Source organism: Paraburkholderia caffeinitolerans (assembly GCF_902859945.1).
Classification (GTDB): Bacteria; Pseudomonadota; Gammaproteobacteria; order Burkholderiales; family Burkholderiaceae; genus Paraburkholderia; species Paraburkholderia caffeinitolerans.
Window position 1 is genome coordinate 164,896 of record NZ_CADIKL010000006.1, and the last position, 56,021, is coordinate 220,916.

Here is a 56,021-nt window from a genome sequence, read left to right on the forward strand (position 1 = left end):
AACGGCGGCTCGATGGCCTACACGATCGCGATGGCAATGACCGGAGATCGTGGCGGCGAACCCCGCGCGTGGCTCAAGATCTTCTGGGCCGTCGGCATGGGGCTCGTGGGCGCGGTGCTGATCACGATGGGAGCGGGCGGCATAAGCGCGCTGCAGTCTTTTATCGTCATCACGGCGGTGCCGGTTTCGATTCTGATCCTGCCTTCGCTGTGGGATGCCGTGCGGATCGCGCGCACGATGGCCGTTGAGCAGGGAGTGAAGTAATGACCATTGCAGCATTGGACAGAGACGACGCATCGTTGTGCGAGCCGCGCTCGCATGATGTGGAAGAAGTCCGCGAGATGCGCGGCCCCGACGTCACGAATCGCACCGAGCGGCTCGGCGCCATGCACGGCACGCGGCTCAGTTTCGTGCGCTCGCTCGTGCGCCGCATGGCGCGCGACAACTGGCGAATCCGCGTCGCGCAGATGGATCTCGACGACAACGGCTATGGCACGTGCGTCTATACGATCGAAGCCTATGGCGAGCGTTACAGCCAGGTGATCTTTTCGCAGCACCTGGACGCTACCGAGCGCACCGACCGCGTGATCGCGCAGAAGTGGGACATCACGTCCGCACTCGTGTGCGGCGTGCCTGAAGCAACGGACCTCGCACAATTGCGAACCAACGTGCCGATGCAAGAGGCGGGCCGGCAGCGCGCGCATGATCTCGTGCTGTGCCGGGCGAACAAGAGCGTGCGCAACTTCGACTATGTCGTGAATTGCCTCGCCGAAGGGCGGCAGCCGGACCCGGCCGTGTTCGAGCGCGTCGGCTACCTGATCCGCACGACGGCCGTGTACGGCAATGGAAAATTTGGCATTGCTGATTACACGCGGCTCGTAGATAGCCAGGCGTTCCGCTCGGGTTTTTCGGCGCAGATGTGTGCGGTATTCGTTTTGCGCGATTTCAGCGTACGTCTTGTCGAGCATATGGCGGCGCGGCGCAATCCGCGTGCAGCGGTCAAGCTGGCGCGCAGCTACCGGCGATATCTTGGCGTTGGCAACGCAACCGGGCTCGGCATGGCTCCGTTCCTCGTGCGCCACCCGGCCCAACTCGACCAGTGGATACGCTCACGCGAGACCGCGCTCGCGCGCGTGCTGGTGGTCGAGTCTGTCGATGCGGCCACGCTCGCCCGTGCGCGCACGCTGCTCGCACGCGCCGCGCGCCATATCGCGCAGGTCCATACGGACCATCCGCGCGAGGCCGCGCGCAACGCGCAACTGCTTGTCGAGCTGCCGCGTCTCGAGCGCGCGTTGCAGCACGAAGCCGGGCAGCCGCAGCCATTGCGCTGGAGCGCACTGCTTGCATGGGCCACCGCGCAACTCTCGTGCGCCGCGCAGGAGGTGCTCGTGGCCGTGCTGCTCGAACTGTACCCGGAGCGCGTCGATTCGATCGACTGCGGCGCACCGGTCGACGATACGCTGCGGCTCGATCCCGACATGCGCGTGAGCGCGCTGCGCTCGCTCGTGGCGCACGACTACCGCTGGGCGCTCACGCAGCCCGAGGCGCAGCGCGTCGATACGCACTTCTTCTGGTACCGCTCCGCCGAGAAGGAGGAGCCGCGTATGGGTATCCGCGCGCAAGAGCCGGGCGCCGAGCGCGAGTTGCCGCTCGATATCGCGCGTCAGGTCGTGCGTCTCTATGCACGGCTCCAGGAGGCGAAAGACGATATGGGCGTTGCCGCGTTCGTGGCCGAGCACCCCGAGTTTCGCGCGATCGTGCGCCGCGTGCAGTCGCTCGCGGGGCGCCCTTACGGCGAGATTCGCGAGAACCTGCTCGCAAAGGACATGCTGCCCATCGACCTGATGCGCGCGAAGCTCGCCATGTTCGGCGCGAGCAAGTTCGATCCGAAATCGAACCTGTGGGTGCGCGTCACGCTGTTCCAGGGGGCGCCGACGCTGGACGATCTCGCGCCCGACATGATCGATGACGGGCTGTTTCCGTGCGTGCCGGACGGTCATGAAAGAGGGGGGGCACAAGCATGAAGATGGCGATGAACGAACTGGTCTCGCTGTGCCGCGCCGCGCTGGAGGGCAGCGGCTGGACGCAGGGGGATTACGAGGATGCGGCCGACGCGGCCGTCTGGTTGCAGGCGCTCGGGCTCGACGGCTTGGGCGCGCTGGATGGCATGCTTGGCGCCGAGCCCGGCGAGCGGGTGGTTGTCGAAGGCGCTGCGGCTGGCGCAAGTCGTGTCCAACGCTGTACGGGGCTCGCGGGCTGCGCGCTCGCGTTCGAGCTTGCATGGGCAGAAGCGACGCGCGACGGTATTGGCATCGTGCGCGTTTCGCACGCGCTCGCGCCGCGCCTGGCGCTCTACGGCCTGAAGACGATGAGCGCGTGCGGGCGGTACTTCGATCTCGCGTGGAGCGATGCCGAAGGGCGTCATTATGCGAGCACCACCGGACAAACAGCCTGGCCGGCCTATCTGGGCTGCGACTCTGGGGCAGCCCAGGCTGCGGGGGATGCGCACGAGCTGATTGTGCGCTGCCACGCGAATGCCGCACTGCACGTCCCGATCGAGATTGCACCGACGCTTGAGGGCGCCGCCGATCCTTCGGAACTCGAAGCACGTTACTACGAGACGATCTGGCGCGGCCTCGACGTGGAAGCGTCGCAAACGGCGCGTCTGGCCGAGTGGAAGGGGCGTGTACTGGTCGCAGCGACCCAATCATCACGCGAGCATGGTGCGGGAGGGGCCGATGACGGATTTTGAGCAAGACACGATGGCGCGATGCCCGGTCGAGGCCGTCCGCACCGGCCTGCCACAAAGCCGCACCCCGCTGTTCGAATGGGCGGTGACTGCGAATGGCATGCTGTACACGGCGCAAATTCCCGTCGGCGACGACGGGGCTGTCGTGAGCGGCGGTATCGAAGCCCAGGCGCAGCAGGTGTTCACGAACCTGCGCCAGACGCTCGCGGCGGCTGGCACATCGGTGGGCGATGTCGCGCAGGTGCTGATCTACGTGACGGATCGCGCGTGGCTGCCGGCCGTCAACGCGGTCTGGTTGCGCCATTTCGCGGCGCCATTTCCGAATCGTGCGTCCTTTGTCGTTGCCGGGCTCGCACGTGAGGAGATGCTGGTCGAGATCGTTGCTTATGCATGCATGCCCCCTCGCGGGGTGCCAGCCCCCTGACGCTTGAGGAGCGCTTGGCTTACGCGCGCGTCGCGAAGCCCGAAAAGTGCTCGTTGAACATGGGCTCGATGAACTTTTCCCTGCCGTCATCGAGGCCTCTGGCGGCCTGACGCTGTAACCTTACCAGGAGCATCGTTTGTGTTGGGGCTGTGGTGGCCTCCATGATCCTCGCACAGGGCGAGGCGGCGTCATGACGCCGGCGTTACACTGGGATGATTGTTCGGATCGCGGCGACAGGAGGAAACCATGGCTGACGTTGGACCGGAAAGCACATTCAGGGGATTGCCTCTGACTCCTGAGCAGGATGCGGAAGTGAGGCACTACATCAAGGTGAAAACGCAGCATCACCTTCCGTGGGACACACCCGAGTTGCGTGCGATGATCAGGGAGATGATCCGGCCCCCTGAGATTGTCGACGAGGATTCGGAACTCGACGCAGACGACGCGCGGGCGACCGCCGAGCGCGCAAGGTCTTCCATTGACGAGGCAATGGAGCCGTTTGATGCGAGCGAGGACTGGCACGCGGCCGTTGACGCGGAAAACATGAAGCACCCCAGGGGGTGAACCGGTGGCCGGCACATGTGATCGTTGCGGCAGAATAGCGGAGGCTCGGCGCAACCCGTGAGTCATTGCGCTCGTGTATGAATGAGGCGATCCACTACAAACGGAGACCACTGTGGCGAATTTCCCGCCCTCCAACCAAGAACCCGCTGCGCAAGGCGCACGCACAACGGTCTCGCGTCGTGCGAGGTTTTGGGTCATCTGCGGAGCCATTGGACTTTTGCTCGTGACACTGTTGGTGGTGTTCAGCCCTTTTCGGGAAAAGCTGGATGAACGGGCCCTGAGCGACCTGGGATTTTTCACGGGCGCGTGCAATGACGCTGGCGATTCGGCGCTGACCCGCGAGTCCGGATGCCTGGCATTGCGGGCCAAATCGACATTGACGACGTCTCAGCTCGCCGCTGCGGTTCCGCACTTAGCCAAGTTTCACGGCAAACTCGAGTTGAGTCTGGCGGACACCACGATCGACAACGTCGACTCGCTGAAAGACCTCGATGATCTGGAGTCGCTCGACCTCACGGGCACGCCGGTCTGGAACATCGATGCGCTAAAGGACATGCGCTCCCTGAAACGACTCGTGATACACCGCACCCAGGTCCAGAACATCGATGCGGTTAAAGAACTGACGAGTCTGCAATCGCTCAATCTCTGGGATACCCGCGTGTCGAATCTCGACGCGCTGGAGGACTTGACTGACCTGCGGCAACTCGATCTCCGCGATACGCAGGTTCGGGACCTCGATACGCTGGCGAAGCTGCCTCACCTGGAAGCGCTCAAGCTGGGTGGCGCGCGGAACGTCAGGAATATCGAGCCGCTCGGTGGGCTGACCACGTTGAAAATACTCGATCTCAACGAGACACAAATCGAGCGCCTCGATCCCCTGAAGAATCTGCGCGATCTGCAGGCGCTCTATCTCGCGAATACGCCAGTGCGCGACATCGATGTGCTGGCGGGCATGCCTGACCTGAAGACGCTCGTGCTCGACGGCTCCAAGGTCGAGAATATCGACGCGTTGCGGGGATTGTCCCAGTTGGACACACTCGTTCTTGCCCGCACGCCAGTCACGAACATCGATGCGCTGAAGGGCGTGACGAGCCTGCAACGACTCAATCTCTCCGACACCAGCGTCGAAAACATCGATGCACTGAGTAATCTCAAGGGCCTTCGAACGCTCAATCTGTTTCGCACCGAGGTTCAGGACATCGATGCGCTGAAGGGGCTGAAGGGTCTGCGAGAGCTTTATCTCGCCAACGCGCCGGTCAAGGACGTCGACGTGCTGAAAGGCCTGACCGGGCTGCGGGAACTCGTCCTCTATGGCACCAAGGTCACCAACGTCGATGACCTCAAAACGGCGTTACCCAACACCCGCATTGTTTGGTGACCACCCGGCGCAATCGATGGCCGATCGATGGCCGATCGATGGCCGACTACCAGGCACCCAAATTCTGTCTTCTTTCCCACACTCATTCCGGCAATCAGCCACTACAGTTTAATTGTCGGGAATCGTCCTGCACGTTGGACCCGCCATCGCCTGATTGCCGTCCCAGGGTGTGAATGCCATGAAGCCGTTCCTTGGCGCGCTAGTGCTCGCGTCTGCGCCTTTCGTCGCGTGGGCACAAACGCCTTTCCTCTATTCGCATAGCGCGATTGTCTACGACGTCGGGAGCGGCAAGGTCCTGCTGGAAAAGAACGCCGACGACGCCCAGCCGATCGCCTCGCTCACCAAGCTGATGACCGCAATGGTGGTGTTGGACAGCGCCCAGCCGCTGGGAGACGAGGTGAGCGTCGACGATGACGACATCGACCGGCTCAAGCATTCCGGGTCGCGCCTTCCGACGGGCGTGTCGCTGGAGCGTGGCGAGATGCTGCGGCTGGCGCTCATGGCGTCCGAGAACCGCGCGGCGTCTGCGCTGTCGCGTGCGTTTCCGGGCGGCCGGCCAGCGTTCATCCGGAGGATGAACGAAAAGGCGCGCGCGCTGCATATGGCCAATACGCACTTCGACGATCCAAGCGGTCTCTCGCCGGGCAATCTCTCGACGGCACGCGATGTCGTGAAGATGGCGACCGCTGCGTCGCTCTATCCATTGATCAGCGAATACACGACGCTTCCCCGTTACGAAGAGCAAATCGGCACGAGGACGCGGTTCTATCACAACACCGACCCGATCGTCCGCTCAGCCGATTGGGACGTGCTGGTCGCCAAGACCGGCTATATCCGCGAGTCGGGACGCTGCATCGTGGTCGATGCCAACATGCCGGGCGGCCAGGTGATGATCGCTTTGCTCGGCTCGCAAACATCGTGGGGGCGGTCAGCGGACCTTGTCACGATACGCCGGTGGCTGAACGGCGACGCAACGCCGGTCGTCGCGCCACACTGGTACGCAGACGCGCGGCCGCATCATCGCCATTTGATGCTCGCGCGTTCGCATCGCGTCAACGCGCGGTTCGCATCGTACCGGAGCGCTTCAGCGTCTGGCGCGCACTGGCAGACCATCCGGCACCACGCCGGCAAGCGCGAACACCGCACGTTCGTTGCCGCTTCGGCTTCATGATGCTTCGCGCGCGGGGGCGTGATGAGTGTGGCGGCGAACGAGACAAAGGATCGTCATCCTGACCTTGCCAACGCGAGCGCCAGCCTCGCCCCGACCTCGGCATTGTGTTTCACGAGCGCGATGTTTGTCGCGAGGCTGCGGCCACCTGTTAGCGCCTTGATGCGTGCGAGGAGGAAGGGGGTCACGGCCTTGCCGGTGATGCCTTGCGCCCTGGCGTCGGCTAGCGCCTGCCGAGTCAGGGTCTCGATCTCTTCGCACGGCATCGCCGCGGCTTGCGGCACCGGCGTGCTCAACACCACCCCGCCCACCAGGCCCAGGTCCCACTTGGTGCGGATGAAGCGTGCCTGGTCCGCTGGGTCGTCCAGCCTGAAATCCGCGCGATAGCCGCTGTCCCGCGTATAAAACGCAGCGAAATTCTCCTGCTCGCAACTGAGCACCGGCACGCCGTGCGTTTCCAGATACTCCAATGTGAGCCCGATATCCAGAATGGATTTCACGCCGGCACAGACCACGGCCACCGATGTCCTGGCCAACTCCTGAAGATCCGCGGAGATGTCAAAGGTTTCCGGCGCGCCTCGATGCACGCCTCCCATGCCTCCGGTGACGAACACCTCAATACCGGCCAGGGCGGCGCATATCATCGTGCCAGCCACCGTCGTGGCGCCGAGTTCGCCGCTGGCGAGCACCGCCGGCAGATCGCGACGGCTGACTTTGTGTACCTGCGCAGCGCTGCCGAGGAGTTCCAGGTCATCGTCGGAAAGACCGATGCGAATTTTCCCGCCGATGCATGCAATCGTCGCGGGTTCGGCGCCCAGGTCGCGCACCAACGCTTCCACTTCGCGCGCGGTGCGGACGTTTTCGGGGTACGGCATGCCGTGTGCGATGATGGTCGACTCCAGCGCCACTAGCGGGCGACCTGCGGCCTTTGCGGCGGCGACTGCGGGACTGAGCGTCAACCAGGAGTGTGCGAGGTTTGCGGCCATGTTCTTGGGTCTTTGGGTATCTTGAACCTGAGTATGCAGCATAGGCCTGCGTCGCGACGCATCCCCATTCAGACTCGGCGGAACACCATGGTTCCAATGTGCAGTTGTTCCTCTGCTCCTTCCATGACCATGTTCAGTTCAACCAGGTCACGCCCTGCCACAGCGGGAATCTTCACGGTCATGCCAGCCTGGTTGTCGTCGATCACGCGTAAGAGCTGTGCGTTGTTCCAGAGCACGTAACCGGGCCGCTCGGCCAACTGGCCGATCACGCCGGTTCGCGGTGCGAGCTTGCCTTCAAACGATTCGGGGTCGTCGTTGATGTCAAGCCAATGGCTGCCCAGCCGGTTCTGCCAGGCGCTCGGCAACGGTGCCGGCGCGTCCGGCAGCCATTGGCCCGCAGGTACATCCGTCCAGTACAAGCTGTTGGCCGACAGCACGCGCTGGATCAGGTAGAAATGACCCGACATCTCTTTGAATGCATAGCATTTGTTGACCGTTGCGTCGGCCCACCACCGGCCGTCGGTGCGCAGACGCAGCCCCGCCGCCAGGACATTCCAGCCCGTGGCACTCCAGGTGTTCAGCGTCAGCGAGCCATCGCCAGCCTGTAGCAGCTGGACCGGCCGGTTGTAGTTGGCATAGATGCCGGTCAGAGGCGAGACATCCGGTGCGGACGATGCAAGGGGCGGTACTACGGGAACGACGGCCGAGGGCAGGGCGGAGATCACGCCGTGCTCCTGGGCAGTGCGAAGCAATGCGCCTTCCGCCAGGGACAGCCCGTCATAGTCGCTGCTGGCGCCGGTGATCACCAGGGCCAGGCGTGCCCCGGGAACGACGATGAATTCGGTATGGAAAAAGTCGGTAGCGCCAGTCTTGTGCCAGGCCAGCAATCCGCCCGCTGCCATGCCCGCCTGGACCACGTTATCCCAGCCCAGTCCAAAGCGCAGGGGTGAATTCCCGAGGTCGATGCGCGTATAGGCGCTCTGCTCGACGGCCATGTCCTGCACTGCGCCCGCGGACACGATGCGCTGGCCTTCGAACACGCCGCCGTCCATAAAGAGGCGCGCTATTTTCATCATGTCGGTTGGCGTGCTGATGATCCCCCCCGTGGCGTAGGCCGCCACAAACTCTTGCGGCTGGGTCTTGCCCTGGTAGCGCGGATGCACGAACGTGCCTTCGGCGGCTGGCGCCAGCGTGAAGCCGGTCAGCGTCATGCCCAAGGGATCGAGCAATTCGTGCTGGATGAAATCGGTATAGCTCTGGCCGGTGAGTGCCGGCACCACCAGATCCAACAGCGTGAAGCCATCGTTGCAGTAGACCGAGAGTTCGCCGGGATCGTGTTTCAGGCGCGATAGCGACAGCTCCTTCAGTGTGTCCTGCGCATAGCCGGGGATGGGCGCGAAGTTGAAGACGTTGCGATAGTTGGTGCCGGGAAAGCCCGGGCTATGGTTGACCAGTTGACGGACCGTGACCTGGGTGTACGCCGGCGAAAGCATGCTGAAGGACGGCAGCAACTGGACCACCGGCTGGTCGAGAGACAACGCCCCCCGGTCACGCAGAATCATCACGGCGAGCGTTGCAAAGAGCTTGGCGATCGAGCCGAGGTTGAAGCGTGTGTCGACGGTGACGGGCAGTTGGGTGTCGGGGTTGGCGTAGCCAAAAGCTTCGCGCCAGACGATGTCTTTATCCGCGAATATCGCCACGGACACGGCGGTCATGTCGGCATCGCTTCCGTCAAGCGCCTGGAGAACGCCCTGACGGAGCCACTGCACGGATGCGGGATCGGTGGGCGTGTTGGCGCCGCCGCTGGAACCGCCGCAGGCCTGCAGCAGCGGGGTGGCCAGCGCTGCCAGGCCCAGGCCGAGGAAGGCTCGGCGCGGATGGCTGGAGAGCAGGGGGGGCTTGGCGGGTGTACGGGCAGAGGTCATGGTGGCGTGGGGGCAGAGAAGGTCAGCGTGATCTGCGCAGCGCAGGATGCGTCAACCGGCTGGGCAGGGTGGTCCAGAAAGTCGGCCATGATGGACGGCGCGCAGGTGGACTTTCCGAGTACCGAGTGTCCGGTGAATGGAAATATCACGGTCTGGGCGTTCTTGAGGTAGGGGGTGACCAGGTCCACCCACGCGGGCGCGGTGGCGGCATCGAATGCGCCTTCGAGGATCAGCACCGGCACATCGCTCACGACCGGGGCGCTGACCGAGGGAGGGGCCACGCCGACGTTCCAGATCGGGCAGTCGGTGAAGAGTCGGCCCTGCTTGGGCTGAATCCGGAGCACGCGATCGGGAAAACCGGGTAGTGCGGCCTTGGCCGTCGCCAGTGCGGCGGCCTCGGTGGTGCGGTCGGCGTTCTCCGCGCAGAACACGCCCATCGCCAAACCCACGCCGGCGAGACCGATGAATGCCTCCGGACCCCGCGCCGCGAGGTAGGCGGAGGCGACGCCTTGTGCGTTCCCTTGTGCCATCTCGGCAATCAGCTTCGGAATGTTGGAAGCATCGCCATGTTCGCTTTGCGTGATCAGGGTGTAGACGAAGGCAAAGCCGTCGATGTTCACCGTTACCGGCGGGCCGGACGCCTGCGTGACCCGCCAGATCACGGGGGTTTGTTCGAGATGGTTCACCGTGGCCGTGAAGGTTTCCGGCAGGTTCGGGTAATGCGCCGCACAGGAGGGCTGGGCGGCGCATGCGGCGAAGATGGCCTTGAATGAACTGGCTGGCGCTTGCCACCACGTCTCGGCGATATTGTTCGAGGGCGGCGATACCGAATCGAGCACCACGCTGCGGATGCCCTGCGGGTGATTGCGCAGCAGGGTCAACGCCAGGTTCGAGCCGTACGACACGCCGTAGACGTTCCAGCTCTGGATGCCCAGCGCCACCCGCAATGCAGCGATGTCGGCGGCATTCTGAGTGCTGTTGTACGCGGCAAGGTCAACTCCCGTGGCTGCCAACGGGTCGTGGCATGCCTTGATTGCTGCCGCATCTTCGGCGGTGGTCGAATCGGCCGTGAAGGGAACGCTGAGCGCGTCGTACAGGAAATGCTCCCACCCTGGACAGCCCAGGCGCGGCGTCGCGCGGTGCGTGCCGCGTTGGTCAACGAAGATGACATCGCGGTCGGCATTGATGCCGTGCCTGATCATGGATGCAATCTCGAATGATCCGGCGCCCCCAGGGCCACCCGATAGATACACGATCGGGTCGGGTCTGGGCGTCGCCGAAACGGCGCGAGCTCGCATGACAAAAATCTGAATCCGGCGCCCGTCGGGCTTGGCGTGATCCTCGGGCACGTCGAGGGTGCCGCACTGAACGCCGGCTGGAAAGTCCAGTTCAGGGAAGCCCGCGATGTTCGGCTGGGGGCACTCAACGGTATGGAAGCGCGCCCCGTCGGGCAGACTGGCCGCGTTTTCGGCGGAACACGCGGCCATCAGGGCAAGCCAGGCGAGCACCCATCCCCAACAAGCGTGACGGCAGGAGCGGTGATGGTGGTCCATGGCGTGGCGTGAAGCACCGCTCCCTGAGGTTGTCCGCAGATGTCGTATCCTCTAACCGAGCGCTTATTATGAAGCTTGCTTTCTCTTTGCGGCGTGCCAGCTTTGCTTAAATTGCATTGGACTAACGTAATTAAACGTCGAGTGCGGTCGCCGATGTTTGTAGACGCTTAACCAGGCGATCACCTCGTCCATTGCTTCGCGACGCGTCGCAAAGCGTTGACCGTGATGCGCGCCTGCTCCAGCGATCCCGGCAGGCTCTCAGTCAGTTCGTTATCCTGATAATTTATGCTGCGGCTCATCGAACTGCGCATGCCGTAACTCCTGAGCAGGTCATGGAACTTGGAGCTGCAATATTGGGCGGGTTTGAATCTCCAGTCTGGCCGCCCATCCGTTAGTCCCGTTCAGCGCGCTAGCTGGATCTGGGCCAACTGACCCAGTTGGCGAACGCCACCTTCGATGCGGTCGTTCCACGCATGCCCCGCGCTCAAGCGCAGGCAATTGCGAAAGCGCCGGCTCGCGGAGAACACATCGCCGGGCGCGAAGCAAATACCTTGCTCAAGCGCTTCGTCGAAGAGCGTGCGGGAATCGACGCGCCTCGGCAGTTCGAGCCAGAGCGCAAAGCCACCCGCCGGCCGGCTCACTTTCGTGCCGGCCGGGAAGCTGGTTTCGATCGCACGCGTCATGCGCGCGAGGTTTGCTTCGAACAGGCGGCGGATCGCGCGCAGGTGCGTTTCGTAAGCACCACTCTCCAGAAAATCCGCGAGCGCGACCTGCGGCAAGACGGGGCCGCAAAGGCTGAACGCGAGCTTGCGTTCCATCACCTGCTGCGCGTAGGCGCCGACATCGAACTGGCCGAGGTGGTGCTGCGGGCAGCCGGTGTCTCGTCCATCGACTATCAGCGGGTTCCGTTCGATGAGCTTTTGAGCGGTGTGCAGGAAGGTCGTTGGGACATGAACGTGCCGATTTTCGTGACGGCGGAGCGTGCAGGGAGCGTGGCGTTCAGCGCGCCGGTCTGGGCGCTGGGCGACGGCTTGCTGCTCCGGCATGGCAATCCGAAGGCGCTGACGAGCTACGGCGCCGTCGCGGCGCGCAACGACGCGCGGCTCGGGATTGTCGCCGGGACGGTGCAACTCGACGCCGCGAAGTCCGCAGGCGTGAGCGATCGCCAGATCATGGCATTCAAGGACCAGCCCGACGCGATCGACGCGCTGCTGTCAGGAACGATCGACGCCTACGCGAGCACGGCGGTGGGAAGTCGTGCCCTCGCGAGTGCCAATCAGGAACTTGAAGTGGTTGCGCTCGAGATGCGTCAAGACGGGCGAGCGCCCGTGGGCGCCTTTTCATTCAGCAAGCGCAATCCTGATCTTCTGCAGGCCGTGAACGAGCAACTTCGCCGGTACCTCGGTTCGGATGATCACCTTGCCCGCATGGCGAAGTATGGGCTCACGCGCACGGAGCTCGACAGCGTGAGCGCGTCCTGAACGGCACAAGGTGCAAGGCCGGATACTCTGCGGCGCGGACCTGCCCGGTGCAGAAGCCCAATCGCTTTGGTGCCGCACGATTGTCGGGTAATACGCGGGCGCCCGGCGAGCGCATCGGACAAGGACACCTGGAAGGTTCAGCCTGCGCTCACCAGCAAGGTCTTGGGTTCCAGATACGCGCTCATGCCCCAGCGGCCCATTTCGCGCCCCAACCCCGAATGCTTGAAGCCGCCGAAGGGCGCGCGCGGCTCGTTGACCAGCGTGTTGACGAGCACGCGGCCCGCATCGATCTGGCGTGCCACGCGCGCGCAACGCTCGGGATCTGTGCCCAGCACCAGAGCGCTCAGGCCATAGCGCGTGTCGTTGGCGATGGCGATCGCGTCGGCCTCGTCCTCGTACGGGATGATGGTCAGCACGGGGCCGAAGATTTCCTCGCGCGCGATGCGCATCTGGTTGTTCGCGCGGGTAAAGAGAGTGGGCTTCACGAACCATCCGGCGTGCAAACCCTCGGGCCGGCCTTCGCCGCCCGCCAGCAGCGTCGCGCCTTCTTCCTGCCCGATGCGGATGTAGTTCTGCACCCGCTCCCATTGCTTCTTGCTCACCATCGGGCCGATGTCGGTGTCGGCCTGGCGCGGGTCGCCCGATCGGATGTGCGAGACCGCCTCCTTCGCCACCTGCTCGAACTCGGCCAGGCGGCTGCGCGGCACCAGGATGCGCGTGCCCGCGATGCAGGCCTGGCCGCTGTTCATGAACCCTGCCTGGAGCACGAGTGGCATGACGGCGGTGAAGTCCGCGTCATCGAGCACCAGGGTGGGCGACTTGCCGCCCAGCTCCAGCGTCACGCGCTTCATCGTGGCGGCGCCCGTGGTCACGAGGTGCTGGCCCACGGCGGACGAGCCCGTGAACGAGATCTTGGCGATGCCGGGGTTGCGCGCGATTTCCTCGCCGACCACGTCGCCGCGGCCATTGACGATGTTGAACACCCCCGGGGGGAGATCGGCTTCGTGCAGCGCTTCGGCAACGATCTGCGTTTGCATCGCGCTCATCTCGCTGGGCTTGATGACGGCGGTGCAGCCCGCCGCCAGTGCAGTAGCCAGCTTGTTGCAGATGAAGCCCGCATTGCTGTTCCAGGGCGTGATCAGGCCCGCGACGCCCACAGGCGTCTGGATGACCGTGGCCGCGCCGGTCTTTTCCTCGAACACGAAGGACTCCAGCGCATCGATCGCCTGGGCAATGACGTCGGCAGGATACGTTGCCATCCAGTGCCCGCGCACCGAGGGTGCGCCGTATTCCATCAGGATGGCCTCCATCAGCGCGTCCTTGCGCGCGGCCACGGCCCGGTGCATGCGCCGCAGGGCCGCGACGCGCTCCTCGCGCGTGGTGCGCGACCAGGCGGGGAATGCAGCCTGTGCCGCCGCGATGGCGCGCTGAGCGTCGTGCGCATCGCCCAGCCGCACCTGGCCGATGACTTCCTCGGTGCTCGGGTTGTGGAGGTCGAACCATTCCTGGCCGTGCGGCGTGACGAATTCGCCGTTGATGTAGATGTGTTCGATGCGTTGCATGGCAAGCTCCTCGGGGGTGATGCAACACAGTCTAGGACGGTGTTATTGTTCTGATAAGCCGTCTTGTTGAGGATGGCGCATACCGAAATTCAGGACAATTCATGCACAGAACAGGCATGACCGAGCTGGAAGTGGTGCTGGCCGTCGCGCGCCGCAACAGCTTTCGTGGCGCGGCGCAGGAACTGGGCATGTCCACCACCGCCGTGAGCAGCGCCGTGGCCGGGCTGGAGGCGCGCCTCAAGGTGCGGCTGTTCAACCGCTCGACGCGCAGCGTGGCGCTGACCGATGCCGGGCAGCGCTATGTGGAGCGCATTGCGCCCGCGCTCGCCGAAATCCAGAGCGCGGGGGAAGAGGCCAGCACCGGCCCCGACGTGCCCAGCGGCACGCTGCGCATCAACGCGCCGCAGGGCGCGGCGTCTCTGCTGTTGGAGCCGCTTTTCCTGCAATACGCGCAGCGCTATCCCGAGGTGCGCATCGACATCGTGAGCGAGTCGCGCATGATCGACGTCGTGGCCGATGGCTTCGACGCCGGTATCCGTCTGGCCGAATCCGTGCCTCAGGACATGATCGCCGTGCCGCTGTCGCGCGACATCCGCATGCTGGTGGTGGCGACGCCCGAGTACCTGGGGCGCCACGGCACGCCCAGGCACCCGCGCGATCTGCTCAGGCACCAGAGCATTGGCATGCGCATGTCGCACGGCGGCATCTATCGCTGGGAGCTGGCGAAAGGCGGGCAGAAGCTGCAAATGGATCTGCCCGTGCGCCTTGCGCTCAACGAGCTGCCGGCCATCAAGCAGGCGGTGCTGCTCGGGCTGGGTATCGGCTTCATCTCCGAGTGGTTCATCGAAGAAGAGCTGAAGGCCGGCGCGCTGGTGCCGGTGCTGGCGCCGTGGTGCCCATCGTTCGGCGGGCTGAGGCTGTACTACTCGGGCCACCGTTTCGTGCCCGCGCGGCTGCGTGCGCTCATCGGCCTGGTTCATGAGCTGGGCCTGGCTGGGGCGCCGTTGCGAGGCGTTCGAGCAGGCTGAATCGAGCGTGTCGGGGCGCAGCGCCGCCTGGCTTTGCGGGCTGCGCCCCGTGCCGACTTTGCCGTCAGGGCCATTCGGCTTCGATGTCTCATGTCGTTGCTAGAAGTCGATCGGCCCTATTGGCGTGCAGGTCAATAGGGCACGCCGTTTCTTGCGATTGAAGTTCGCCGCATGGCGTCGAGTGTGAGTTCGAGGGAAGATGGCGCTATTGAATCTGAGTGTCGGCAGCCTGATTCAACCGCAAGGAGCGGAGTTTCGCCGTACCGGCTACGCTCTATGAACGAGCGGGGCGGGGTGCGCAGGGTAACTCTGCCGCATGACGGTAAAAGCGGATGTTCTCGCGTCGCGGCGTCTTCACGCGGCACACCGGACGGCAATACATGCCGGTGCTTACGGCCGCGAAAAAGGCGCCGTCGAAGCGCGCGTCACGTGCCTTCAGCGCCAGATAGCAGGCGTCGCTTTCGGGAGCGTCGATGGTGGTAAGCACGAGCGGCATCGTACCTCTTGGCCGCCTGCGAGGTTCCCCATTTTCGGACATGTGTTCGGCCGCTACGGCGCCTGCAGTCTCCGCAAGGTTTCTCCGGCGCGCGCTTCGAATCATCCACTTCCGTGCAGTCGGGCCTTCAGAGCGGTTTCGAACGCGGTCAGCGCTTGCGGAGCAGCGTCCGTGATCGCCCACCAGGTCATCCCGCTGTCGTGCCAGCGCTGCAGCGAGTAGCCCTCGCGGCCAATCTCCCTGGCCGGGCCCGCAATAGCTTGATCGGAGTCCGGGAACACATACACGTCGATCACATGCTTGCGGTAGTGATAAGTCAGGACCGCCACCCGCCGATGTCCGAGGTAGTCCAGCCGGCCGCCCACCAGTGGGAAGCCGCTCGCAGTCAAGTCCTCGACTGGAGGCGCATAGTCGATCCGGCCATTGAACCACGGCTTCACCGTATGCTGATCGGACGAAACGACGTCGATGTCGCGCCCTGAAAGCTGAGCCCGGACATGGCTCGACACGAGTTCGTCGACGAACGGGCTGTCGTCGACCGGACGAGGCAGCGTCAAGATCACGCCCGCCGTCACCGCGCATAGCGCGAGCGCCAGGCCCGTTAGCCCCGTTAGCCCCTTCAACCAGCCGGTGCCTATTCCCTTGCCGGAGGAGGCGGTGCTGCCGGCGGCTGTCCCGAAGCCGCCCCCGTGCGGAATCCGCCAGCCGTCGAGCCACGCAAAGCGTCTCTGCTTACGCGTGGGTGCCACTCTGTCACGCGTTTCATCCGCATCGAGCGGTAGCGGGGCGGCCGGTAACGCGGCGGCTATCCGCGCGCGTAGCCCTTCGGGCGCACGGTAATATTCGGCGCGGTGCACCGCGCGGCTAACCGCGTGCACCGTCTCGCTTTCGCGGCGGCATGCGTCGCAGCCCACAACGTGCTGCTGCAGGCGATGTTCATCGGGTGGCGACAGTTCCCGGTCGACGCTCGCGTCCAGGAGCGGCCTTGCCTCTTTACAGTCCATCTGGCATCTCCCTTCCAATTCCGTCTCGATGGTTGCGTGGGGGCAAGTCGCCGCGTAACGCGCCTGGCAGGTCGCGTGCATCGCCCGATGCACTGCTTCGCCGGGCGTTAGCGGCTTCGCCGCGGGCTGGCGACTTCACGCCACGCGCCTGCAATGCGCTCAGCAGCGTAGCCAGCTTGCGGCGCCCACGCGCCAGGCGTGACATCACGGTGCCCACGGGCAGGTCGGCAATCTCCGCGATCTCGCGATAGCTCAGTTCTTCCAGTTCGCGCAGTATCAGCACCTCGCGAAACTCGACCGGCAACTGCTCCAGCGCCGCATGCACGAGACGGGTGTCCTCGTCGCGGATGAGGAGCGTTTGCGGATCGGCGCATGCGGTGCTCCAGCCGTCGATCGTGGCATCGTCGAGGTTGTCGTCGAACTCGGCAACCTCGTGCGACGACTTGCGCCGCCGCCACTCCGTATACCAGGTCCGCCGTACGATCGCCAGCAGCCAGGGGCGCGCGGTGTCGCCACGAAACGTATCGAAGAAGCGCAATGCGCGCATGAACGCCTCCTGCACGATGTCGTCGGCATCGTTGGGGTTGCCGCTCAGCCAGCGCGCGAGGTTGTACGCGGCATCGAGATGCGGCAACGCCATCTGCTGGAAACGGCTGTTGCGGGCAGCGTCGTCGCTATTGATCTCACCCACACCGTCTCTCCACGCCGGCTTTTGCCGGAGAGCCCACCGGATGTTTTCGCAGCCTTCGACGTTCAAAGACGTTGCGCAACTGACCCAGGATCAACGCACTGGCAATCAGCGCGAGATACAGAGCGACGAGATTGTGACGCGTGGCATCGAGGGCTGCCTGATGGATCACGAGCGTGGCATCCGCGGGCGGAAGAATGCGACGCTGCCCAACGACGGCTCGCATCATCCGGATAAAGCCCGCAGCGGACAGCAGCGGCAACAGCACAACGAACGCCAGCAGCGCAGGCCGCAGGCGACGCGCCCACGGAAAGTGGCGCAACCGGAACCACAGCCCGAGACAGCCGTGGATCCAGCCGGGCGCGAGCAGCGCCAGTTGCAGGCCCTGCGTGCCGCTCGCAAGCAGCACGACAATGACGCGCTCGTAGTCAGGTTCGAAGCCATAGAGCGAAGACGCAAGCCGGGTCGTCACTGCATGGCGGATAAGCAGAAGCGGCAAGCTGAGCCCGGCCCACAGGCGGATCCATTCCGCGGGCGGCAGCACCCAATGGCGTCGCCCGTATATCGTGTGCAACGCCAGCGAAAAATGCAGGGTTGCAGCACCGTAGAGCGCGATCGTTCCAGGTATGCTGCGCCAGAGCCGCAGGGCGAGTATGAGACCGCGCCCGGCAAGGTCGAGCGACCAGATCCCGAGCGCGTGATTGACCAGATGCAGCAAGAGATAAGTCAGCATCACGAGGCCAGAGCCGAGTTGAAGCCGGCGCAGAATGGATTGCACCCCGGCGCTCACTTGCGCCTCCAATGAGCGATGCGCGACATTCTTCGAGCGGGCGTCGCCATGGCGCCCGCCATTCTCGCGAGTTTGTTGATGCGCCGGCCTGATTGGCCAGATGCGCGGTCAGCCGCGCTGAACGCCGTTGACCGGTGCGGGGCGCTGTCCTGCTCCTCGGCCGTGCATTGAAGCAGCGATTCCGCGAAGCGCTGCAATGCCGATATCGAACCGCATACGCTCTGGTATTCCTCGCGGCCAATCCTGCCGTCGAGGATTACCGTCAATCCCGACGCACGAGCCCTGTCGATGATGTCCATTTCGTTTCCCTCATTTCGTGTGCGTGTGCCACGACTGCAGTACCGCGAACCCGCGCCGGTTATTCCCGGATTCGACGAGGCAGACGTGGGGCCGGCGGGTGCGCCAGGCCTGCGTCCGTGCGCGTTGCCGCAGGACAGTGAAGCGACGTGTCCAGGATCGGGAATAAAGCGGCCGCGTGGGCGGTATTGCACCTGAAACCCGCCCTGGAGACGCTCCGGATCGAACCGGCCGGCGGCTTCCTGAACCCAGTCGAGAGGACACCATGTCATCAGATCTTCCTTCCCAACCGTCGCGCCGCAATGCCTTGAAATGTCTCGCCTTCGGTGGCGCGGGCACCGTGTTTGTGCTGGCCGGAGGCGTTCTCACGCCCGTGCATCTCGCCCTTGCCGCCGGCACTGAGGACAAGTCGGCGGTTTCCGGCATTCCGCTGTTCCTGCAGATCAGCGACTCGCATATTGGCTTCAACAAGGAAGCCAATCCCGATGTCGCGGGCACGCTCAAACAGACGATTGATTACGTCAATGCCATGCCGGTCAAACCTGCCCTCGCGATTCACACGGGCGATATCACCCATCTTTCCAAGCCGGCGGAGTTCGATCTCGCGTCCCAATTGCTCTCCGGGCTGAACGTCACGGAGTTGCACACGGTGCCGGGTGAGCACGATGTGACGGACGGACCGCAAGGCGAATACTTCAAGCGCTTCGGACAGGCGTCAGACAACCGGGGCTATTACAGCTTCGACAACCATGGCGTGCACTTTGTCGGGCTCGTCAATGTGATGCATTTCAAGCCAAACGGGCTGGGAAGCCTGGGTGATGAGCAGCTAGCCTGGCTGGAAAACGATCTGAAGGGCCGCACCTCCAGCACGCCGATCGTGGTGTTTGTGCACATGCCCATGTGGACGATCTACGAACCCTGGGGCTGGGGCACCGGCGATGCGGGTCAGGCGATGGAGTATCTGAAGCGATTCGGCTCGGTCACCGTCATCAACGGTCATATTCATCAGATCGTTTCCAAGGTGGAGGGCAATATCACGTTCCATACCGCGCGCTCGACCGCCTATCCGCAGCCGACGGCCGGCAATGGTCCCGGGCCTGGGCCGCTTGTAGTGCCGGGCGATCAGCTACGAAAGATGCTTGGCGTAACCAGCATCAGCATCTCGCGCCACCCTCTCGCCGCGTCGCTTTCCGACAAAACGCTCGCCTGACGACGATAGGCATCCATTGAACAAGGATCGAAGCCATGCTATCCGCTTTCTTTCATCGCACCTTCATCCCTTCCGTCGCGAGCGGGATGCTTATCGTCGCATTGGCCGCAGCGTCGCCTGCCGCGAAGGCCCAGGACCCCGATGAGATCATCATCAAGAATTTCATGTTTTCGCCGATGTCCCTGACGGTCAAGACCGGCACGACCGTGACCTGGAAAAACATGGATGGCGAGCCGCACTCGATCGTCAACGATGCAGGCGTCTTCCACTCCGCAGCGCTCGACCAGGACGATACCTTCCAGTTCAAGTTCGACAAGCCGGGGGTCTATAAAGTGTTTTGCGGCATCCACCCGTACATGAAGGCAACCATCACGGTGCAGTAGGTGGACTGGCGTCCATTCGGTGCGGAGTGACAAGGCAGTTTCGATGCACAGAAAAAGCCAATCTCGCCGGTATCGAGTCGTGCGGCGCCTGTCGCTGGCCGCACGGCCTTGAGCTTTCCGCCTTCATCGGCCCGGACTCATCACATGGACCAGCTACAAGCCATGCGCGTCTTCACGCGTGTCGTCGACCTGAGCAGCTTCAGCCGCGCGGGCGATCAGCTCGGCATGTCCGCTGCCGCCGTCACGCGCAGCGTCAGCATGCTGGAGGCGCATCTGAACATACGCCTGCTGAATCGCTCCACGCGCAGGCTCTCGCTCACCGAGGCGGGCCGCCTCTATCTGGACGGCTGCCGCGCCGTGATAGAAAAGCTCGACGAAATGGAATCCGAACTCGTGCGCGCCACGTGCGACCCGAGCGGCGCGCTGCGCATTGCAGCGCCTTCGGTGTTCGCAAGCGGTGCGCTCGCTGCGCTGCTCGATGCGTATCGCGGCATGAATCCACGCGTGGATTTCGATGTGACTGCGTACGACAGCCACATCGACATGATCGAAGGCGGCTTCGACGTGTGCTTCGCCACCGATCGCCAGCAGGTGAACGCCTCGCTCGTGAGCCGCAAACTTACTTCCCTGAAGGAGATCGTGGTGGCGGCGCCCGGCTATCTCGCGCGCAAAGGCGTGCCGCGCACGCCCGGGGAGCTCGCGCAGCACGACTTGCTCGCCGTCTCCGACGCGCCGCGTAGCTGGACCTTCGGCAACGCCGAGGGCCTGCAGCGCGTGAGCGTGAACGGTCCGCTCACTGCGAGCGGCTACGCCACCGTGCGCGCCGCGGCGCTCGCCAACATGGGGATTGCACTGCTGCCGCTGCCGCTCGTTACCGACGACATCGCGCGCGGCATGCTGCTGCCCGTGCTCGACGCGTACGACATAAGCGGCGGCATGCAGCACGTCTTCATCGTGTACCCCGGCCGCAACTACCTGACGATGAAAGCGCGCAGCTTCATCGACTTCGTGGTCGAGCAGTTCCGTGCCGATCCTGCAAACGCAGCCAACGGCACGCACAGCGCGCCGGCCGCGCTGTGCGCCGTCGCATAAGGTACATCGAGCACATATCCTATGGCGTGCATGTCGCCCGAACATCGCAAGATGCGGGGAAGAGGATCCGCTCGCTACAAATAATCCGGGAATAAAGTCGCACCAAGCTGAGTTATGCATGATGCAGCAAGCGAAATTATCTGAATTCAAACATAGGAGTTCGAAATGAAAAAGTATCTTGTTTTAGGCCTTTCCGTTGCCGTTCTTGCATCGGCTAGCGTCGCGACCAACACGTTCGCTCAGGAAAAGACCGATGCCGAAGTACGCCAGGACTCCGGACACCAGGTGGCCCGCAACCAGCAAAACGCAAGCGGCGTCGGCGCCGAGATGTCGGGCTCGGGCGCATCGGGCGTCGCCGGACCGTCGGGGGCTGGCAAGGCGGAGCCGAACTGTGTCGGTCCGGCCAGTTTTTGCACGCTCTTTTTCGGTAGCTGAATATTCGCGCGGACATACACGCATGCGCCGGGGGCTGCTTTTTCACCCCAACTCAAACGATGTCACCCCAAACACGCGATCGATCGCAATCGCCGGCGCGTCTTTCGTGTACATCCGCGCGGTTTCGAAAACGCTCGTCATGCCGTGCCGTTGCGCTAGCGCGACGGCAGCAGGATTCGTTTCCGGCACGTCGAGGACGATGACCTCGCCGGGCATGCTCGCTGCCAGCGCGCGAAACAGTCCAGTCGCGACGTCCGCGTCGTCGGCGAAGAGCGGGCCGATCTTGCAACCCGCCTTGCAGCGGCGCACGACGCCGTATCCGGCGACACGGCCCGCGTCGACGGTTGCGAGCGCAACGGCATCCGGCTGCGCGATCCAGGCGGAGACGAAACGCTCGCGCGCTGCGGGAAAACACTGGCGATCGTAGGCAAGCAACTGCTCGAACGGCACGCTGGACGCTGCCGTTGCATGCGCGCACCCAATGCCGCCCACGCGCCCCTGATAGCGGATGTTGCGATGCGCAAGCCGGAACCCGGACTTCCGATAGTTCGCCTGCTGGGCAACGACGCCGTCGAGACCGATGTTGCGCTCTCCGAGATAACGCATGCCGTGCTGCCAGATTCGCATGCCGAAGCCTTTGCCGCGAAACCCGGGTTTCACGATGTAAAGACCGATGAAGCCAACACATTCGTCATAGGCAACGGCGGCGAGGCACGCGACCGGCTCGCCGCGCCAGACACCGACGAAGAAACCGTTCGGGTCTGCCTCCCTGAAACAGTGCGGGTCATGCAAACCGGGGTTCCACCCCTCCGCAGCCGCCCATTCGACCGACATGGCGACCTCGCCGGCCGACATGGTGCGCACAATGAAGTCTCCGCTTTGATCCATGGTTCCTCCCGGTTGGAGATGAACCTTATTTTCCCCCGATACCCAAATGGCCGGCGCTTTTGCGGCGCCTGGCGTAGCATGAGCGCTGTTTCGCTGTCGACCAGAGGGACTCCACGCTGGAGGAAAACGATATGAGCACTCAATTGGACAGTCGCACATTGCTGCGTTTGCTCGGCGTGCGCACGCCAATCATCCAGGCGCCGATGGCCGGCGTCAGCACGCCCGCGCTGGCGGCCGCCGTGTCGAATGCTGGCGGGCTTGGCTCGCTGGGCGTCGGCGCGACGAATGCCGGCGGCGCGCGCAAGATGATCCGGGAAACGCGCGCACTGACCGGTAAGCCATTCAACGTCAATGTGTTCTGCCATCGGCCCGCTGTCGCGAATGCGGCGGTCGAGCAAGCATGGCTCGGCTGGCTCGCACCGGTGTTTGCGCAGTACGGCGCGACGCCGCCCGAATCGCTGGCGGAGATCTATACGAGCTTCGTCGTCGATGAAGCCATGCAGCAGATGCTCGTTGAAGAGAAGCCGGCCGTTGTCAGTTTCCATTTCGGGCTGCCGCCGGCGGAAGTCATCGCCGACTTGAAGCGTGCCGGCATCACGCTGCTCGCGAGCGCCACGAATCTCGAGGAAGCGACCCAGGTCGCGGACGCGGGCGTCGATGCGATTGTTGCGCAGGGGATCGAGGCGGGAGGGCATCGCGGGGTGTTCGATCCCGATGCCGGCGACGATCGTCTCGGTACGTTCGCGCTGACGCGTCTCATCGTCAGCGAAGGGCGGCTGCCGGTCATCGCAGCCGGCGGGATCATGGACGGCGCGGGAATCGCGGCGGCGCTCACGCTAGGCGCGCAGGCCGCGCAGCTTGGGACCGCATTTGTCGCGTGCCCGGAAACGTCGATCGACGACGGTTATCGCCGTACGCTGCTCGGCGAAGCCTCGCGTCACACGACGTTCACCACGGCGATCTCCGGACGGCCCGCGCGTGCGATGGTGAATAAATTCACTGCCCTCGGCGACGATCCGCGCGCGCCGCGCACGCCCGCGTATCCGATCACCTACGACGCCGGCAAGGCGCTGCACGCGGCCGCAAAGGCGAAGGGCGAGTTTGGCTTCGGCGCGCAATGGGCGGGGCAGGCCGCGGCGCTTGCGCGCGCGCTGCCGGCAGCCGAGCTGGTCGAGCAACTGGAGCGCGAAGCGCGCCAGAGCATCGAGCGGATGCAGGCGTTGTCGTTCTGATGGACGGAGTCACCCACGGCGCCCGCGAGGCGTTGGGCGGAAATGTTCAGTTGCTCGTCCGGAGCTTTTCCCAGACGCGGCCAGCCTCGGGAATGTCGAGGTAGAAAATCGTATTGAATGTGTCCGCGAGATGCTCCGCGCTCGTGATGCGCTGTTCGCTGACGCTGTCTGCCGTCACGCTGCGCAGGCAATCGTTCTTCAGGACGATATAGCCATCGGCGGTATGCCGCAGGATCGCCAGCGCATTTGTGAACGGCGAGCCGGGATCCTGCATCAGCCAGCCAAGCGCAGCGCTTATCGCGGCCTCGTCGCTGTGATCGGGCCGGAAGTCGAAGCTGTGCGCGAGGCCATTCGAATGGTTATTGAAGCGCAGCCAGCCGTCGTCTGTCGGCAAGATCGAAAAATCGAAACCGCGCTGGCTGATCGGCCCTGCGGCGAGCGGCACCGGTTCGACGATGGCGTCCGCGAGGCCCACCTCGGCAAGGTACGGCCGGTCGAGATCGACACGCAGAGTCAGATGGTTGCCGATGGCGATGTCGCCGATCATTTCACGATTGACGCCGCTGCACAGGCGGGTCACGCGAAAGCCGAGCGCGGCGAGCGCCGCGCCGAACAGACCGTTCATCTCGTAGCACCAGCCGCCGCGCCTGCCCTCCACCATCTTGGCGAAAGCGACGGCTGGCGAGATCGAAGACGGCCATCCCATGAATGCATCGAGCGCCTCCCAGGTGAAGGCCATCAGATGGGCGCGGTGAAGTTTCGACAGGCTGTCGACGTCGAGAGAAACCGGCCGCTCGACCCCGATTCTCGCGAGATAGGCGTCCAGTTGGCCGGACGTCAGGGTCATTCCATTTTCGCTTGAAGAGACGTGTGTCATTTTCGGCTTCCTTTCGAGGGACCGCTTTCGAGATTTCCGCCGCGATCAGCGAGTGCCAATCACGTCGAGGACAGGGCGCTTTGGGAAGACTTCAGTACGAAGTCCTCAATTTCTGCGGCGATCCGCTCAGGCCCCGGACCTTCCTTGGCGACAGCGCGCCCAAGCGCCATCGCCCGCTCGGCAAAGCACCGCTCGGAAAGGACGCGCCGCACGGCCTCGCCGATAATTATTTGATGTACTGAATGATCGAGGCGCAGGCCCGCACCGTGATAGTCCACCCGCGCGGCGTTGTCGTTCTGGTCGCGACCCATCGGGAGAATGACGAGGGGGACGCCGTGGTGCAGCGATCGCATGATGGTGCCGTGCCCGCCGTGGGTGACGACAGCACGGGCTTTGGTCAGGATGTCGTCATGCGCTGCGTTGGAAAGAACAGTGACATTCGCCGCCGCTTGAAGGCGCAGTCCCTCGAGTGCCTTGCCCAGGGTGAGGACCACCTCGACCGGTTCCCCGGCCAATCCGGATATCACCCGCTGGAGCACATCGGCCTGCCCCTGATTGGTAGTGCTGAACGATACGAGCACGAGCGGCCGCATTTCACGCTCGGGTTGGCTCGTCCAGCGGTCGTGGGCCCAACTCGGCATCTCCAGCAGCGGCCCCACGTAGCGCACAGAGTCCGGCAGGTGTTCGGCGGGAAAATCGAAGCTGCGGCTGGTGGCAGGGAGATGGCGGCCGGCGCTCAAGCGCTGTTCGTGGACATGAGCCAGTGGCGCGAGGCCGAAATGAGCGCGGGCGGCGTTCAGGCGAGGCAGGAAGCCATCCCATGCTTGCTCGGCCATGGCGGAGGCCTCGGCCTCGCGCGCTCGGTCCGACGCCGACCGGGCGGGTTGAAAACCCGGACCGAATGGCGGATGTCCGGGAAGCGGCCAGAGCGAGATGTTGCTGGCGAGCAGGGCCGTGGGGAGCTTCGCGATTTCACCCGCGAGCATGCTGCCGAACAGCAGATCCGAGCCGAGCAGGATATCGGCCGGCTCCGTTGCCAGCGCTTCGAGAATATCCTCGGCATAGCATTGCGCGGGTCCGACGAAGATTCGCGCACACGCTCTCTGGAAGCAGGCGACGGGATCGGCGCTTTCCCAATCACGCAAGAAGCAGCTTTCGTCTGATCGATCCGGACGGTTCGGGGCACGCTTCCATGGCAGGAATCGGGCGCCCGCCTCGATCGCCTCCGCGCTCATCGTGTCGTCGGCGATAAGGCGCACCTCGTGGCCCCGGGCGGCGAGGGCGCGCACGGCCGCGAGCGTCGGCGGGACGTTGCCGCCGCCTTCCCAACAGACCGCCAGGATGCGCAGATGCGGCCCCGCATTGGTCGTCTTGATCATCGCATGGTTCCTTTCTCGATGGAGACCGGATCAGCTCGCCTTATCCTCACGCAGCAGGCGCTCGATAGCCTGCGTCATCAACTGGTGTGTCTTTGCCGCCGAATGTCCCTGTGCCCGACGCAGCAGATGCCAGATCCAGACATCGGTCTGAGCTAGCAGTTGCGCGAGCCGATCCCTGCGGGCCTTGCTGTCGAGTTTGTCGAGCCAGGCCCCGAACATGTCCTCGATCCACTCGCGATGACCTTTGCGTCCGCGATCGAGAACGGCGGCGAATTCGGGAATGCGCGCTTCCTGCCCGAGTGTCCGCACGATGATGTCGCCGGTGCGTTCATAGTCGGCCGTCAGGAGCGCGACGATATCGGCCACGCTTTCTATGGGCGCGCTCCAGCGTTGGGCCCGGATCGATGCATCCATCCGGGCCGCCATGGCGCTGAGCACGCCGGTCTTGCTGCCGAAGCGCCGTATCACGGTTTGGCGGGTGCTGCCGGCCGCTGCGGCGATGTCGTCGAGCGTGATCTCGTCGAACCAGCGCTCTGCGAGGAGCGCGAACAAGGCGTCGAGGATCTGCTGCTCGGTATCCTGAACTGCATTGGCGCGCGCCGACTGGCGATAGGCTCGCGGGGACATGGTGTTGCCCTTTCCTGATTTGGTGTTACGCAAAGTAACGCTAAATAGAGGGGGCGTCTACACGGGTTTACGATGCGCGGCGTTGCAAGGTCGGGCCGTGGACTACCGCATGACATAACTTGACATCTATTTCTAACGATTCGGTAACCTGGCAGCCGGAGGCAGCGCCTACACTTGCCTTCCCGGCGAGTCCTGAATCGTGGCCTCGTCATTCGTGGAGAGGAAATGAAACGCATTTGTCTGATGTTGGCCGCGGCACTGATGGCTTCTTCCGCGTTCGCGCAGGATGCCAGGATGCAGCAGGTGCAGTCCCGCTTCGAAGCCGCCGATACGAATCACGACGGCAAGCTCACACCCGCCGAGGCGCAGGCCGGCATGCCGCTCGTCGCCAAGAATTTCGATCAGATCGACACAGCCCACAAGGGCTATGTGACGCTCGACGATATCGCGCAATTCGCGGCAAAGCGGCATCAATAAATCCGCTTGTATAACGCTCGTTTCAATCCGGCTTTGAAAATCTGAAACGTCGCGTGGCATGACATGCCCGCCCTGTTGTCGCCTTCCCGATCTCGATGTTCCTTCCCGCGTTCACCCCCGTTCGGAAATCGCCGACGGCATGGGCCGTCGACACATGTCGACATAACTTTTGAATAGTCTGGAATGTGCCGCCTCTCTAATGTGATCACTGTCTCACCCGAGGCTTGCAATCTTTCTCCATCTATTCAGGACATCGTATGAAATTCCGATCCCTCGTCCAATTTGCCCCGTTCGCGGCCGGTCTCGTCTGCGCCGGCGTTACGCAGGGCGCGTGGGCTACCAGCGTCGCGGTGGGCATCAGCATTCCGCTGGCGCCGCCGCCGGTCGTTGCCGTGCCCGCGCCTACGTATGGAGTCGCTATGGTGGCCGCGCCGATTGTCGCCGCGCCCGCCGCCGTTGTTGCAGCGCCTGTGGTCGTGGGCCCGCCGATCGTCGCCGCGCCCGTCTATGTGGCGCGTCCGCCGGCCGTCGTGGTCCGTGGCGGATACGGCTATGTGGGCCGCGGTGTCGTGGTGGTTCGATAACGTCGCTGCATCGCAAATGAGCAGGGGTGTCAGGCGGCGCAGTTGTGCATTGCACTTGCGATGCCTGATCGGATCGATATCGCATTGCCATAGGCACACATGCATGCATGTGTGCCGGCCGTGCGTTGAAATGGAAGATGTCGTGTCATGAAGGGGTTCAAGTATCAGTCGGCGGCGGCGATTGCTTTGGCGTTGGCGTGCCTTGGCGGGTGCGCTGTCGTGCCGCCCAGCTATCCGACCGTGATGGCGCTGCCCGAGAAGGGCAAGCCGATTGCGGCGTTCCAGCAAGACGATTACGCGTGCCGCACGTACGCGGCGCAGATCGTCAATCCTGTTGCGGCGTCGCCCGCGGTTGCGAATTCCGGGCTGGCCGCGCCGGCGCTGGGCGCGGCAGGCGGCGCGGCGGCCGGGGCGCTGATTGGCGCGGGGGCGGGCAATGCCGGCGCCGGTGCGGCGATCGGCGCGGGCGCTGGCCTGCTGCTTGGCAGCGCGGCGGGGCGGAACCAGCGTTGGGGCAGTGAAGCCGCGCTGCAGCGTCAATACGATAACGCGTACGCTCAGTGCATCACCGCGAAGGGAAACACGATCGCAACGCCTGGGGCGCCGCGTGCAGTAGCGGTTGCGCCCGCTGTGGTTTACGCGCCCGCCCCGTATTATTACGTTCCTTATTGAACTGAACGGCTTGCCGTCATGGCGCACATCACGCGCGTGGACTGCGAATCGCGCGTGTGACACCGCGCGGCGTCGAGATCTACACTCGTATCTACGCCTGACATTGAACTCGCCCCGAACCGCCATGCCGCCACGCAACCCTGCCGACAAAGATGCACAGAATCCGGCGCTGAATCCGGCGCTGAATCAGGCGCCGAAAGGCCGGATTCTGGTGCTCGACGACGATCTCGAGATTCGCAATATGCTGCAGCGATTTTTGACCGCGCAGGGTTTCGAGGTGCGCGCGGCGAGGGACAGCAATCAGTTCGATACGTTCCTGGAGCGGCATCCGTTCGATCTTGTGATTCTCGACATCATGATGCCCGGCGAAGACGGCCTGTCCATCTGCAGACGCTTGCGCAGCCAGGGGCAGATGATTCCCATTCTGATGCTGACCGCGCGCGGGGATCCGATCGACCGCGTCGTCGGACTGGAAATGGGCGCCGACGATTATCTGGGCAAGCCGTTCTTGCCCAGCGAACTGGTCGCGCGCGTGCGCGCGATGCTGCGCCGCCAGCAGGTCTTTTCGCGTCAGCATGGCGCGTTGGGCAGTGTGGCAGGCGACGATGAAATGCCCTTGCTCCGCATCGGGGACTATCTGCTCAAGCCTCATCTTCAGGAACTGATGTTGGCGGGTGCGCAGGTCGAAGTGGGCGCGGCGGAAATGCGATTGCTGTGCGCGCTGGCCGAAACACCGAACCGGCCGGTCAGCCGCGAGAATCTGATCGAGCGCGCGCACGGACGTCACTACGAAGCGAACGCACGCAGCATCGACGTACAGGTGCTGCGTCTGCGCAAGATCATCGAGGCGGATGCCTCCTCGCCTCGCCATATTCGCACGGTATGGGGCGTCGGCTATATGCTCGTTGCGAAACTCGAGGCCTGAGGGGGCAGACGCGGCTCAGACGCAGTTCGGCCGCGCTCAGATCTGTTCGGTCGCGTGCAGGAAGGTCGCGTTTCGGGGCGGATATTTGTCGAGGCACTCGCCCAACTGGTCGGCCATATTGCCCAATGCGTCGATGAAGATGCCGGACGATCGGCCATAGCGCCGCGCGAGCAAGGCGAGATCCAGCAGACCCGCATAGGTAGGCGTGCATTGCGGCGGCAACGCTTCATTCGGATCAGGCAGAGCGGGCGCGAGCAGGGGCGAGGGCATCGCGGCGATAGACCAGGGGGCTTGCTGCGGCGCGCAGCCAGCCAGCGTTGCGGCGGTGGCAGCGATTGCCATCGCACGGGAGATCTGGCGAGTCACGATTTCAAAGGGGTATTGCATCGGAAGACCTGGTGTTTCGAGTGTCTAGTGGTCGGCGTGGCGCATGACCTACGCAAGGCCGGCGAAACATGCATGGCACTCTAACGGGCCATTGCATGACGATCTGTTGGAAACTTGTGTCGCGAAGTTGCAATCCGCGCGATTTGCGTGGCGGCGCTGAAGATCGACCGGTGCCGGACGATGCGCGATGTAACCGGATGACATGACTCGTTGCATGTTGTATTGAGGCGAGCGTCTATATTGCGTGCCGGTCTTGATCGAAGAAAGAGTGACTTCGTATGAAAAAACTGGATTTCATTCGCGCGGGCGCAACTGGGCTGGCGGCGCTTTACGCAGCGGCGGCATTTTCGCAGGCGGTCGTGATTGCTACTGCACCCCCTCCGGCGCTTCGTTACGAAGCGGTCCCGGTTGCGCGGCCCGGCTATGTCTGGGATCCCGGCCACTGGATATGGCGGGCCGGTGCGTATGCGTGGGTGCCGGGGCACTGGCTGGTCGTGCGGCCCGGTTATCGCTGGATTCCGGGGCACTGGGTCGCGCAGCGTCCGGCGTGGCGCTGGGTGCCAGGGCACTGGGCTTGAGTGCGCGGTGCAACGGCGGTTGTAACGGCGGTTGCAACGGCAGTGGGCATGCTCGACTCGAGCGGCATGCGCGACATGGATAATTGCCTTGCTGCGTTGTATAACCTCGGATAAATCCACGACCCGATTGGCAATATTGCGTCGGGCCTCAGTTCACCACCTGGTATTCGTCGGGGAGCGCCATGTTCGGCTGGTATCGCTCGCTACTGGTGCGCAACGTGCTCGCGCTGATCGTGCTGGTGCTAGCCAATCAGATCTTTGCGGGCACCGTGTATGTGTTCCTCGTTCAGCGCCCGCGCATCGAGGAAGCCGCTTCGCTCGTCGCGGCGCAAATCCGCACAGTGAGCCGGTTGCTTGCCGCGCTGCCGCCGGCGGTGCGGGAGCAGCAACTGCTGGCGATCAATGGCGTATCGCAAAGCGAGGTGCCCGGGGCGAGCGCCACCGACTCGCAGCCGCCCGGCATGGCTGCGCGGTATTTCGTTGCGCGGATGTCGAGCGAGCTGGGCGCGGGTGAACAGATGCGCTTCGAGCGCGGCGGCGCGCACCGCGTCTGGGTTCGCCTGCGGGTGGACGACGCGTATTACTGGATGCTGCTCGCGGGTGCGCCGCACGGCATTCCGAGCTTGCCGTGGACGTTGATCAGCCTGCTGTTGTGTATCGCCACGGTGCCGCCCCTGGTGGCGTTCCTGATACACCGTCCGGTTGAACGGCTGCTGATGCGTCTGGCGCGTGCCGCCGACACGATCGAGCAGGGGGCGTGGCCCGAGGCGGTGCCCGTTGAAGGCGCACACGAACTGGCAATGGTTGCGGACGCATTCAACCGGATGGCCGCATCGCTTCAGGAACTGGAGACGACCCGCGCGCAGATGCTGGCGGGCATCTCGCACGATATCCGCACGCCGCTCACAAAGCTGCGCATGGTGCTGCTGGCTCCGGAATCCGTCGAAGCGCCGGCGGACAGCGCCGAACGTTTCGTCGAGGAAATCGACATGATCGTGCAGCAGTTCATCGACTTCGCGCGCGGTTGGGACAGCGAAACCGCAAGGCGCGGCGACCTCAATGCATTGATCGAGCGTCTCGCAGCCGACTACGTCGGGCTCGAGTATGTATTCGATCTGTCGCTGGAGCCGCTGCCCGAGTTCTCGTTCCGGCCCACGGGAATGCAGCGTCTATTGATGAACCTGATGCATAACGCGGCCGTCCACGGCCGTAACGGGCTGGCGGTCAGGACCCGGATGGCGGGCGGGTACGTGACGATCGACGTCGAGGACCAGGGCCCCGGCGTGCCGGCGGAGCTGTTGCCGCTGATGAAGCAGCCGTTCAGGCAGGGGCCGCAGAGCGATCAGCGCAGCGGCTCGGGGCTCGGTCTGGCTATTGCGGACCGGATTGCGAGGCAGCATGACGGGGTGCTCGACCTGTTGCCGAACCGGCCGCATGGTCTCGTGGCTCGCGTGCGCTTGCCGGTTCGTTGAGCAAGTGAAGAAATCTAAATCATGAGCAGCACAGCACGATTCTGACATGCGTTGAAACAAGTTTTGAGCAGCGTGTAACGCGGCACGCCGGTAAATTGAGTTCGAAGGCGTTGCCAGGCCGCATTGTTCGGCCAGCAACGAGCGCCACTCATTACCTCAATCATCGAAGTCAGAATCAAAGATGTCTTTTAAATTCGTGCGCATGGCCGCAGTGCTGTCGGGCCTGTTCGTTGGCGGTTTTTCCAGCCTTGGATCGCAGGCTGCTTCGTTCTCTTCGCCGGGTAACGCGACTCACGCGACTCACGCGAAACTCGAGCAGGATGCGCGCGCGGCGCTGGCGCGGCTGTATTCAAGCACGCCTCGTGCGAGGGAGTTGGGTGCCCATTCCGTTGCAATCCTGGTCTTTCCGGACATCCTGAAAGCAGGGCTGATGTTCGGCGGTGCGGGCGGCAATGGTGTGCTGTTCTCACGCGCGGGAAAGGTGCTCGGCTACTACAACACGAGCGCATTTTCCTATGGGCTTCAAGCCGGTGCGCAGAGCTTTTCCGAAGCAATGTTCCTCACGAAGGCCGCTGCGATGAGCTACCTCGATAGCAGCGCGGGCTGGTCGATTGGCGGCGGCCCGAGCGTGGTTCTCGCGGACTCGGGCATGGGGCGGGACCTTTCCACTACGACTTTGCGCCCGGATGTTTATGCGTTCATCTTTGGGCAGACGGGACTCATGGCGGGCATGGGCGTGCAGGGCCAGAAAATCACCCGGCTCGGTTCGTGACACGCAACCCGGCATCACAGGATCTCGAGCCGTGCCAATTTTCGGAACACGATTGAGCCGTCTATCGGAAAGACCTTCGCAGCGGCGGAACCCGCTGTCTTATGGGGTATTCGGGACATTCGGCATTGCGCGTGCCGATCCGCTCACGCATGAAGAGTACAGACTGGCCGCCGCGTGGCTCGACCATCTCTGGCTTGCCCGAATGAAAGTAATCGCTTAATGTCTCCACTTGCACCGGGCCTCACGGCACCGGTGCGCCGCCCGGTATCACCACGCAGTGAAAACCCAGGAGGAGACAAGCCGTGCGTTCCACATTCAGACTTCGCAGACTTTCAATCACCGTCGTGTGTGCGGCACTCGCTGCATTCAACGGCGTTGTTGCGCACGCAACTGACGCGCCTGTGGAAACAATCACCGTCGAAGGCCTCGCGCATCCGGTGGATATTCTGATCGATCATTGGGGCGTGCCGCATATCTTTGCGGACAACGAAAGCGATGCTTTCTTCGTGCAGGGTTTCAACGCCGCGCGCGACCGGATGTTCCAGATCGATCTGTGGCGGCGGCGCGGCCTCGGCCAGCTTGCCGAAGTGTTTGGCCCGGCCTATGTGGAGCAGGACAAGGCCACGCGTCTGTTTCTCTATCGCGGCGACATGGCCGCCGAATGGCAACGCTACGGCCCCGACGCGAAGCAGATTGCCACACGCTACGCGGCCGGTGTGAACGCGTACATCGACTGGCTCGCCGCGCATCCCGAACACATGCCGTACGAGTTCCGCAAGGTCGGCTACTGGCCCGCCCGGTGGTCGGCGGACGACGTCGTGCGCATTCGCAGCCACGGCCTCACGCGTAACGTGACCAGCGAGGTTGCGCGCGCGAAGGTGGCGTGCAAGAGCACGCTTGCGGCCGACACCATCCGCTTCGGTCTGCAACCGCCGTGGCGCACGACGATGCCCGACGGGCTCGATCCGTGCCTGCCGGACGACGTGCTGAAGGTCTTCGAACTCGCCACGCAAAGCGTGCACGTGACGCGCGAATCGCTAAAGAGCGCCGACGCATCGACCACGGTGATCGCCGCCGCCGACAACCCCGAAGAAGTGACCGAAGGCAGCAATAACTGGGTGATCGCGCCGGCCAAATCCGCAACGGGCCGCGCGATCATGGCGAACGACCCGCATCGCGCGTATGCGGCGCCGAGCCTGCGCTACATCCAGCAGATCAGCACGCCCACGCTGGACATCATCGGCGGCGGCGAGCCGTCCGCGCCGGGCATTTCGATTGGCCACAACGGACACATCGCGTATGGGCTCACGATCTTCAACATCGATCAGGAAGATTTGTATGTCTATCAATTGAATCCGGCGAACCCGCACGAGTATCGATACAAGGGGCACTGGGAGCCGATGCGCATCGTTCACGAGCAAATCGCGGTGCGTAATGGCGAGACGGCGGGCAAGACCGTCGACGCCGAACTCGCGTTCACGCGCCACGGTCCCGTGATCTATACCGAACCCGCGAAGCGTCGCGCATTCGCGGTACGCACGGCGTGGCTCGAACCCGGGATGTCGCCGTACTACGATTCGATCCGCTATATGCGCGCGAAGAATTTCGCCGAATTCCGCCGCGCGCTCGCGACGTGGGGCGCGCCGACCGTCAATCAGGTCTATGCGGACACGCAAGGCAACATTGGCTGGCTGCCGAGCGGGCTCGCGCCGAAGCGGCCGAACTGGGACGGGCTCATGCCCGTGCCAGGCGACGGCCGCTACGAATGGGCCGGGTTCTGGCGACGCGACGATCTGCCGGCCGGCTACGATCCGTCGAGTGGCTACGTCACGACGTCGAATGAAATGAATCTGCCTGAGGGCTATCCCTACGCGCAGCGCAAGCTCGGTTTCGAGTGGACCAACGGGTCGCGCCATCAACGCATCGACGAACTGTTGAAGTCGTTGCCGAAGGTATCGATCGAGGACAGCGAGCGCTTGCAGAACGACATCGTGTCGATTCCGGCGCGCCGACTGGTTGCGCTGCTCGCGCCGCTCAACAGCGATGATCCGCACACGCGCTTGGCGCTCGCGCTATTGCATGGCTGGGATGCGCAGATGCGCGCCGACTCGGCGCAGGCCGCGCTCGAAGAGGTCTGGCTGAGCCGCCACCTCAGGCGCGCGTTCAAACAAGCGGTGCTGCCGAAAGATGCGGCGCATGCGTTCGGTGCGCCGGACACGGCGGTCATGCTAGATATGCTCGAACATCCGGATGCGCGTTTCGGTGAGAACCCGCCCGCGAAGCGCGACGCGCTATTGCTCGCGAGTCTGCGTGACGCCTACGACGAGATGATCACGTTGCAGGGCGCGGACGAGCATGCCTGGGCGTGGGGAAAGTTGCAGACAAACCTCAACGCGCATCCGTTCGCGGGTCTCGTCGACGACGATATGCGCGCGAAACTCAACGTCGGGCCGCTGGCGAAGGGCGGCAGCGCGTACACGCCGAACCAGTCCACCTACCGGGACAGCGATTTCCGGCAGACGAACGGACCGTCGTTCCGCGTGATTGTGGATGTGGGCAACTGGGACAATTCGCGCGCGGTGAATCTGCCCGGCGAATCAGGCGACCCGGACAGTCCGCATTATCGGGACTTGGCGCAGATGTGGCTTGACGGCCGTTATTTCCCGCTGCTTTACACGCGTGCGGCTGTGGAAGCGCAAACGGAAAAGCGGATTCATCTCGTGCCAGGCGAAAGCACGCGCTGAATCCAGGACCGGAGGAAAGCGGAATGCGCGGCGCAGGGGGGACTTGCGCCCGCTTGGGTTCGTACTCAGTGCCGCGTGGCCGCACTGGTGCTCGTGTACCAGTGGGAATAGCCGCGTTCGACGAGGCTGCGCGGCTGCGGCTCTTTTACGGTCGATCCGCCCGGCATGGCTGCATTGGCGTCAAGGCAATAGGCGGCGTCGATAATCTGCTCCCGGTCCGCATCTTCGTCACGCATGCACAGAAAAGCTTCAACCATTGAATTGTTCATTTGCCAATCTCTCCTTTGTTCACACAAACAACGATGCTTTATTTGTCGAGGTATTGGCATTAATCGTATGGCGTGAGCGGGGCGTTAGAAAGTGACTGAAAGTCGCTATATCAGCGGTTGAATGCAATACATTATTGCCGCCGTGGAAAGACTGGATTTTATTTAATTCCGCCGCTCGATGACGAGTCAATCGAGCGGCGGGAGCACGAGATCAGAAGTTGCCGAAGAAGCCGCGTGCGGCAACCATGCAGAACGGCGCGACGAGGTCGTCGTGGTAAGCCTGGAGGACGGCATTGGATCCGTTATCCGTTGCGCCGGCCTGTATCGCCTGCTGGGCGACTTGTGCTTCGGCCTGCGCGAAGCCCGCTTTGGCCGAGGCAAATGGATCATTCGCGCCAGGCGTGGAATCGACATCGAGGATGCTCGTCAGGCCCGGCGCGACATTGGCGTGGTTCCAGTAAGCCTGTTCGATCGTCGCGTTGGCGAAGTACACCATCGGGTCGAGGTTCCGTGCGCGTACAGCATGAGCGGGCAATGATTGCGGGTGGCGCATGAGCACGATTTCACGATGAAGTGCTTTACGAGTAATCCATGCCATGCCCGTTCTTTATTGCGGGCGCGGCGTACGGGCGATCTCGGTCGAGACGAGGCGAATCGCGTTGATGAGTTCGTGCGCGGCCGGCGAGGGCGGGCTGCCGGTGCGCGTGGTCAAGCCAATATCGCGGGCCGTATCGCGCATGGACACGTCGAGCACGGCCAGTATTCCGGAAGCGCACTCGTAATGCAGTTGCTGCGCCGAGAGCACCGCAATCATGTCGGTATGCAGCAGCAGCCCCCGAATGACTGCGAGGTCAGCCGTTTCGACCGTCGGCATCGGCGGCTTGATCTTCGCGCGGCGAAACAGCGTCTCGAACAGCCGCCGCGTGGGCGAGTGGCTGCGCGGCAGCACCCACTGGGCGTCGCCGAGGTTCTTGATGGAGAGATCCTTCACCCCGGCGAGCGGATGGTCGCGCCTCGCGAGGATGACCAGGTTCTCCGACATCAGCTTTTCGTTTTCGAGGCCGCTCGTGGCATCGTTCGCCCGCAGCGCGCCAAGGATGAAGTCAATGTCGCCCGCGCGCACGCCCGCGACCAGCGCCTCGTACGCACTCTCGTCGGTAATCACGCGCACCTTGGGAAACCGCGTGACGACACGCGCCACCGCTTCCGGCAGGATCAGCGTGCGGCCGAGCGGTAGCGCGCCCACCGTGACGACGCCCTGGACGCTGCCGTGCAGCGCGGCGACATCGTCGGCGACGTGGCGCAATTCGTTCAACGCACGGCGCACGTGCAACAGGAAGGTTTCGCCGTCGGTCGTGAGAAGCAGTCCGCGCGGATGACGATGGAACAGCGGAAATCCCGCGCCGATTTCAAGAATGCGCACCGCGCTGCTGACCGCGGGCTGCGTGACGTTCAGCGCCCGCGCTGCACTGGGCATGTGCCGGTAGCGCGCGAGCGTTGAAAACAGCTGCAGCCGGCGCGTGTTGAGCAGGTAGGCCGGCAAGCCGCCTACCGCCGTTGCGCGCTTGCGCGACTGGCGCATCGCACACCAGCCTGCCAGCTCGTTGAGTTCGGCGAACACACGCTCGCTGCGCTTGAGCACCGCACGCCCCACGGGCGTCGCGAGCATGCCGGATGGCTTGCGCTCGAACAGCGGCGCGTCCAGCGCGGTTTCGATCTGCTGCACGGCCCGCGTAATGGCCGACTGGGCGCGAAAGAGGGCGGTGGCCGCGCGGCTCACGCTGCCCATCTCGGCCACGCGCAGTACCGCATACAGGCATGCGAGATTGGGAAGGTCGGTGTCGTCCATGTCAGCACTGTTCCATGGCCGTCGACTTTACCGGAACGCCGATACTCAAGCTTGCGAGGTGTTTATCCGGGTATCTGTTTTATTTATCGATATGTTGTCGTGGCGATATCCGGCGGCAGCCGCGAGCGAGAACGGGCAGCAAGCCAGGCACCCCGTCCGGTGGGCTTTCCGGGCAGGCGGACGATGGCGCGCAGCCGCGCCATACCCTTATTCGATTGATCGTTACGTTGATGAGCAGGGTTTTCCCTTGCTGGGTGAGTGATGGGGTGAATGAGTATTTTTCTATCCGGTTACAGCATCGGCACGGTTAAAGAAGGAGTTCAGATATGGCACGGATTATTGGGGGCATTGCGGCGTCTCACACACCCACGATCGGTTTCGCGTTCGACAAGAACAAGCGCGAGGATCCGGTATGGGCGCCGATCTTCGAGAATTTTGCACCGCTGTCCGCGTGGCTGGCCGAACAGCGCCCCGACGTGCTGCTGTTCATCTACAACGATCACGTCACGTCATTCTTCTTCGATCACTATTCGGCGTTCGCGCTTGGAGTCGGGCCGCAGTGGTCGCCCGCCGACGAGGGCGGCGGCGCGCGCGACCTGCCGTCGATTGCCGGCCATCCGGCGCTGGCCGAGCATATCGGCCAGTCGTTGATGGCCGACGAGTTCGACATGTCGTTCTTCCAGAACAAGCCGCTCGATCACGGCTGTTTTTCGCCGCTGTCGATGCTGTGCCCGCATCGGCCCGAATGGCCGCTGAAACTCGTCCCGCTGCAGATGGGCGTGCTGCAGATGCCGGTGCCACGCGCACGCCGTTTCTACAAGCTCGGTCAGGCGCTGCGGCGCGCCATCGAAAGCTATCCGGAAGACCTGCGGGTCGCGATCGTGGCGACCGGTGGCTTGTCGCACCAGGTGCACGGCGAACGATCGGGTTTCAACAATCCCGAGTGGGACCAGCAGTTTCTCGACTTGTTCGAGCGTGATCCGGAGCGGCTCGCCGATATGACGCTCGCCGAATATGCGACGCTCGGCGGCTTCGAGGGCGCGGAAGTCGTCATGTGGCTCACCATGCGCGGCGCATTGCCCGCGGGCGTCGTGTGCCGGCATCGCAGCTACTATCTGCCGTCGATGACGGGCATCGCGACCGCGATTTATGAAAGCGCCGATGCGGGCGTCGATGAACGCGCCGTCGAGCGGCACCGCGCACGCATGGCGGTAGAACTGGCGGGCGCCGAAAAGCTGCCGGGCACATATCCGTTCACCATTGGCGCCGCGATGAAGTCATTCCGGATCAACGATTACTTGCACCGCATGATCGAGCCGCACCATCGCGAGCAATTTCTCCGCGACCCGGAGGCGAGTTTCGACGCGGCCGGCTTGTCCGACGAAGAACGCGACTTGATTCGCAGGCGCGACTGGCTTGGCCTGCTTCGATATGGCGTGATCTTTTTCCTGCTGGAGAAGCTAGGCGCGGTGACGGGCGTGTCGAACCTGCATATCTACGCAGCGATGCGCGGCGAGTCGCTAGAAGACTTTCAGCGCACGCGCAACGCGCCGGGCGCGTTGTATTCGGTCGCGGGCAAGGGTGCGGGCGATCTGGGCTGGGACAAAGCCAGTACGCAAAGCGGGAAATAGAGCGCGAGCCGAATTTTTCCGGTGCACCCTTCAGGGTCGCTGGAAATTCACGTCATATAAATAGGATGACGAAATATATGAGTCATCTAAAGGAGACAGGAGAATCACAATGGCATCTGGAAGAACAATCGACATCAAGGCCTTTATCGACGAGCGGCCCGTCTCGCGCTACCAGTGGCTGCTGGTAGCGCTCTGTTGCCTCGTCGTGATCGCCGACGGTATGGACGTGGCTATCATGGGTTTCGTCGCGCCCTCGATCATTCACGATTGGTCGATCTCGCGGCCGGCATTTGGCCTCGTCATGAGCGCCGCGCCAATCGGCCTCGTGATCGGCGCATTGGTCGCCGGGCCGAGCGCGGACCGGTTCGGCCGCAAGAGCGTGCTGATCGTTTCGGTGTTCCTGTTCGGTCTCTTCACGATTGCTACGGCGCACGCGGGCTCGCCGGTTGAAATGGCCGTGCTGCGGCTCTTGACCGGCATCGGGCTCGGCGCCGCGATGCCGAATACCACCACGCTGCTGTCCGAGTACGCGCCGCAGCGCCGGCGCTCGCTGATGATCACGCTGATGTTCACCGGCTTCAACTTGGGCTCGGCGCTGATCGGCTTCGTCGCCGCCTGGCTCATTCCCATTCACGGCTGGCGCGCGGTGCTGCTGTTCGGCGGCACGCTGCCGTTGCTGCTGATTCCGCTGCAACTGTGGCTGCTGCCGGAATCGGCGCGGCTGCTGGCGGTGCGCGGCGCATCGTCCGAGCGAATCGGCGCGGTGCTCGGCCGCGTGTGCGGCGCGCGCTTCTCCGGCAACGAGACGTTCGTGTCGAACGAGCCGCCGCTGCCGACCCGCAAGCCCATTGGCGTGCTGTTCTCGCACGGCTACGGGTTCATCACGGTGTCGCTGTGGATCACTTACTTCATGGGCCTGCTCGTCATCTATCTGCTGACCGGCTGGCTGCCGACGCTGATCAAGGACGCCGGATTGTCGGTCAGCACCGCAGCGAACGTGACCGCGATGTTCCAGATCGGCGGCACGATCGGCGCCATCGTGGTCGGCTGGCTGATGGACCGCACGCGGCCCGCGCCGGTGATCGGCGTGGCGTACCTCGGCGGCGGCCTGTGCGTCGCGGCGCTCGCCTGGGCGGGGGCGTTGTCGCCGTCGCTTGCAGCGCTGGTGTTTGCCGCCGGCTTTTGCATGAGCGGCGCGCAGACGGGACTGAATGCCTATGCGCCCGGCCGCTACCCGACGCTCGCCCGCGCAACCGGCGTGAGCTGGATGCTGGGCATGGGCCGCTTCGGCAGCATCTTCGGCTCGGCAATCGGCGGCGCGCTGCTCGGTCTCGGCTGGAAGTTCGAAGCGATTCTCGCGATGCTCGCGGTGCCGGCCACGCTGGCCGCGCTCGCGATCGTGAACACGCAGCGCACCGGCAAGATCGAGCCCGTGGAACTCGAGAACCCGGCGCACTGAAAGCAGCCTCAATTGCAGGAGTATCAATGATTATCGATATCCACGGCCATTACACGACCGCGCCAAAAGCGCTGGAAACGTGGCGCAATCTCCAGATTGCGGGCATTCATCAGCCATCCGAAATGCCGAAGGTGTCGGCGCTGAAGATCAGCGACGACGAATTGCGCGAGTCGATCGAGAACAACCAGCTCAGGCTGATGCGCGAGCGCGGCCTGGACATGACGATCTTCAGCCCGCGTGCGAGTTTTATGGCGCACCACATCGGCGATTTTCAGGTGTCGAGCACGTGGGCGGGCGTCTGCAACGAGCTGTGCTACCGCGTCAGCGAGCTGTTTCCCGATCACTTCGTGCCGGCGGCGATGCTGCCGCAAAGCCCCGGCGTCGACCCGGCCACCTGTATTCCGGAACTGGTCAAGTGCGTCGAGCAGTACGGCAACGTTGCGATCAACCTGAATCCCGATCCGTCCGGCGGACACTGGACGAGTCCGCCCTTGTCGGATCGCCATTGGTATCCGATCTACGAAAAGATGGTCGAGTACGATATCCCGGCGATGATTCACGTGAGCACGAGCTGCAATGCGTGTTTCCACACGACGGGCGCGCACTACCTGAACGCCGACACGACCGCGTTCATGCAGTGCCTGACCTCCGATCTGTTCAAGGATTTTCCGTCGCTGCGCTTTGTCATCCCGCACGGCGGCGGCGCGGTGCCATACCACTGGGGGCGCTTTCGCGGCCTCGCGCAGGAGTTGAAAAAGCCGCTGCTCGAAGCGCATCTGCTGAACAACGTGTTCTTCGACACCTGTGTCTATCACCAGCCGGGCATCGACTTGCTCACGCGCGTGATTCCGGTCGAGAACATCCTGTTCGCGAGCGAGATGATTGGCGCGGTGCGCGGTATCGACCCGCAAACCGGGCATTACTTCGACGACACGAAGCGCTACATCGAAGCCGCGGATATCGCTCCCGAAGATCGCGACAGGATCTACGAAGGCAATGCGCGGCGCGTGTATCCGCGTCTCGACGCGAAACTCAAATCGAAGGGACTTTGATAATGGATGAACTGGGAGTCGTATATCGCAACATCCGGCGTGCGGATGCCGACGTGGCGGCCAAACTGGGCGAATTCGGATCCGCAACCGTGCATGAAGCGATGGGGCGAACCGGGCTGCTCAAACCGTACATGCGGCCGATTTACCCGCGTGCGCGCACTGCCGGCACAGCAGTCACGGTGCTGCTGCAACCGGGCGACAACTGGATGCTGCACGTCGCCGCCGAGCAGATCCAGCCCGGCGACATCGTGGTGGCGGCGGTAACGGCCGATTGTACCGATGGCTATTTCGGCGATCTGCTCGCGACGAGTTTCAAGGCGCGCGGCGCGCGCGCGCTGATCATCGATGCAGGCGTGCGCGACGTCGCGGTGCTGGAGGCGATGCAGTTTCCGGTATGGAGCAAGGCCATCTCCGCAAAAGGCACGATCAAGGCGACGCTCGGTTCGGTGAACATTCCGGTCGTGTGTGCCGGCGCGCTGGTGCAGCCCGGCGACGTGATCGTTGCGGACGACGATGGCGTGGCCGTAGTGCCGGCCGCTGCTGCTTCCGAGGTGTTGGAAAAAGCCATCGCGCGCGAAGCGAACGAAGCGCGCAAACGCGCGACGCTGGCCTCGGGCGTGCTCGGCCTCGATATGTACGACATGCGAGAGCCGCTGCGTCAAGCAGGGCTGCGCTACATCGATTGATGCGGAGACGATCGATGGCACAGGAACACACGGCTCGTGCTGCGATCGCGGGCATCTCGTCGATGGCGATGCGGCCGATTCTCGCGCTGCTAGCCGCGCGATACGAGTGCGAGACGGGGCGCTGCGTGACGATTGTTTCGGTCGGCGGCGTTGAAGCCTCGCTACGCGTACGGGCAGGCGAGACGTTCGATTTCGCGGTGCTGGCGTCCGATGCAATCGAGCGGTTGGCAGCCGATGGACTCGTCGACCCCGAAAGCCGTGTCGATGTCGCGCGCTCGGGCGTGGCGGTGGCGGTCGCGGTGGGGGCTACCCATCCGGAGATCGGCTCGGAGGCCGCGTTACGCGATGCGATTCTGCGCGCCGGCCGGATCGGCATTTCGACGGGGCCGAGCGGAAACGCGCTGCTGCACTTGTTTGAACGCTGGGGCATCGCGCGCGAGATGGCCGCGCGCGTCGTTCAGGCGGCACCGGGCGTTCCTGTCGGTGCGTTGATTGCGAACGGCGAAGTCGAGCTAGGTTTTCAGCAGTTGAGCGAGTTGATGACTATGCCTGGGGTCGACATCGTGGGGCCATTGCCGCCGGAGATTCATGCCGTCACGGTATTTTCCGGCGCGATATGCGCCACATCCCGGCGACGCGATGAAACCCTCCGGTTTCTGGCCTGGCTGACGTCGGGCGAAGCAGACGCCGCCAAGTGCGAACACGGGATGGAGCCCGCATGATGCCGGTGCGATAGGCAGATCAGATGTCTTGATGCAAGTTTCGCAAGACGTATGCGCTATCAAATTAGTCATTCTAAATAAGTAAATTAATATCGATCGACAAGGAGACTCAATAGATGAAGCAGCATGCATTTCGCCTGGCTCTGGTATCCAGCGCCGCCATGGCTTGTGCCGCGTCGGCGCTCGCGCAAAGCAGCGTCACGCTTTACGGGATCATCGACAACGGCATTGGCTACCAGAACAATGCGACGACGCTGGGATCGACCACGGGCGGCAAATCGCTGGTCAAGATGAATCAGGGCGTATGGGCGGGTAGCCGCTTCGGCCTGAAAGGCGCGGAGGATCTGGGCGGCGGCACCAAGGCGGTGTTCACGCTCGAATCGGGCTTCAACTCGGCAACGGGCGGCGCGCAGTACACCGATGCCATCTTCGGCCGCCAGGCGTGGGTCGGGCTCGCGAACCCGACCTACGGCACGCTGAGCGCCGGCCGGCAGTACGCATCGTATTATCAGACTATGTCGTCGTTCAGCCCGAACACCTGGTTGACCGGTTATTACGGCGCGCACCCCGGCGATGTCGACGGGCTCGACACGATCTACCGCGCGAACAATACGCTCGAGTACACCTCGCCAAAGCTGTACGGTCTCACGTTTAGCGGATCGTATTCGTTTGGTGGCGTCGCGGGCAGCACCGATGCCGGCTCGACCTGGGCGACCGGCATCCAGTATGCAGTCGGCGCGTTGGGACTGGGCGTCGCGTTCGAGCGCGTGAACAACTCGAACACGGCGGGCGGCGCTTGGGGCGCGAACTCGACGACGTCCAACGGTGGCGCACAGATTGGCGTGTCCGCGCTGACCAATGGCTATCAGACCGCGAAGGCGCAACAGCGCTTCGCGGTCGGCGCGAGCTACCGGTTCAACGACGCGTGGGATGCAACGGCCACCTATACGAACACGCAGTACATCGCCGGCTCGAATTCCAGATTCTTCGATACGGCGATCTTCAACACGTTTGGTGCGGTGCTGCACTGGAAGCCCGCGGTGGCATGGGATCTGGGCGCGGGCTATGCGTACACGCGCGCGACCGAGGCGAATGGCATTACGGATAGCGCGCAATACAATCAGTTCAACCTGTCGCAGTACTATGCATTGTCGAAGCGCACGGGGCTATATCTGCTTGAAGCGTATCAGCACGCCAATGGCAAGACGCTCGGCACCAAAGGCGCGGGCAACATCATCGATGCGACCGCTACGCTCGGCGACGGCCTGAACTCCGCGCCGTCGTCCACTGGCAACCAGTTCGCGGTCGGCGCCGGGATCATTCATCGGTTCTAATGCACCTCACGCAAAGCGTGAAAGGGGCCTCAATGTGCCGGGGCCTCTGATTTATGCGCAATTTTCGCTTCGGCGGCACGCATGCTTGCCTCGTAGTTGTAGTCGGTCGCTTCATAACCGGCTTGCTTGAGCTGGACGTACTCGTTGCGAACCTGTGCACGAGTCAGCGGCTGGGTTTGCTCGGCGAAACTGAGTACCGGCACAGCGAGAGCCGATGCGACGGCGATGGCTTGAATCAGGGTTTTCATGGCGACTACCTCGGGAACATGGAGCGACGCGACCGATGTTCAGGTCGTTGAGTGAAGGTTAGGATTGAACTGGGAGGCAATAAATGGCCTCCGGTTCAATTCACTTTTCCTGCTGGAGCAAAAGTGATTGAGTCGCGGCGCTCGTAAACGTCCAGCAGGGGGCTGGCGGGGTAGCGTTCATCAAATCCACCGACGATCGCGCCTCGTGGACCAAACCTCGGATTCAGGCCGCAAGCAGCCTGCAATCCATTTCGGGGCGTGCGGTGCGAGGCGGGAATACGCACCAGCATCCATCGTCGTGGCGAAAGAAAAAGATCGCGCGCTTGCCGCTCGCCGCGCCGACCTCGACGTGCCGATGCTCACGAGGCCGCTGCCGCCGTCGCGCAGCGCCTGCATGTCGTCGCGCTCGATGCGCGAGAGGTGGTGCGCATCGACGTCGGCGCGCCGTATCGCGAGCGCTTCGGCAATCCGTACGCGGTGATCCATCGCGCGGACGCCGTGATCGGTTGCGACGGCGTGAAGTCGGCGGTGCGCCAGGCGCTGATTGGCGACGAGCCTCGTGTGACAGGCCATGTCGTCTACCGCGCCGTGGTCGACGTGGAAAACATGCCGAAGGATTTGCAGATCAACGCGCCGGTGGTGTGGGCGGGGCCGCATTGCCACCTCGTGCATTACCCGTTGCGCGGCGGCCGGCAATACAACCTCGTCGTCACGTTCCATAGCCGCGAAAAAGAGGAGTGGGGCGTGCGCGAGGGCAGCAAGGATGAAGTGCTGTCGTACTTCGACGGCATTCATCCGCTGCCGCATCAAATGCTCGATAGGCCGACCTCGTGGAAGCACTGGACAACCGCGGATCGCGATCCGGTAGAGCGCTGGAGCTTCGGCCGCGCGACCTTGCTTGGCGACTCCGCGCATCCGATGACGCAGTACCTCGCGCAGGGCGCTTGCCAGGCGCTCGAAGATGCCGTGACGCTGGGCGCCGCCGTTGCGGCAGCCGATGGCGATTTCGAGGCCGCGTTCAAGCGCTACGAGGCGGCGCACATTCCGCGCACGGCCTGCGTGCTGTATTCGGCGCGCGAGATGGGGCGCATTTATCACGCGAAGGGTGTCGAGCGGCTGGTGCGCAGCTCATTGTGGGTTGGCAGGACGCAGGAGCAGTTCCATGAAGCGCTGGCCTGGCTGCATGGGTGGCGCGCCGAGGATTGCCTGAAGGGCGTGGTCTGAAAGATTCCAGAAAAATCAATGACTTGGCATAAGGTCTGATTTTTTTGCATATGTCCCTCTAAAGTTCCCTGGTGGGCGGTCGTTACCCCAAACATGGCGGTCGAAACAACGCGTTTGACAGTCCGCCGACGCCACGGTCGCCGTGGCGCAAACGGGCTCAGTCCCAATCAGGAGAATTTCCATGCTCGGAATCAATAGCAACATCAACTCGCTCGTCGCGCAACAGAACCTGACCGGCTCGGGCAGCGCGCTGTCGCAAGCGATCACGCGCCTCTCGTCGGGCAAGCGCATCAACAGCGCAGCGGACGATGCAGCGGGTCTGGCGATCTCGAACATCATGCAGACCCAGATCAACGGTCTGAACCAGGGCGTGTCGAACGCGAACGACGGCGTGTCGATGGTGCAAACGGCATCGAGCGGTTTGTCGTCGCTGACGAACAGCTTGCAGCGGATTCGCCAGCTTGCGACGCAGGCATCGAACGGCAGCATGACCGATAGCGACCGCGCAGCGCTGCAACAGGAAGTTTCGCAGCAGATCCAGGAAGTGAACCGGATCGCGTCGCAAACGACGTATAACGGCATGAACGTGCTGAACGGTTCGATGGGCAGCGTGTCGTTCCAGGTCGGTGCGAACGTCGGCCAGACGATCAGCCTGAATCTTTCCCAAAACGTGTCGGCCGCGTCGCTCGGTGGCGGTGCGGTGCAAGCTGGCAACACGGTGGCATCGCTGGCTGTTTCGCTCGATTCGAGCGGTGCGGCATGGAATGCCAAGTCCTCGACGGGCACTGAGATCACGCAGTTGAACGTTCTCGCAGACGGCAAGGGCGGTTTCACGTATACCGATCAAAACGGCAATGCGCTCTCGTTCGACCCGACGGCGGCTGCAACGCCCCTGCTCAAAGTGACCAGCGGTTCACTCGGCATCGATTCCTCCGGCGCACTCGATGCGGCCACCGAGATGGGCGCAATCGATGCTGCAAACAAAACCAATTCGTTCACTGCCGGCACGACGCTTGGCACGATTTCTGGCCTTAACGTCGACCCGTCGACTGGCAATAACGCTGCCGCCGGTGCAAGCAATGCCATCACGTCGGTCACGGTGAAGTCGGACGGCAACACGGGCTACACATTCTGGGATCAGAATGGCAATCAGATTCCGGGTTCCAGCAAAGTCGTTACGACCGCGCTTGGCTATGACACGACGACTACGCCGCCGAGCTTCGGCGCAACCCCGGCTCTGACCGGGGCTACGCAGGCGTGGTCGGCCTCGTCGACCGCCACGACGCAAACTGTCGACCAGATCGACATCAGCACGCTCGCCGGCGCGAACAATGCTATCGAATCGATCGACGACGCGCTGAATACGGTCAACAACATGCAGGCAAACCTCGGCGCCGCGCAAAACCGCTTCACGGCGATCAGCACGTCGCAGCAAGCCCAGTCGACTGATCTGTCGAACGCCCAGTCGCAAATCCAGGACGCCAACTTCGCAGCGGAAACGGCCAACCTGAGCAAGGCGCAAGTGCTGCAGCAAGCCGGCATCTCGGTGCTCGCGCAAGCGAACTCGCAGCCGCAGCAGATCCTGAAGCTCCTGCAGTAACAAGCGCTTCATGTGATTCAAGCAGTACGCGCCGCGCGCTCCGCCCGCCATACCCGGGGCGCGCGGCGCTTGCCAACCGGGAGGACAGCCTCCCGTTTGGCGTTTTTAAATCTGAGCGGTATTTGAACCGATTCACCCGGCATCGCCGACGCACGGAGCCCCTTCATGTCCACCGTATCCGGTACCTCGAACGCGAATCTGGCCTCCAGCGCTGCGGCGGCGGCCAACACCGCACTGCAGCAAGCCGCACAGTCCGTCATCAGCGGCTCGACCGGAAATTCGTCGATGGACGTGAACTCGCTTGTCACGGCGCTCGTGAATAGCAAGATCGCGGGCCAGGCGGCGACACTGTCCTCGCAGGCGCAACTGGACAACACGCAGATCTCCGCATACGGCACGCTCTCGGCCGCGCTTTCGGCGCTGCAGGCAGGCCTAACCTCGCTCTCGAACGGCACCACGGTGAATGCCTTCACGGCGAACGCGAGCGGCTCGGGCATCGCGGCCACGGCGGCCAGCGGGGCAGTGGCCGGAACCTACTCGATCGACGTCGCGCAGATCGCGACCGCGCAGGTGCTCACATCGAAGGGTTATGGCTCGAGCCAACCGCTCGCAACGGTGCCGAGCACGATGACGCTGTCGATCGGCGGCGCGAGCACCACGATTTCGCTGAACAGCAGCAACAGCACGGTTTCCGGCATTGCGGCGGCGATCAACAGTGCGAGCAACAATCCCGGCGTGACGGCCACGGTCGTCAACGGCGCCGATGGCGCGCACCTCGTGCTGCACGCAAACGCAACCGGCTCGCAGAACGCCATCAGCATCCAGGTCAGCGATACGGCTACCGGCGACCCGCTGAACGGCCTGGCGGTGACCGGCAACCCCGGCACGTCGCTCAGCGGCAACGCGAGCGCGACCGGTGCGCAACTCAAGGCCAACCAGTCGACGCTCGGTAACGTGCTGACTTCCGGGACGCCGGCCACGCCCAACTGGACCCAGACGACCGCCGCGCAAGATGCTTATTTCACGATCGACGGGACCGGCGTGACCAGCGCGACGAACTCGGTGACTTCCGCGCTCGCGGGCGTCACGCTGAGCCTGAGCGCCGCGTCGGTGGACGCCACGGGCTCGTCGCCGCAAACGCTCACGATCGCGCAGGACACGAGTTCGCAGTCGAATGCGATCAACAATTTCGTTACGCTCTACAACACGCTCGTGACGACCATGGGCACGCTCACCGCGTACAGCTCGACCGCGACTTCGCAGGGGCCGCTGCTAGGCGACTCCACGCTGAACCTCGTGCAAAACCAGTTGGCGTCGATCATCTCGAACGGTGTGAAGAACGGCAACACAAGCACGAGCCTCGCGACAATCGGCGTGACGCTCAACGCCGACGGCTCGCTCTCGGTCGACAACACCGCGCTGAGCAGCGCGCTGCAGAACAACCAGGCCACGGTGGCCAAACTGTTCAGCTCGACCAACGGCGTCGCCGCGCAGTTGAACACCAATATCACGGGCTACCTGTCGAGCACCGGCCCGATCCAGACGCGCACCAACGCGATCAACACCGACCTCACGAATCTCTCGACGCAGCAGGCGTCGCTGGCAACGTATCAGTCGCAGCTCACCAGCATGTACAACGCGCAGTTCACGGCGCTCAATACGCTGATGGCGACGATGAATAGCAACCAGCAATACCTCACGCAGCTATTCGGCGGACAGAACAGCGCCGGCGCGATGGCCACCAACAAGAATTGACGAGGTCACTTGCCATGCAAGCACTGGCGCAGATCGAACGCATCCGGCAGTTCACGAAAGACATCGAGCAGGCGGCCGCCGTGGGCGAATGGGAGCGCGCCGCGCAGCTCGCGAGCGAGCGCTCGCCGCTGCTCATGGCGCTTTCCGCGCAGCAATCGGCTGGCGCGCTTGCCACACTCCGGGAAATCCAGGCGATCGACCTGCGCATCGCCGAGGCCGCGCAAGCCGCCCAGGGGAGCTTGACCGCCGAATACCGCACGGCCATGCAGGCCACCCGCAACGCCAATCAGTATCAGCGTATCGCTCAGTTCTGAGCGCGAGGGCGGCGCACGCCGCCCCCCCAATCCGTCTCAATGCGCGTCCCAATTCGCGCTCCAATCCCGACCCAATTCTCACCAATGGGGTATCTCCCGATACCTCACCCGCCTCGCGCGACCTCGTTGAATCCCCCATTTCCTCGGGCTTGATGACTAAAGCGCATCAGGTCGTGCATAGATATCGGTTGATGCCGCTCCGGCGGCTGCCGACAATGCCACTACATCTTCAAAACACATCAGTTTCCGATACGAAATTTTTGGGAAGCGCAGCGGCTACGGCTTGCCGTGCCTGGGACATTGCCCCGGGTTCGGTCTGCGTGTATAGTCAGCGGCAGCATCAATATTTCCTATCGGAAACATCGACGAGGTCTCCCAGTGAACGCATCCACCATCCTTTCGGAACTTGGCATTTCCCATCTCGCCGAGGCCGGCGACATCGCCGTGCATTCGCCCATCAATGGCGAACTGATTGGCCGCGTGGCGAGCCAGTCCGTCGCCGAGGCCGACGCCGCGCTGGCGAAGGCTCACGAAGCTTTCAAGGTCTGGCGCAACGTGCCGGCGCCGCGACGCGGAGAACTGGTGCGCGTGCTCGGCAACAAGCTGCGCGAGCGCAAGGCCGCTCTGGGCGCCATCATCACGCTCGAGACCGGCAAGATTCTTCAGGAAGGGCTGGGCGAAGTGCAGGAAATGATCGACATCTGCGACTTCGCGGTGGGCCTGTCGCGTCAACTGTACGGCTTGACCATTGCTTCGGAGCGCCCCGGCCACCGCATGGCCGAAAGCTGGCATCCGATGGGTGTGTGCACGGTGATCTCGGCGTTCAACTTTCCGGCGGCCGTGTGGTCGTGGAATGCCGCGCTCGCACTGGTGTGCGGCAACGCGGTGATCTGGAAGCCTTCGGAAAAGACGCCGCTGACCGCATTGGCCGTCGACAAGATTCTGCAGGACGCGCTCAAGGAATTCGGCGGCGCGCCCGAAGGGCTTACGAGCCTCGTGACCGGCGGTCGCGACGTAGGCGCGAAGCTGGTGGCCGACCCGCGCTCGAACATAGTGAGCGCCACGGGCAGCACCGAAATGGGCCGTGCGGTGGGCGTGGAAGTCGCGCGCCGCTTTGGCCGCACGATTCTGGAACTCGGCGGCAACAACGCGGGCATCGTTTCGGGCACCGCGGATATGGAGCTTGCGCTGCGCGGCATCCTGTTCTCGGCGGTCGGCACCGCGGGCCAGCGCTGCACGTCGCTGCGCCGCCTGTTCGTTCACGAGAGCGTTTATGAGCAGACCGTGGAGCGCCTGAAGACGTTCTACGGCAAGGTGTCGATCGGCAACCCGCTGGAGCAGGGCACGCTGATGGGGCCGCTCATCGACGAGCAATCGTTCAAGCGCATGCAGGCCGCGCTGGAAAAGGCCCGTAGCGAAGGTGGCAAGGTCTTTGGCGGTGAGCGCCATGTGGTCGCGGGCAATGAAAAGGGCTTCTATGTGCGCCCGGCCATCGTGGAGATGCCCGCACAAACCGAGGTCGTGCTTACCGAGACCTTCGCGCCCATTCTTTACGTGCTCAAGTACAGCCGCTTCGAGGACGCCATCGAGGCCAACAACGCCGCGCACCACGGCCTGTCGTCGTGCGTGTTCACGACCGACCTGCGCGAGAGCGAGCGTTTCCTTTCGGCATCGGGCAGCGACTGCGGCATTGCCAATGTGAACATTGGCCCGAGCGGCGCGGAAATCGGCGGCGCATTCGGCGGTGAGAAAGAAACCGGCGGCGGCCGCGAATCGGGCTCGGATGCGTGGAAGGCCTATATGCGGCGCGCGACCAACACGGTGAACTTCTCGTCGGCGCTGCCGCTTGCACAAGGCATCGACTTCAACATCGACTAAAAAAATTCGCAATCTGGAGCGAGTCGTGAGCGCAAAAGTCGTAATTGTTGGCGGCGGGGTGATCGGTAGCTCTATTGCGTACTTCTTGCGCGCAACGGACCCCACGATGGGTGTAACAGTCATCGAGCGGGATCCGAGTTATGCGAGGTCGTCGTCGGCGTTGTCGGCGGCCTCGATCCGGCAGCAGTTCTCCACGCCGCTGTCGATTCAGATGTCGCTGTATGGCATCGAATTTCTCCGCGACATCGGCGAGCGTCTTGCGGTGGACGGCCACAAGCCGTCCATCGATTTGCACGAGGGCGGCTATCTGTTTCTCGCCACGCCCTCGGGCGAGGCCACGCTGCGCGAGAACCATGCGCTGCAAACGCGCCTGGGTGCGGATATCGCGCTGCTTGCGCCGGACGTGCTGAAGCAAAAGTTTCCTTGGCTGAACGTGGACGATATTGCCGCTGGCGCTTACGGCGTTAGCGGCGAAGGCTGGTTCGATGGCTACGGGCTCGTGCAGGCACTGCGCAAAAAGGCGCAGGCGCTGGGCGCGCGCTATGTGGCGGCGGACGTGAACGGCGTCGAACTCGATGGCCGCAAGGTCACGCACGTGCTGGCGAGCAACGGCGAGCGTTATGCCTGCGATACGCTCGTGAACGCCGCTGGCGCGTGGGCGCGCCGCGTCGCCGAAATGATGGGCATCGACATTCCGGTGTACGCGCGGCGGCGTAGCATTTTCAATGTGTCGTCGCCGGCGCGCCTCGCGAATAGCCCGCTGCTCATCGATCCCACCGGCGTTTACTTCCGGCCTGAAGGCACGACGTACATCACTGGAACCTCGCCGGGCGAAGCGAACGACCCGAACGATCTCCCGCTCGACGAAGTCGATCACACTCTGTTCGACGAAGTCATCTGGCCGACGCTGGCACACCGGGTGCCGGGATTCGAGGCGCTGCGCGTCGAGCATTGCTGGTCCGGCTACTACGAATACAACGTGTTCGATCACAACGCGATCATCGGCTATCACCCGGCGATCGAAAACTGCGTGTTCGCCAATGGCTATAGCGGCCACGGCTTGCAGCAGGGGCCGGCAACGGGGCGCGGCGTGAGCGAACTCATTATCGGCGGCAAGTACGCGAGCCTCGATCTGTCTTCGCTAAGCTGGGACCGCGTGCTGGAGAACCGTCCCATCGTCGAAAAGAACGTCGTGTAGTTTGGGCGTATTCACCCTTCCTTACTGGACTTGCTGGCCGGCGCTTTTTGACGCTTCCTCGTGCTTGAAGCGCAACGCCAGCCAGCAAATTCCCACGCCTAGCCCGCCCACGAGGCCGCCAAACGTGCCGGTCCACGGCAGCCCGAAATCGCGGGCGATATGGTTGCCCAGCAGCGCACCGGCGCCAATGCCCACGTTATACAGACCTGAATAGATCGACACGGCGAGATCCGTTGCCTCGGGCGCGAGCTTCAAAATCCACGCCTGCATCGCAAGGCCGAAGCACACGATCGATCCACCCCAGACCACGGTGTGTACGGATAGCGTGACGATGCCGAGCGCGCACGGAAACAGGACCAGTAGGCACGCGGCCAGCGTAACGATCGACGCCAGAAGGAATTGTTTCGGATGCCTTGGGAAAATGCGATTAAAGCAAATCGCAGCGGGAATCCCGGCGCTGCCGAACAACACCAGGATATAGGTAATGCGGCTTTCGCTCGCGTGATTGACGCCCTGAATGAACGGCTCGATATACGTATAGGACGTAAAGTGCGCGGAGATGACGAGAATCGTGATCAGGTAGAGCAGGGCGAGCGTCGGCTTTCTGAATAGCGTGGGCAGATTCCTGAGCGAACCCGATTGCAGGCTCTGAACCTCGGGCAGGGTGGCGCGCAACATCAGCAAGACGATGGCCGCCACGCCCGCGATCGCGAGAAACGTGACGCGCCAGCCCAGCGTTTCGCCAATCACGCGCCCAAGCGGAATGCCTGCCACCATGGCAATCGAGGTTCCCATCGCGAGCAGGCCGAGCGCCTGGCCTTTCTTTGACGGCGGCGCGATCCTTACCACGAGCGAGACCGAGATCGACCAGAAGATCGCGTGTGCGCAGGCAATGCCCAATCGGCCCACAATCAGCGAGGGAAAATTCCAGGCGACCGAGGTGACGACGTGACTGACGATGAACAGCACGAACACGCCGGTCAGCAGTTTGCGGCGCTCGACGGCGCGCGTGAGCACGGTCAGCGGAAGCGACACCACGGCCACCGTCCATGCATAAATCGTCAGCATGAGGCCGACGTTGGTGGCCTGCATGTGAAGGCTGTCGCCAATCGCGCTGAGCAGCGCGACGGGCACGAATTCGGTGGTATTGAAAATAAAAGCGGAAAGGGCCAATGCCATCACACCCCACCAGGAGTGTTCGGAAAGCGCCAGTTCAGGTTTGGACATACCCAGATCAGACAAAAAACGACGAACGCGAATTATCGCGCGTATTGAGTCGTTTACTCCGGAGCGCGTGCGCAGGCGGTGAGATACGGTGAGAAACGGTGCGAGCCGGCCCGCCGTGCGGGCATGAATGGTAAGCTTGCCGGTGTCAGATCGCCGGGGTCCGGAAAATCCGGCGCCCCATGCCTACCCTGTTTCTTTCATCAGATGGATACGCTCAACTGCATGCGGATCTTCGTCCGCGTGGCCGAAGAAGGCGGCTTTACGGCCGCCGCACACCGCCTCGACATCACGACCGCATTTGCGTCGCGCGCGGTGGCGAGCCTGGAAACGCATCTGCAAGCGCGCCTGCTCAATCGCAGTACGCGCCGCGTCGCGCTTACCGAGGCCGGCGAGCGCTATTTGCGGCGCTGCGAACAGATTCTCGCGTACATCGATCAGGCGGAAGCCGAGGCGGGCGACGCGCAAGCGCTGCCGTCCGGCAGGCTGCGGGTTCATGCCACCACGAGTTTCGGGCAGGCCTATGTGGTGCCCGCCGTCATGCAGTACCAGAAGCGTTACCCCTCGGTGGCGGTGGAGCTCACACTTTCGCAGCACGTTCCCGATTTGCTTGACGAAGGGTATGACGTGACGCTTCAACTGAGTTCGGCGGAGTTGCCCGACTCGGCGCTCGTTTCGCAGACGCTGGGTTGGGTGCATAGCGTGCTGTGCGCTTCGCCCGACTATCTGAACGAGCGCGGCACGCCGCACAGTGTCGCCGAGTTGGTGGACCATGAGTGTCTTCAGTTGATCACGCCGGTTTTTCCGCGCGACCGCTGGCATCTCGAAGGGCCGGACGGCGCGGAAACATTTGAATTGTCGCCGTCGACGTTTCAGGTGAACGTCGCAGACGCACTCGCCGGCGCGTTGCGCGAGGGCGCGGGTATCGGCTCGCTGCCGATGTCGAGCGCTGTGCCTGCGCTGCGCAGCGGGTCTCTGCTGCGGGTATTGCCAGATTATCTGCTGCAGAAGCTCACGGTGTACGCGATGTATGCGTCGCGGCAGTATCTCGATGCGAAGATCAGAACCTTCGTCGACTTTCTTAAAGAGTCTATTCCGCAGGCGCTCATGGCCGACGAGGCGGCGCTGCGGATGCCGGATCATTGCTCACGGGCGGCGTAGGGTAAGCGCGGTGGCCGCTATTCACGCGGCCACCTGATCACCTGATCGCTCAGTGCATCAACGTCATCTGCACAACCTTCACAATCACAAGAATCACAGCGATAAGCAGATACCCACGCAGCACGCTCATCCAAACACGCTTGGCGAGCGTGAGGTTAGGCGGCGGCAATTCGGCGAGCGGCGGCATGCGCCACATATCGCGCGCGCCCTCGGGCCAGCTCTGGACCGCGGGTGCGCTTTCACCGCGCAGCCAGCGCCACGCAAGCACGGCGGCATGACCGGCCACGGCCAGCAGCGTGCCGGCAGCAAGGATGTCGATGATGGTTTCGCCGCTCATGTCGGGATACATGACCGAAGCGGTGAGGACGATCGACAGCATCACCAGCACCCAGACCACCGCGCCCGTGAACAGATTGAGCGCCTTCGAATTGACCCATGGGCCGAGCACAGCACGGTCGTTGCACAACAGCAGCAGAAACACGGTCGCGCTCGGCAGCAGCACGCCCGCGAGGGTCTGCACCGCTTCGGTCAAGAGGCCTAGCGGGCTGCCCGGAATCAGCACGATGGCGGCCGCGGCAGCCACGATGCCGAAATAGACGAGGTAAAAACCCTTCGCGTCGGACACGCCGCGATGCAGCGAATGGCGGATCTTGAACACGTCGCCGATCGCGTAGGCCGTAGAAAGCGACACCGCCGCTGCGCCGATAATGGCCGCATCGAACAGCGCGAGTGCGAACAGCACGGCCGAGGTGTGTCCCGCATACTTTTCCAGGCCGGCGATCACGCCGCCCGCGTCGGTGAAGTTGCCGAACTCGGGCTTGCCCGCAAAGAGCTGCGAGCAGAATGCGATCATGGCCACGCCGCCAATCAGCACGAAGAAGATGCCGATCCACAAATCGGCTTTCTCGTACTTCATGAAGCGCGGCGTGATGCGCTTGTCGATCACATAGCTTTGCTGAAAGAACAACTGCCACGGCGCAACGGTGGTGCCGACGATGCCGATCACGAGCAGCATCACATCGGAGAGCTTCGAGTGGGCGGGCCAGCCGGGGATGAAGAAGTCGCGCGTCATCTGGCCAACCGGCGGATGAATCGTCACGAGCACCGGCACAAGCAGCAAGCTAAGCAGACACAGCACGATGGCGAAGCGCTCGAAGCGTTTGAAGTCCCCCGTGCTCACTGCCGCCATGGTCAGCGTAGCGGCAATGCACACGCCCATCACCTTCGGAATACCGAAGAAGTCGAGCACAAAGGTAATGCCGATGAACTCGGTCACGATCGTGAGCGCATTCAGGATGAACAAGTCGATCACGCTAAAGGCGCCCCAGAACTTGCCGAAGCGCTCGAAGATCAGGCGTGCATGGCCGACGCCCGTGACCGCGCCAAGGCGCAGCACCATTTCCTGGTTCACGTAGAGCACGGGAACGAGCAACAGCAGCGTCCAGAGCAAGGTGGTGCCGTAGTTCTGGCCGGCTTGCGTATAGGTGCCGAAGGCGCCGGCATCGTTGTCGCCCACCATCACGATGAGGCCGGGTCCGAGAATGGCGAGCAGCGTGCGCAGGCGCGCCCACCACCCCGAGCGCGGGGCGA

The 56,021-nt window shown here is 63.5% G+C and carries 54 protein-coding genes and 4 pseudogenes (2 of these 58 only partly in view); 36 read left to right on the plus strand and 22 right to left on the minus strand.

Features of this window, described 5'->3' with window-relative positions:
- The 8 genes and pseudogenes from HV773_RS08160 to HV773_RS08190 form a co-directional block, all read left to right on the plus strand.
- A protein-coding gene (locus tag HV773_RS08160) for a BCCT family transporter (protein WP_175194643.1) crosses the window boundary here: on the plus strand, positions 1-264 show its 3' portion. Its footprint begins 1,296 nt before the window's first position; the window shows 264 of its 1,560 coding nt (coding positions 1,297-1,560); the start codon falls outside the window, past its left edge; its stop codon occupies positions 262-264.
- The gene (locus HV773_RS08165) at positions 264-2,024 is read left to right on the plus strand and encodes a hypothetical protein (RefSeq protein WP_175194645.1); all 1,761 of its coding nucleotides are present in this window, start codon (positions 264-266) and stop codon (positions 2,022-2,024) included. Before HV773_RS08160 ends, HV773_RS08165 begins: the two co-directional genes overlap by 1 nt.
- An 8-nt stretch (positions 2,025-2,032) precedes the next feature.
- Positions 2,033-2,752 carry a DUF3726 domain-containing protein gene (locus HV773_RS08170; protein WP_175194647.1) on the plus strand — a complete coding sequence of 240 codons (720 nt, stop codon included), beginning with the start codon at positions 2,033-2,035 and terminating at the stop codon, positions 2,750-2,752.
- Between the two features lie 10 nt (positions 2,753-2,762).
- Positions 2,763-3,173 (plus strand): RidA family protein, encoded by a 411-nt coding sequence (locus HV773_RS08175; RefSeq protein WP_175194822.1) that lies wholly within the window; start codon positions 2,763-2,765, stop codon positions 3,171-3,173.
- A pseudogene (locus HV773_RS37360) lies at positions 3,158-3,280 on the plus strand (3-keto-5-aminohexanoate cleavage protein); the annotation flags it as partial. The gene HV773_RS08175 and the pseudogene HV773_RS37360, both read left to right, overlap by 16 nt.
- Before the next feature lie 139 nt (positions 3,281-3,419).
- A complete protein-coding gene (locus HV773_RS08180) occupies positions 3,420-3,737 on the plus strand; it encodes a hypothetical protein (protein WP_175194649.1) in 318 nt (105 codons plus the stop codon).
- 223 nt (positions 3,738-3,960) lie between these two features.
- On the plus strand, positions 3,961-5,115 hold the full coding sequence (locus HV773_RS08185) for a leucine-rich repeat domain-containing protein (RefSeq protein WP_246282244.1): 1,155 nt from the start codon (positions 3,961-3,963) through the stop codon (positions 5,113-5,115).
- 178 nt (positions 5,116-5,293) lie between these two features.
- Positions 5,294-6,286, plus strand: coding sequence for a D-alanyl-D-alanine carboxypeptidase family protein (locus HV773_RS08190; protein WP_175194652.1), 993 nt, complete (start codon positions 5,294-5,296; stop codon positions 6,284-6,286).
- Positions 6,287-6,339: 53 nt separating this feature from the next.
- Here HV773_RS08190 and HV773_RS08195 read toward each other — a convergent pair whose 3' ends face one another.
- From HV773_RS08195 to HV773_RS36800, 5 genes and pseudogenes are all read right to left on the minus strand, one after another.
- A complete protein-coding gene (locus HV773_RS08195) occupies positions 6,340-7,269 on the minus strand; it encodes a pseudouridine-5'-phosphate glycosidase (protein ID WP_175194655.1) in 930 nt (309 codons plus the stop codon).
- 68 nt (positions 7,270-7,337) lie between these two features.
- Positions 7,338-9,194 (minus strand): serine hydrolase domain-containing protein, encoded by a 1,857-nt coding sequence (locus HV773_RS08200; protein ID WP_175194657.1) that lies wholly within the window; start codon positions 9,192-9,194, stop codon positions 7,338-7,340.
- Positions 9,191-10,747, minus strand: a complete 1,557-nt coding sequence (locus HV773_RS08205; RefSeq protein ID WP_175194659.1) for an alpha/beta fold hydrolase — start codon at positions 10,745-10,747, stop codon at positions 9,191-9,193. The genes HV773_RS08200 and HV773_RS08205 overlap by 4 nt, the downstream gene beginning before the upstream one ends.
- A gap of 66 nt (positions 10,748-10,813) precedes the next feature.
- Positions 10,814-11,106: pseudogene (locus HV773_RS36795) on the minus strand (integrase core domain-containing protein); the annotation flags it as partial.
- 42 nt (positions 11,107-11,148) lie between these two features.
- On the minus strand, positions 11,149-11,565 hold the full coding sequence (locus HV773_RS36800; RefSeq protein WP_246282254.1) for an aminotransferase-like domain-containing protein: 417 nt from the start codon (positions 11,563-11,565) through the stop codon (positions 11,149-11,151).
- A gap of 42 nt (positions 11,566-11,607) precedes the next feature.
- Between HV773_RS36800 and HV773_RS36805 the strand changes: the two genes are divergently transcribed.
- Positions 11,608-12,228, plus strand: a complete 621-nt coding sequence (locus HV773_RS36805; protein WP_343052326.1) for a transporter substrate-binding domain-containing protein — start codon at positions 11,608-11,610, stop codon at positions 12,226-12,228.
- 137 nt (positions 12,229-12,365) lie between these two features.
- On the opposite strand, the gene HV773_RS08215 is transcribed toward HV773_RS36805, so the two are convergent.
- The gene (locus HV773_RS08215; RefSeq protein ID WP_175194662.1) at positions 12,366-13,790 is read right to left on the minus strand and encodes an aldehyde dehydrogenase family protein; all 1,425 of its coding nucleotides are present in this window, start codon (positions 13,788-13,790) and stop codon (positions 12,366-12,368) included.
- A gap of 101 nt (positions 13,791-13,891) precedes the next feature.
- Here HV773_RS08215 and HV773_RS08220 point away from each other — a divergent pair, with 101 nt between their 5' ends.
- Positions 13,892-14,818, plus strand: coding sequence for a LysR family transcriptional regulator (locus HV773_RS08220; RefSeq protein WP_175194663.1), 927 nt, complete (start codon positions 13,892-13,894; stop codon positions 14,816-14,818).
- Between the two features lie 307 nt (positions 14,819-15,125).
- Here the strand turns inward: HV773_RS08220 and HV773_RS08225 are convergent.
- The 5 genes and pseudogenes from HV773_RS08225 to HV773_RS08245 all read right to left on the minus strand — a co-directional run.
- Positions 15,126-15,314, minus strand: a pseudogene (locus HV773_RS08225) (Ada metal-binding domain-containing protein); the annotation flags it as partial.
- 101 nt (positions 15,315-15,415) lie between these two features.
- Positions 15,416-16,318: an anti-sigma factor family protein gene (locus HV773_RS08230; protein WP_175194664.1), complete on the minus strand. Its 903-nt coding sequence runs from the start codon at positions 16,316-16,318 to the stop codon at positions 15,416-15,418.
- Positions 16,308-16,958 carry an RNA polymerase sigma factor gene (locus tag HV773_RS08235; RefSeq protein ID WP_175194824.1) on the minus strand — a complete coding sequence of 217 codons (651 nt, stop codon included), beginning with the start codon at positions 16,956-16,958 and terminating at the stop codon, positions 16,308-16,310. Before HV773_RS08235 ends, HV773_RS08230 begins: the two co-directional genes overlap by 11 nt.
- A 43-nt stretch (positions 16,959-17,001) precedes the next feature.
- Entirely contained in the window at positions 17,002-17,739 is a 738-nt protein-coding gene (locus tag HV773_RS08240) for a hypothetical protein (protein WP_377730218.1), read from the minus strand.
- A gap of 53 nt (positions 17,740-17,792) precedes the next feature.
- Positions 17,793-18,095 carry a hypothetical protein gene (locus HV773_RS08245; RefSeq protein ID WP_175194386.1) on the minus strand — a complete coding sequence of 101 codons (303 nt, stop codon included), beginning with the start codon at positions 18,093-18,095 and terminating at the stop codon, positions 17,793-17,795.
- 263 nt (positions 18,096-18,358) lie between these two features.
- Between HV773_RS08245 and HV773_RS08250 the strand changes: the two genes are divergently transcribed.
- The 4 genes from HV773_RS08250 (at position 18,359) to HV773_RS08265 (ending at position 21,213) form a co-directional block, all read left to right on the plus strand.
- Positions 18,359-19,303 carry a metallophosphoesterase family protein gene (locus HV773_RS08250; RefSeq protein ID WP_175194666.1) on the plus strand — a complete coding sequence of 315 codons (945 nt, stop codon included), beginning with the start codon at positions 18,359-18,361 and terminating at the stop codon, positions 19,301-19,303.
- 35 nt (positions 19,304-19,338) lie between these two features.
- On the plus strand, positions 19,339-19,686 hold the full coding sequence (locus HV773_RS08255; protein WP_175194667.1) for a cupredoxin domain-containing protein: 348 nt from the start codon (positions 19,339-19,341) through the stop codon (positions 19,684-19,686).
- A 144-nt stretch (positions 19,687-19,830) separates the two neighbouring features.
- Positions 19,831-20,778: a LysR family transcriptional regulator gene (locus HV773_RS08260; RefSeq protein ID WP_175194669.1), complete on the plus strand. Its 948-nt coding sequence runs from the start codon at positions 19,831-19,833 to the stop codon at positions 20,776-20,778.
- A gap of 165 nt (positions 20,779-20,943) precedes the next feature.
- Entirely contained in the window at positions 20,944-21,213 is a 270-nt protein-coding gene (locus HV773_RS08265) for a hypothetical protein (protein ID WP_175194671.1), read from the plus strand.
- A gap of 42 nt (positions 21,214-21,255) precedes the next feature.
- Here HV773_RS08265 and HV773_RS08270 read toward each other — a convergent pair whose 3' ends face one another.
- On the minus strand, positions 21,256-22,101 hold the full coding sequence (locus HV773_RS08270) for a GNAT family N-acetyltransferase (protein ID WP_175194673.1): 846 nt from the start codon (positions 22,099-22,101) through the stop codon (positions 21,256-21,258).
- Positions 22,102-22,232: 131 nt separating this feature from the next.
- On the opposite strand from HV773_RS08270, the gene HV773_RS08275 reads away from it, so the two are divergent.
- Complete coding sequence (locus HV773_RS08275) at positions 22,233-23,333, plus strand: NAD(P)H-dependent flavin oxidoreductase (RefSeq protein WP_175194675.1); 1,101 nt, start codon at positions 22,233-22,235, stop codon at positions 23,331-23,333.
- Between the two features lie 46 nt (positions 23,334-23,379).
- Here the strand turns inward: HV773_RS08275 and HV773_RS08280 are convergent, their stop codons facing one another.
- From HV773_RS08280 to HV773_RS08290, 3 genes are all read right to left on the minus strand, one after another.
- Positions 23,380-24,180 (minus strand): arylamine N-acetyltransferase family protein, encoded by an 801-nt coding sequence (locus tag HV773_RS08280; protein ID WP_246282245.1) that lies wholly within the window; start codon positions 24,178-24,180, stop codon positions 23,380-23,382.
- Between the two features lie 89 nt (positions 24,181-24,269).
- Positions 24,270-25,589 (minus strand): nucleotide disphospho-sugar-binding domain-containing protein, encoded by a 1,320-nt coding sequence (locus HV773_RS08285; protein WP_175194680.1) that lies wholly within the window; start codon positions 25,587-25,589, stop codon positions 24,270-24,272.
- Positions 25,590-25,619: 30 nt separating this feature from the next.
- Positions 25,620-26,249, minus strand: a complete 630-nt coding sequence (locus HV773_RS08290; protein WP_217481900.1) for a TetR/AcrR family transcriptional regulator — start codon at positions 26,247-26,249, stop codon at positions 25,620-25,622.
- A gap of 192 nt (positions 26,250-26,441) precedes the next feature.
- Here HV773_RS08290 and HV773_RS08295 point away from each other — a divergent pair, with 192 nt between their 5' ends.
- From HV773_RS08295 to HV773_RS08310, 4 genes are all read left to right on the plus strand, one after another.
- Positions 26,442-26,693, plus strand: coding sequence for an EF-hand domain-containing protein (locus HV773_RS08295; protein ID WP_175194682.1), 252 nt, complete (start codon positions 26,442-26,444; stop codon positions 26,691-26,693).
- A gap of 257 nt (positions 26,694-26,950) precedes the next feature.
- The gene (locus HV773_RS08300; protein WP_175194683.1) at positions 26,951-27,277 is read left to right on the plus strand and encodes a hypothetical protein; all 327 of its coding nucleotides are present in this window, start codon (positions 26,951-26,953) and stop codon (positions 27,275-27,277) included.
- Positions 27,278-27,424: 147 nt separating this feature from the next.
- Positions 27,425-27,949, plus strand: coding sequence for a glycine zipper domain-containing protein (locus tag HV773_RS08305; protein ID WP_246282246.1), 525 nt, complete (start codon positions 27,425-27,427; stop codon positions 27,947-27,949).
- A gap of 241 nt (positions 27,950-28,190) precedes the next feature.
- Positions 28,191-28,874, plus strand: a complete 684-nt coding sequence (locus HV773_RS08310) for a response regulator (RefSeq protein ID WP_246282252.1) — start codon at positions 28,191-28,193, stop codon at positions 28,872-28,874.
- A 36-nt stretch (positions 28,875-28,910) separates the two neighbouring features.
- Here HV773_RS08310 and HV773_RS08315 read toward each other — a convergent pair whose 3' ends face one another.
- Positions 28,911-29,261: a hypothetical protein gene (locus HV773_RS08315; RefSeq protein WP_175194687.1), complete on the minus strand. Its 351-nt coding sequence runs from the start codon at positions 29,259-29,261 to the stop codon at positions 28,911-28,913.
- A gap of 278 nt (positions 29,262-29,539) precedes the next feature.
- On the opposite strand from HV773_RS08315, the gene HV773_RS08320 reads away from it, so the two are divergent.
- From HV773_RS08320 to HV773_RS08335, 4 genes are all read left to right on the plus strand, one after another.
- On the plus strand, positions 29,540-29,839 hold the full coding sequence (locus HV773_RS08320) for a YXWGXW repeat-containing protein (RefSeq protein ID WP_175194688.1): 300 nt from the start codon (positions 29,540-29,542) through the stop codon (positions 29,837-29,839).
- A gap of 182 nt (positions 29,840-30,021) precedes the next feature.
- Positions 30,022-31,311 carry an ATP-binding protein gene (locus HV773_RS08325; RefSeq protein ID WP_175194690.1) on the plus strand — a complete coding sequence of 430 codons (1,290 nt, stop codon included), beginning with the start codon at positions 30,022-30,024 and terminating at the stop codon, positions 31,309-31,311.
- Positions 31,312-31,492: 181 nt separating this feature from the next.
- A complete protein-coding gene (locus tag HV773_RS08330; RefSeq protein ID WP_175194692.1) occupies positions 31,493-32,083 on the plus strand; it encodes a lipid-binding SYLF domain-containing protein in 591 nt (196 codons plus the stop codon).
- Positions 32,084-32,427: 344 nt separating this feature from the next.
- Complete coding sequence (locus tag HV773_RS08335) at positions 32,428-34,827, plus strand: penicillin acylase family protein (protein WP_246282253.1); 2,400 nt, start codon at positions 32,428-32,430, stop codon at positions 34,825-34,827.
- Positions 34,828-34,892: 65 nt separating this feature from the next.
- Here HV773_RS08335 and HV773_RS08340 read toward each other — a convergent pair whose 3' ends face one another.
- The 3 genes from HV773_RS08340 to HV773_RS08350 all read right to left on the minus strand — a co-directional run bounded on the left by HV773_RS08340 (position 34,893) and on the right by HV773_RS08350 (position 36,945).
- Positions 34,893-35,096 (minus strand): hypothetical protein, encoded by a 204-nt coding sequence (locus tag HV773_RS08340; RefSeq protein ID WP_175194694.1) that lies wholly within the window; start codon positions 35,094-35,096, stop codon positions 34,893-34,895.
- Between the two features lie 211 nt (positions 35,097-35,307).
- The gene (locus HV773_RS08345; protein WP_175194695.1) at positions 35,308-35,694 is read right to left on the minus strand and encodes a hypothetical protein; all 387 of its coding nucleotides are present in this window, start codon (positions 35,692-35,694) and stop codon (positions 35,308-35,310) included.
- A 9-nt stretch (positions 35,695-35,703) separates the two neighbouring features.
- A complete protein-coding gene (locus HV773_RS08350; protein WP_175194697.1) occupies positions 35,704-36,945 on the minus strand; it encodes a LysR family transcriptional regulator in 1,242 nt (413 codons plus the stop codon).
- Positions 36,946-37,271: 326 nt separating this feature from the next.
- Between HV773_RS08350 and HV773_RS08355 the strand changes: the two genes are divergently transcribed.
- The 6 genes from HV773_RS08355 to HV773_RS08380 all read left to right on the plus strand — a co-directional run bounded on the left by HV773_RS08355 (position 37,272) and on the right by HV773_RS08380 (position 43,829).
- Complete coding sequence (locus tag HV773_RS08355; protein ID WP_175194699.1) at positions 37,272-38,576, plus strand: gallate dioxygenase; 1,305 nt, start codon at positions 37,272-37,274, stop codon at positions 38,574-38,576.
- Between the two features lie 109 nt (positions 38,577-38,685).
- The gene (locus HV773_RS08360; RefSeq protein ID WP_175194700.1) at positions 38,686-40,035 is read left to right on the plus strand and encodes an MFS transporter; all 1,350 of its coding nucleotides are present in this window, start codon (positions 38,686-38,688) and stop codon (positions 40,033-40,035) included.
- 26 nt (positions 40,036-40,061) lie between these two features.
- A complete protein-coding gene (locus tag HV773_RS08365; protein WP_175194702.1) occupies positions 40,062-41,087 on the plus strand; it encodes an amidohydrolase family protein in 1,026 nt (341 codons plus the stop codon).
- 2 nt (positions 41,088-41,089) lie between these two features.
- Positions 41,090-41,773, plus strand: coding sequence for a 4-carboxy-4-hydroxy-2-oxoadipate aldolase/oxaloacetate decarboxylase (gene ligK, locus HV773_RS08370; protein ID WP_175194704.1), 684 nt, complete (start codon positions 41,090-41,092; stop codon positions 41,771-41,773).
- 14 nt (positions 41,774-41,787) lie between these two features.
- Complete coding sequence (locus HV773_RS08375; protein WP_175194706.1) at positions 41,788-42,495, plus strand: substrate-binding domain-containing protein; 708 nt, start codon at positions 41,788-41,790, stop codon at positions 42,493-42,495.
- A 116-nt stretch (positions 42,496-42,611) separates the two neighbouring features.
- Positions 42,612-43,829 carry a porin gene (locus tag HV773_RS08380; protein ID WP_175194708.1) on the plus strand — a complete coding sequence of 406 codons (1,218 nt, stop codon included), beginning with the start codon at positions 42,612-42,614 and terminating at the stop codon, positions 43,827-43,829.
- A 29-nt stretch (positions 43,830-43,858) separates the two neighbouring features.
- Here HV773_RS08380 and HV773_RS08385 read toward each other — a convergent pair whose 3' ends face one another.
- Positions 43,859-44,077, minus strand: a complete 219-nt coding sequence (locus HV773_RS08385; RefSeq protein WP_175194710.1) for a DUF4148 domain-containing protein — start codon at positions 44,075-44,077, stop codon at positions 43,859-43,861.
- A gap of 402 nt (positions 44,078-44,479) precedes the next feature.
- Here HV773_RS08385 and HV773_RS08390 point away from each other — a divergent pair.
- The 6 genes and pseudogenes from HV773_RS08390 to HV773_RS08415 form a co-directional block, all read left to right on the plus strand.
- Positions 44,480-45,301: pseudogene (locus HV773_RS08390) on the plus strand (FAD-dependent monooxygenase); the annotation flags it as partial.
- 181 nt (positions 45,302-45,482) lie between these two features.
- The gene (locus HV773_RS08395) at positions 45,483-46,901 is read left to right on the plus strand and encodes a flagellin (protein WP_175194712.1); all 1,419 of its coding nucleotides are present in this window, start codon (positions 45,483-45,485) and stop codon (positions 46,899-46,901) included.
- A 165-nt stretch (positions 46,902-47,066) separates the two neighbouring features.
- Positions 47,067-48,656 (plus strand): flagellar filament capping protein FliD, encoded by a 1,590-nt coding sequence (gene fliD / locus HV773_RS08400; RefSeq protein ID WP_175194714.1) that lies wholly within the window; start codon positions 47,067-47,069, stop codon positions 48,654-48,656.
- Positions 48,657-48,670: 14 nt separating this feature from the next.
- On the plus strand, positions 48,671-48,970 hold the full coding sequence (gene fliT / locus HV773_RS08405) for a flagellar protein FliT (RefSeq protein ID WP_175194717.1): 300 nt from the start codon (positions 48,671-48,673) through the stop codon (positions 48,968-48,970).
- A 378-nt stretch (positions 48,971-49,348) separates the two neighbouring features.
- A complete protein-coding gene (amaB, locus tag HV773_RS08410) occupies positions 49,349-50,848 on the plus strand; it encodes an L-piperidine-6-carboxylate dehydrogenase (protein ID WP_175194719.1) in 1,500 nt (499 codons plus the stop codon).
- Between the two features lie 25 nt (positions 50,849-50,873).
- Positions 50,874-52,046 carry an NAD(P)/FAD-dependent oxidoreductase gene (locus tag HV773_RS08415; RefSeq protein WP_175194721.1) on the plus strand — a complete coding sequence of 391 codons (1,173 nt, stop codon included), beginning with the start codon at positions 50,874-50,876 and terminating at the stop codon, positions 52,044-52,046.
- A 21-nt stretch (positions 52,047-52,067) separates the two neighbouring features.
- Here HV773_RS08415 and HV773_RS08420 read toward each other — a convergent pair whose 3' ends face one another.
- Positions 52,068-53,273, minus strand: coding sequence for a sugar transporter (locus tag HV773_RS08420; protein ID WP_175194723.1), 1,206 nt, complete (start codon positions 53,271-53,273; stop codon positions 52,068-52,070).
- A gap of 204 nt (positions 53,274-53,477) precedes the next feature.
- Here HV773_RS08420 and HV773_RS08425 point away from each other — a divergent pair, with 204 nt between their 5' ends.
- Positions 53,478-54,431, plus strand: coding sequence for a LysR family transcriptional regulator (locus tag HV773_RS08425; protein ID WP_175194724.1), 954 nt, complete (start codon positions 53,478-53,480; stop codon positions 54,429-54,431).
- A 49-nt stretch (positions 54,432-54,480) separates the two neighbouring features.
- Here the strand turns inward: HV773_RS08425 and HV773_RS08430 are convergent, their stop codons facing one another.
- On the minus strand, positions 54,481-56,021 hold the 3' portion of the coding sequence (locus HV773_RS08430) for an NRAMP family divalent metal transporter (RefSeq protein ID WP_175194726.1). Its footprint extends 118 nt past the window's final position; only the last 1,541 of its 1,659 coding nucleotides appear in the window; its start codon lies beyond the right edge, outside the window — the gene reads right to left on this strand; the stop codon is at positions 54,481-54,483.

Coding starts and splice junctions, on each gene's coding strand:
- HV773_RS08165 (WP_175194645.1), top strand. CDS start 264: ATGACCATTGCAGCATTGGACAGAGACGACGCATCGTTGTGCGAGCCG.
- HV773_RS08170 (WP_175194647.1), top strand. CDS start 2,033: ATGAACGAACTGGTCTCGCTGTGCCGCGCCGCGCTGGAGGGCAGCGGC.
- HV773_RS08175 (WP_175194822.1), top strand. CDS start 2,763: ATGGCGCGATGCCCGGTCGAGGCCGTCCGCACCGGCCTGCCACAAAGC.
- HV773_RS08180 (WP_175194649.1), top strand. CDS start 3,420: ATGGCTGACGTTGGACCGGAAAGCACATTCAGGGGATTGCCTCTGACT.
- HV773_RS08190 (WP_175194652.1), top strand. CDS start 5,294: ATGAAGCCGTTCCTTGGCGCGCTAGTGCTCGCGTCTGCGCCTTTCGTC.
- HV773_RS08195 (WP_175194655.1), bottom strand. CDS start 7,269: ATGGCCGCAAACCTCGCACACTCCTGGTTGACGCTCAGTCCCGCAGTC.
- HV773_RS08200 (WP_175194657.1), bottom strand. CDS start 9,194: ATGACCTCTGCCCGTACACCCGCCAAGCCCCCCCTGCTCTCCAGCCAT.
- HV773_RS08205 (WP_175194659.1), bottom strand. CDS start 10,747: ATGGACCACCATCACCGCTCCTGCCGTCACGCTTGTTGGGGATGGGTG.
- HV773_RS36800 (WP_246282254.1), bottom strand. CDS start 11,565: ATGGAACGCAAGCTCGCGTTCAGCCTTTGCGGCCCCGTCTTGCCGCAG.
- HV773_RS08215 (WP_175194662.1), bottom strand. CDS start 13,790: ATGCAACGCATCGAACACATCTACATCAACGGCGAATTCGTCACGCCG.
- HV773_RS08220 (WP_175194663.1), top strand. CDS start 13,892: ATGCACAGAACAGGCATGACCGAGCTGGAAGTGGTGCTGGCCGTCGCG.
- HV773_RS08230 (WP_175194664.1), bottom strand. CDS start 16,318: ATGGACTGTAAAGAGGCAAGGCCGCTCCTGGACGCGAGCGTCGACCGG.
- HV773_RS08235 (WP_175194824.1), bottom strand. CDS start 16,958: ATGGCGTTGCCGCATCTCGATGCCGCGTACAACCTCGCGCGCTGGCTG.
- HV773_RS08240 (WP_377730218.1), bottom strand. CDS start 17,739: ATGCTGACTTATCTCTTGCTGCATCTGGTCAATCACGCGCTCGGGATC.
- HV773_RS08245 (WP_175194386.1), bottom strand. CDS start 18,095: ATGGACATCATCGACAGGGCTCGTGCGTCGGGATTGACGGTAATCCTC.
- HV773_RS08250 (WP_175194666.1), top strand. CDS start 18,359: ATGTCATCAGATCTTCCTTCCCAACCGTCGCGCCGCAATGCCTTGAAA.
- HV773_RS08255 (WP_175194667.1), top strand. CDS start 19,339: ATGCTATCCGCTTTCTTTCATCGCACCTTCATCCCTTCCGTCGCGAGC.
- HV773_RS08260 (WP_175194669.1), top strand. CDS start 19,831: ATGGACCAGCTACAAGCCATGCGCGTCTTCACGCGTGTCGTCGACCTG.
- HV773_RS08265 (WP_175194671.1), top strand. CDS start 20,944: ATGAAAAAGTATCTTGTTTTAGGCCTTTCCGTTGCCGTTCTTGCATCG.
- HV773_RS08270 (WP_175194673.1), bottom strand. CDS start 22,101: ATGGATCAAAGCGGAGACTTCATTGTGCGCACCATGTCGGCCGGCGAG.
- HV773_RS08275 (WP_175194675.1), top strand. CDS start 22,233: ATGAGCACTCAATTGGACAGTCGCACATTGCTGCGTTTGCTCGGCGTG.
- HV773_RS08280 (WP_246282245.1), bottom strand. CDS start 24,180: ATGACCCTGACGTCCGGCCAACTGGACGCCTATCTCGCGAGAATCGGG.
- HV773_RS08285 (WP_175194680.1), bottom strand. CDS start 25,589: ATGATCAAGACGACCAATGCGGGGCCGCATCTGCGCATCCTGGCGGTC.
- HV773_RS08295 (WP_175194682.1), top strand. CDS start 26,442: ATGAAACGCATTTGTCTGATGTTGGCCGCGGCACTGATGGCTTCTTCC.
- HV773_RS08300 (WP_175194683.1), top strand. CDS start 26,951: ATGAAATTCCGATCCCTCGTCCAATTTGCCCCGTTCGCGGCCGGTCTC.
- HV773_RS08305 (WP_246282246.1), top strand. CDS start 27,425: ATGAAGGGGTTCAAGTATCAGTCGGCGGCGGCGATTGCTTTGGCGTTG.
- HV773_RS08310 (WP_246282252.1), top strand. CDS start 28,191: ATGCTGCAGCGATTTTTGACCGCGCAGGGTTTCGAGGTGCGCGCGGCG.
- HV773_RS08315 (WP_175194687.1), bottom strand. CDS start 29,261: ATGCAATACCCCTTTGAAATCGTGACTCGCCAGATCTCCCGTGCGATG.
- HV773_RS08320 (WP_175194688.1), top strand. CDS start 29,540: ATGAAAAAACTGGATTTCATTCGCGCGGGCGCAACTGGGCTGGCGGCG.
- HV773_RS08325 (WP_175194690.1), top strand. CDS start 30,022: ATGTTCGGCTGGTATCGCTCGCTACTGGTGCGCAACGTGCTCGCGCTG.
- HV773_RS08330 (WP_175194692.1), top strand. CDS start 31,493: ATGTCTTTTAAATTCGTGCGCATGGCCGCAGTGCTGTCGGGCCTGTTC.
- HV773_RS08340 (WP_175194694.1), bottom strand. CDS start 35,096: ATGAACAATTCAATGGTTGAAGCTTTTCTGTGCATGCGTGACGAAGAT.
- HV773_RS08345 (WP_175194695.1), bottom strand. CDS start 35,694: ATGGCATGGATTACTCGTAAAGCACTTCATCGTGAAATCGTGCTCATG.
- HV773_RS08350 (WP_175194697.1), bottom strand. CDS start 36,945: ATGGACGACACCGACCTTCCCAATCTCGCATGCCTGTATGCGGTACTG.
- HV773_RS08355 (WP_175194699.1), top strand. CDS start 37,272: ATGGCACGGATTATTGGGGGCATTGCGGCGTCTCACACACCCACGATC.
- HV773_RS08360 (WP_175194700.1), top strand. CDS start 38,686: ATGGCATCTGGAAGAACAATCGACATCAAGGCCTTTATCGACGAGCGG.
- HV773_RS08365 (WP_175194702.1), top strand. CDS start 40,062: ATGATTATCGATATCCACGGCCATTACACGACCGCGCCAAAAGCGCTG.
- ligK (WP_175194704.1), top strand. CDS start 41,090: ATGGATGAACTGGGAGTCGTATATCGCAACATCCGGCGTGCGGATGCC.
- HV773_RS08375 (WP_175194706.1), top strand. CDS start 41,788: ATGGCACAGGAACACACGGCTCGTGCTGCGATCGCGGGCATCTCGTCG.
- HV773_RS08380 (WP_175194708.1), top strand. CDS start 42,612: ATGAAGCAGCATGCATTTCGCCTGGCTCTGGTATCCAGCGCCGCCATG.
- HV773_RS08385 (WP_175194710.1), bottom strand. CDS start 44,077: ATGAAAACCCTGATTCAAGCCATCGCCGTCGCATCGGCTCTCGCTGTG.
- HV773_RS08395 (WP_175194712.1), top strand. CDS start 45,483: ATGCTCGGAATCAATAGCAACATCAACTCGCTCGTCGCGCAACAGAAC.
- fliD (WP_175194714.1), top strand. CDS start 47,067: ATGTCCACCGTATCCGGTACCTCGAACGCGAATCTGGCCTCCAGCGCT.
- fliT (WP_175194717.1), top strand. CDS start 48,671: ATGCAAGCACTGGCGCAGATCGAACGCATCCGGCAGTTCACGAAAGAC.
- HV773_RS08420 (WP_175194723.1), bottom strand. CDS start 53,273: ATGTCCAAACCTGAACTGGCGCTTTCCGAACACTCCTGGTGGGGTGTG.
- HV773_RS08425 (WP_175194724.1), top strand. CDS start 53,478: ATGGATACGCTCAACTGCATGCGGATCTTCGTCCGCGTGGCCGAAGAA.